This window comes from Vibrio sp. McD22-P3 (genome assembly GCF_021568915.1).
Taxonomy (GTDB): domain Bacteria; phylum Pseudomonadota; class Gammaproteobacteria; order Enterobacterales; family Vibrionaceae; genus Vibrio; species Vibrio mediterranei.
The window spans coordinates 1-57,439 of record NZ_JAKGTN010000028.1 but is presented as its reverse complement, the minus strand read 5'-3'; the positions used below and the strand labels follow the sequence as shown (position 1 = coordinate 57,439).

General features: G+C 46.2%; 55 protein-coding genes, 1 tRNA gene and 1 pseudogene (1 of these 57 cut by a window edge). 23 read left to right on the top strand and 34 right to left on the bottom strand.

The features are described from left to right. The 6 genes from L2W36_RS27575 to L2W36_RS24265 form a co-directional block, all read right to left on the bottom strand. On the bottom strand, positions 1-1,422 hold the 5' portion of the coding sequence (locus L2W36_RS27575; RefSeq protein ID WP_443088408.1) for an FKBP-type peptidyl-prolyl cis-trans isomerase. Its footprint begins 75 nt before the window's first position; 1,422 of the gene's 1,497 nt are visible here — the first part of the coding sequence; it begins with the start codon at positions 1,420-1,422; its stop codon lies beyond the left edge, outside the window. A 624-nt stretch (positions 1,423-2,046) separates the two neighbouring features. Beyond that, a complete protein-coding gene (locus L2W36_RS24285) occupies positions 2,047-2,490 on the bottom strand; it encodes a hypothetical protein (RefSeq protein ID WP_062461718.1) in 444 nt (147 codons plus the stop codon). Continuing rightward, positions 2,483-3,148, bottom strand: a complete 666-nt coding sequence (locus tag L2W36_RS24280) for a hypothetical protein (RefSeq protein WP_236111803.1) — start codon at positions 3,146-3,148, stop codon at positions 2,483-2,485. Before L2W36_RS24280 ends, L2W36_RS24285 begins: the two co-directional genes overlap by 8 nt. Continuing rightward, complete coding sequence (locus L2W36_RS24275) at positions 3,145-5,187, bottom strand: hypothetical protein (protein ID WP_236111802.1); 2,043 nt, start codon at positions 5,185-5,187, stop codon at positions 3,145-3,147. Before L2W36_RS24275 ends, L2W36_RS24280 begins: the two co-directional genes overlap by 4 nt. A gap of 17 nt (positions 5,188-5,204) precedes the next feature. Further along, the gene (locus tag L2W36_RS24270) at positions 5,205-7,475 is read right to left on the bottom strand and encodes a hypothetical protein (protein ID WP_236111801.1); all 2,271 of its coding nucleotides are present in this window, start codon (positions 7,473-7,475) and stop codon (positions 5,205-5,207) included. Positions 7,476-7,492: 17 nt separating this feature from the next. Then, a complete protein-coding gene (locus tag L2W36_RS24265) occupies positions 7,493-8,620 on the bottom strand; it encodes a tyrosine-type recombinase/integrase (protein WP_236111800.1) in 1,128 nt (375 codons plus the stop codon). A gap of 129 nt (positions 8,621-8,749) precedes the next feature. Here L2W36_RS24265 and L2W36_RS24260 point away from each other — a divergent pair. From L2W36_RS24260 to rpmG, 3 genes and pseudogenes are all read left to right on the top strand, one after another. Next, positions 8,750-8,908 (top strand): annotated as a pseudogene (locus L2W36_RS24260) (JAB domain-containing protein); the annotation flags it as partial. 299 nt (positions 8,909-9,207) lie between these two features. Beyond that, positions 9,208-9,444 (top strand): 50S ribosomal protein L28, encoded by a 237-nt coding sequence (rpmB, locus tag L2W36_RS24255; protein WP_004728407.1) that lies wholly within the window; start codon positions 9,208-9,210, stop codon positions 9,442-9,444. Between the two features lie 13 nt (positions 9,445-9,457). After that, the gene (gene rpmG / locus L2W36_RS24250) at positions 9,458-9,625 is read left to right on the top strand and encodes a 50S ribosomal protein L33 (RefSeq protein ID WP_002535344.1); all 168 of its coding nucleotides are present in this window, start codon (positions 9,458-9,460) and stop codon (positions 9,623-9,625) included. Positions 9,626-9,725: 100 nt separating this feature from the next. Here the strand turns inward: rpmG and trmL are convergent, their stop codons facing one another. The 4 genes from trmL to L2W36_RS24230 form a co-directional block, all read right to left on the bottom strand. Further along, a complete protein-coding gene (gene trmL, locus L2W36_RS24245; RefSeq protein WP_171390012.1) occupies positions 9,726-10,202 on the bottom strand; it encodes a tRNA (uridine(34)/cytosine(34)/5-carboxymethylaminomethyluridine(34)-2'-O)-methyltransferase TrmL in 477 nt (158 codons plus the stop codon). A 471-nt stretch (positions 10,203-10,673) separates the two neighbouring features. Then, positions 10,674-11,798 carry a M14 family metallopeptidase gene (locus L2W36_RS24240; RefSeq protein ID WP_236111799.1) on the bottom strand — a complete coding sequence of 375 codons (1,125 nt, stop codon included), beginning with the start codon at positions 11,796-11,798 and terminating at the stop codon, positions 10,674-10,676. Between the two features lie 99 nt (positions 11,799-11,897). Next, positions 11,898-13,283 (bottom strand): envelope stress sensor histidine kinase CpxA, encoded by a 1,386-nt coding sequence (cpxA, locus tag L2W36_RS24235; protein WP_107307342.1) that lies wholly within the window; start codon positions 13,281-13,283, stop codon positions 11,898-11,900. Between the two features lie 2 nt (positions 13,284-13,285). Continuing rightward, the gene (locus L2W36_RS24230) at positions 13,286-13,969 is read right to left on the bottom strand and encodes a response regulator (RefSeq protein WP_124940532.1); all 684 of its coding nucleotides are present in this window, start codon (positions 13,967-13,969) and stop codon (positions 13,286-13,288) included. Between the two features lie 171 nt (positions 13,970-14,140). Here L2W36_RS24230 and L2W36_RS24225 point away from each other — a divergent pair, with 171 nt between their 5' ends. From L2W36_RS24225 to pfkA, 3 genes are all read left to right on the top strand, one after another. Then, complete coding sequence (locus L2W36_RS24225) at positions 14,141-14,662, top strand: CpxP family protein (protein WP_107307343.1); 522 nt, start codon at positions 14,141-14,143, stop codon at positions 14,660-14,662. A gap of 218 nt (positions 14,663-14,880) precedes the next feature. Continuing rightward, positions 14,881-15,792: a CDF family cation-efflux transporter FieF gene (gene fieF / locus L2W36_RS24220; RefSeq protein WP_236111798.1), complete on the top strand. Its 912-nt coding sequence runs from the start codon at positions 14,881-14,883 to the stop codon at positions 15,790-15,792. Positions 15,793-16,067: 275 nt separating this feature from the next. Next, positions 16,068-17,030, top strand: a complete 963-nt coding sequence (pfkA, locus tag L2W36_RS24215) for a 6-phosphofructokinase (protein ID WP_062461752.1) — start codon at positions 16,068-16,070, stop codon at positions 17,028-17,030. 120 nt (positions 17,031-17,150) lie between these two features. On the opposite strand, the gene tpiA is transcribed toward pfkA, so the two are convergent. After that, the gene (tpiA, locus tag L2W36_RS24210; protein ID WP_006075481.1) at positions 17,151-17,924 is read right to left on the bottom strand and encodes a triose-phosphate isomerase; all 774 of its coding nucleotides are present in this window, start codon (positions 17,922-17,924) and stop codon (positions 17,151-17,153) included. Between the two features lie 253 nt (positions 17,925-18,177). Here tpiA and L2W36_RS24205 point away from each other — a divergent pair, with 253 nt between their 5' ends. Together L2W36_RS24205 and L2W36_RS24200 are read left to right on the top strand one after the other, a co-directional pair. Beyond that, positions 18,178-18,525: a 5-carboxymethyl-2-hydroxymuconate Delta-isomerase gene (locus L2W36_RS24205; protein ID WP_038223817.1), complete on the top strand. Its 348-nt coding sequence runs from the start codon at positions 18,178-18,180 to the stop codon at positions 18,523-18,525. A gap of 14 nt (positions 18,526-18,539) precedes the next feature. Continuing rightward, on the top strand, positions 18,540-18,965 hold the full coding sequence (locus L2W36_RS24200) for a DUF805 domain-containing protein (RefSeq protein WP_038223344.1): 426 nt from the start codon (positions 18,540-18,542) through the stop codon (positions 18,963-18,965). Between the two features lie 49 nt (positions 18,966-19,014). On the opposite strand, the gene L2W36_RS24195 is transcribed toward L2W36_RS24200, so the two are convergent. The 3 genes from L2W36_RS24195 to glpX form a co-directional block, all read right to left on the bottom strand. Then, positions 19,015-19,344 carry a DUF3135 domain-containing protein gene (locus L2W36_RS24195; protein ID WP_107307345.1) on the bottom strand — a complete coding sequence of 110 codons (330 nt, stop codon included), beginning with the start codon at positions 19,342-19,344 and terminating at the stop codon, positions 19,015-19,017. Between the two features lie 132 nt (positions 19,345-19,476). Next, positions 19,477-20,097: a helix-turn-helix transcriptional regulator gene (locus tag L2W36_RS24190; RefSeq protein WP_107307346.1), complete on the bottom strand. Its 621-nt coding sequence runs from the start codon at positions 20,095-20,097 to the stop codon at positions 19,477-19,479. A gap of 149 nt (positions 20,098-20,246) precedes the next feature. Further along, the gene (glpX, locus tag L2W36_RS24185) at positions 20,247-21,254 is read right to left on the bottom strand and encodes a class II fructose-bisphosphatase (protein ID WP_107307347.1); all 1,008 of its coding nucleotides are present in this window, start codon (positions 21,252-21,254) and stop codon (positions 20,247-20,249) included. A gap of 341 nt (positions 21,255-21,595) precedes the next feature. Here glpX and zapB point away from each other — a divergent pair, with 341 nt between their 5' ends. The 3 genes from zapB to L2W36_RS24170 all read left to right on the top strand — a co-directional run bounded on the left by zapB (position 21,596) and on the right by L2W36_RS24170 (position 23,731). Continuing rightward, complete coding sequence (gene zapB, locus L2W36_RS24180; protein WP_006075487.1) at positions 21,596-21,838, top strand: cell division protein ZapB; 243 nt, start codon at positions 21,596-21,598, stop codon at positions 21,836-21,838. A 146-nt stretch (positions 21,839-21,984) separates the two neighbouring features. Further along, positions 21,985-22,638 carry a TetR/AcrR family transcriptional regulator gene (locus tag L2W36_RS24175; protein ID WP_006075488.1) on the top strand — a complete coding sequence of 218 codons (654 nt, stop codon included), beginning with the start codon at positions 21,985-21,987 and terminating at the stop codon, positions 22,636-22,638. 97 nt (positions 22,639-22,735) lie between these two features. Then, entirely contained in the window at positions 22,736-23,731 is a 996-nt protein-coding gene (locus L2W36_RS24170; protein ID WP_082795552.1) for an acetyltransferase, read from the top strand. A gap of 21 nt (positions 23,732-23,752) precedes the next feature. Here L2W36_RS24170 and L2W36_RS24165 read toward each other — a convergent pair whose 3' ends face one another. After that, complete coding sequence (locus L2W36_RS24165) at positions 23,753-24,883, bottom strand: murein hydrolase activator EnvC family protein (RefSeq protein WP_096443493.1); 1,131 nt, start codon at positions 24,881-24,883, stop codon at positions 23,753-23,755. 156 nt (positions 24,884-25,039) lie between these two features. Then, the gene (gene gpmM / locus L2W36_RS24160) at positions 25,040-26,572 is read right to left on the bottom strand and encodes a 2,3-bisphosphoglycerate-independent phosphoglycerate mutase (RefSeq protein WP_236111797.1); all 1,533 of its coding nucleotides are present in this window, start codon (positions 26,570-26,572) and stop codon (positions 25,040-25,042) included. 396 nt (positions 26,573-26,968) lie between these two features. Here gpmM and L2W36_RS24155 point away from each other — a divergent pair, with 396 nt between their 5' ends. From L2W36_RS24155 to cysE, 4 genes are all read left to right on the top strand, one after another. After that, positions 26,969-27,403 carry a rhodanese-like domain-containing protein gene (locus L2W36_RS24155; RefSeq protein ID WP_031493039.1) on the top strand — a complete coding sequence of 145 codons (435 nt, stop codon included), beginning with the start codon at positions 26,969-26,971 and terminating at the stop codon, positions 27,401-27,403. Between the two features lie 159 nt (positions 27,404-27,562). After that, entirely contained in the window at positions 27,563-28,030 is a 468-nt protein-coding gene (gene secB / locus L2W36_RS24150; RefSeq protein WP_031493038.1) for a protein-export chaperone SecB, read from the top strand. Positions 28,031-28,182: 152 nt separating this feature from the next. After that, on the top strand, positions 28,183-29,205 hold the full coding sequence (gpsA, locus tag L2W36_RS24145; RefSeq protein ID WP_236111796.1) for an NAD(P)H-dependent glycerol-3-phosphate dehydrogenase: 1,023 nt from the start codon (positions 28,183-28,185) through the stop codon (positions 29,203-29,205). Between the two features lie 39 nt (positions 29,206-29,244). Continuing rightward, entirely contained in the window at positions 29,245-30,066 is an 822-nt protein-coding gene (gene cysE / locus L2W36_RS24140) for a serine O-acetyltransferase (RefSeq protein ID WP_038223802.1), read from the top strand. A gap of 58 nt (positions 30,067-30,124) precedes the next feature. Here cysE and L2W36_RS24135 read toward each other — a convergent pair whose 3' ends face one another. Next, positions 30,125-31,468, bottom strand: a complete 1,344-nt coding sequence (locus L2W36_RS24135; RefSeq protein ID WP_038223800.1) for an MATE family efflux transporter — start codon at positions 31,466-31,468, stop codon at positions 30,125-30,127. Between the two features lie 232 nt (positions 31,469-31,700). Between L2W36_RS24135 and L2W36_RS24130 the strand changes: the two genes are divergently transcribed. The 3 genes from L2W36_RS24130 to L2W36_RS24120 all read left to right on the top strand — a co-directional run bounded on the left by L2W36_RS24130 (position 31,701) and on the right by L2W36_RS24120 (position 34,451). Continuing rightward, positions 31,701-31,991 (top strand): co-chaperone GroES, encoded by a 291-nt coding sequence (locus L2W36_RS24130; RefSeq protein ID WP_031493033.1) that lies wholly within the window; start codon positions 31,701-31,703, stop codon positions 31,989-31,991. Positions 31,992-32,059: 68 nt separating this feature from the next. Next, complete coding sequence (groL, locus tag L2W36_RS24125; RefSeq protein ID WP_038223798.1) at positions 32,060-33,697, top strand: chaperonin GroEL; 1,638 nt, start codon at positions 32,060-32,062, stop codon at positions 33,695-33,697. A 190-nt stretch (positions 33,698-33,887) separates the two neighbouring features. Then, positions 33,888-34,451, top strand: a complete 564-nt coding sequence (locus L2W36_RS24120) for a VC2662 family protein (protein WP_006075442.1) — start codon at positions 33,888-33,890, stop codon at positions 34,449-34,451. A gap of 44 nt (positions 34,452-34,495) precedes the next feature. On the opposite strand, the gene L2W36_RS24115 is transcribed toward L2W36_RS24120, so the two are convergent. Then, the gene (locus L2W36_RS24115; RefSeq protein WP_081836363.1) at positions 34,496-34,918 is read right to left on the bottom strand and encodes an MgtC/SapB family protein; all 423 of its coding nucleotides are present in this window, start codon (positions 34,916-34,918) and stop codon (positions 34,496-34,498) included. Between the two features lie 152 nt (positions 34,919-35,070). Continuing rightward, positions 35,071-36,093 carry an EF-P beta-lysylation protein EpmB gene (gene epmB / locus L2W36_RS24110; protein ID WP_062461776.1) on the bottom strand — a complete coding sequence of 341 codons (1,023 nt, stop codon included), beginning with the start codon at positions 36,091-36,093 and terminating at the stop codon, positions 35,071-35,073. 34 nt (positions 36,094-36,127) lie between these two features. Between epmB and efp the strand changes: the two genes are divergently transcribed. Beyond that, positions 36,128-36,694, top strand: a complete 567-nt coding sequence (gene efp / locus L2W36_RS24105; protein WP_006075445.1) for an elongation factor P — start codon at positions 36,128-36,130, stop codon at positions 36,692-36,694. 581 nt (positions 36,695-37,275) lie between these two features. Beyond that, positions 37,276-38,712 carry a CoA transferase gene (locus L2W36_RS24100; protein ID WP_236111795.1) on the top strand — a complete coding sequence of 479 codons (1,437 nt, stop codon included), beginning with the start codon at positions 37,276-37,278 and terminating at the stop codon, positions 38,710-38,712. 148 nt (positions 38,713-38,860) lie between these two features. Here L2W36_RS24100 and L2W36_RS24095 read toward each other — a convergent pair whose 3' ends face one another. The 11 genes from L2W36_RS24095 to frdA form a co-directional block, all read right to left on the bottom strand. Beyond that, on the bottom strand, positions 38,861-40,504 hold the full coding sequence (locus L2W36_RS24095) for an AAA family ATPase (RefSeq protein WP_236111794.1): 1,644 nt from the start codon (positions 40,502-40,504) through the stop codon (positions 38,861-38,863). A gap of 107 nt (positions 40,505-40,611) precedes the next feature. Beyond that, complete coding sequence (locus L2W36_RS24090) at positions 40,612-41,025, bottom strand: hypothetical protein (RefSeq protein ID WP_236111793.1); 414 nt, start codon at positions 41,023-41,025, stop codon at positions 40,612-40,614. Continuing rightward, a complete protein-coding gene (locus L2W36_RS24085) occupies positions 41,022-41,459 on the bottom strand; it encodes a VPA1267 family protein (RefSeq protein WP_101959606.1) in 438 nt (145 codons plus the stop codon). Before L2W36_RS24085 ends, L2W36_RS24090 begins: the two co-directional genes overlap by 4 nt. Beyond that, positions 41,459-42,136, bottom strand: a complete 678-nt coding sequence (gene gmtX, locus L2W36_RS24080) for a gamma-mobile-trio protein GmtX (protein WP_236111792.1) — start codon at positions 42,134-42,136, stop codon at positions 41,459-41,461. Before gmtX ends, L2W36_RS24085 begins: the two co-directional genes overlap by 1 nt. Next, positions 42,136-44,799 (bottom strand): gamma-mobile-trio integrase GmtZ, encoded by a 2,664-nt coding sequence (gene gmtZ / locus L2W36_RS24075; RefSeq protein ID WP_236111791.1) that lies wholly within the window; start codon positions 44,797-44,799, stop codon positions 42,136-42,138. Before gmtZ ends, gmtX begins: the two co-directional genes overlap by 1 nt. Continuing rightward, entirely contained in the window at positions 44,799-46,256 is a 1,458-nt protein-coding gene (gene gmtY / locus L2W36_RS24070; RefSeq protein ID WP_236111790.1) for a gamma-mobile-trio recombinase GmtY, read from the bottom strand. Before gmtY ends, gmtZ begins: the two co-directional genes overlap by 1 nt. A 155-nt stretch (positions 46,257-46,411) precedes the next feature. Further along, positions 46,412-47,107: a hypothetical protein gene (locus tag L2W36_RS24065; protein WP_236111789.1), complete on the bottom strand. Its 696-nt coding sequence runs from the start codon at positions 47,105-47,107 to the stop codon at positions 46,412-46,414. Positions 47,108-47,261: 154 nt separating this feature from the next. Further along, positions 47,262-47,624 carry a fumarate reductase subunit FrdD gene (gene frdD, locus L2W36_RS24060; protein ID WP_006075447.1) on the bottom strand — a complete coding sequence of 121 codons (363 nt, stop codon included), beginning with the start codon at positions 47,622-47,624 and terminating at the stop codon, positions 47,262-47,264. Positions 47,625-47,634: 10 nt separating this feature from the next. Then, positions 47,635-48,018, bottom strand: coding sequence for a fumarate reductase subunit FrdC (gene frdC, locus L2W36_RS24055; RefSeq protein WP_006075448.1), 384 nt, complete (start codon positions 48,016-48,018; stop codon positions 47,635-47,637). A gap of 1 nt (position 48,019) precedes the next feature. After that, the gene (locus tag L2W36_RS24050) at positions 48,020-48,760 is read right to left on the bottom strand and encodes a succinate dehydrogenase/fumarate reductase iron-sulfur subunit (RefSeq protein WP_006075449.1); all 741 of its coding nucleotides are present in this window, start codon (positions 48,758-48,760) and stop codon (positions 48,020-48,022) included. After that, positions 48,760-50,577 (bottom strand): fumarate reductase (quinol) flavoprotein subunit, encoded by a 1,818-nt coding sequence (gene frdA / locus L2W36_RS24045; protein ID WP_006075450.1) that lies wholly within the window; start codon positions 50,575-50,577, stop codon positions 48,760-48,762. The genes L2W36_RS24050 and frdA overlap by 1 nt, the downstream gene beginning before the upstream one ends. A gap of 249 nt (positions 50,578-50,826) precedes the next feature. On the opposite strand from frdA, the gene epmA reads away from it, so the two are divergent. After that, complete coding sequence (epmA, locus tag L2W36_RS24040) at positions 50,827-51,801, top strand: elongation factor P--(R)-beta-lysine ligase (RefSeq protein ID WP_082795553.1); 975 nt, start codon at positions 50,827-50,829, stop codon at positions 51,799-51,801. Here the strand turns inward: epmA and L2W36_RS24035 are convergent. From L2W36_RS24035 to rsgA, 4 genes are all read right to left on the bottom strand, one after another. After that, the gene (locus tag L2W36_RS24035; protein WP_038223789.1) at positions 51,798-52,694 is read right to left on the bottom strand and encodes a DMT family transporter; all 897 of its coding nucleotides are present in this window, start codon (positions 52,692-52,694) and stop codon (positions 51,798-51,800) included. The two genes, epmA and L2W36_RS24035, sit on opposite strands and share 4 nt — an antisense overlap. A gap of 113 nt (positions 52,695-52,807) precedes the next feature. Continuing rightward, positions 52,808-54,223, bottom strand: coding sequence for an SLC13 family permease (locus L2W36_RS24030; protein ID WP_063604349.1), 1,416 nt, complete (start codon positions 54,221-54,223; stop codon positions 52,808-52,810). Between the two features lie 220 nt (positions 54,224-54,443). Beyond that, positions 54,444-55,334 carry an archaetidylserine decarboxylase gene (gene asd / locus L2W36_RS24025; RefSeq protein WP_236111788.1) on the bottom strand — a complete coding sequence of 297 codons (891 nt, stop codon included), beginning with the start codon at positions 55,332-55,334 and terminating at the stop codon, positions 54,444-54,446. 132 nt (positions 55,335-55,466) lie between these two features. Next, entirely contained in the window at positions 55,467-56,522 is a 1,056-nt protein-coding gene (rsgA, locus tag L2W36_RS24020; protein WP_124940538.1) for a small ribosomal subunit biogenesis GTPase RsgA, read from the bottom strand. Positions 56,523-56,621: 99 nt separating this feature from the next. On the opposite strand from rsgA, the gene orn reads away from it, so the two are divergent. Then, positions 56,622-57,167, top strand: a complete 546-nt coding sequence (orn, locus tag L2W36_RS24015; RefSeq protein WP_006075671.1) for an oligoribonuclease — start codon at positions 56,622-56,624, stop codon at positions 57,165-57,167. A gap of 175 nt (positions 57,168-57,342) precedes the next feature. Next, positions 57,343-57,418: transfer RNA gene (locus L2W36_RS24010), tRNA-Gly, on the top strand. Positions 57,419-57,439: the final 21 nt, after the last annotated feature.

The following is a 57,439-nucleotide window of genomic DNA, read 5'->3' as shown; positions in this document are numbered from 1 at the left end:
ACTCTCAGCATGATAATCATCGGGAAATGTGATTTCTATATCAAACACATCACCAACTTTTTTACCGACTAAGCCATCTTCAAAACCATGTATCATTCGTCCTTCACCTACAACGAGAGGAAAGTTATTGGCTTTCCCACCTTCAAACGCAACTCCGTCAATTCTTCCTTGGAAGTCAATGTTCACTCGGTCACCAATAGTAATTCTATCGTTAGTTTGCTGATAGCTTGACAGTTGTGGAGCTATCATTTGTTGCTCTGGATATTGAACGGAATCACTTGAGTTAGGAGTATATGGGGGGGTTCTAAGACTCTGAATTCCAAAAACTCGATGAGTCACATCCACGAACGTATGAACCCTAATGTTCTTTGTGGCTTTGTCCATAGATGAACCCCAGATTGGCTCATAGTTATCATATTCATGGTTAGTGTGAACTAACATAAACCGCCCATTGTGGTGTTCTACAAGAGAGCCAACGAACTCACCTGTGATCGTGGACGTAACACCGTTCTGGTGTAGAGCAACGACTCTGTAGTTTTTGTCGATAAGGCAGTTCCCCAACACCCAACCACACTTGCTGCCGTTTATAGTAGTAACTTTTTGTCCGTATTTAGCAAGCCTGTAAGCAACAGTTATTGTTTTCCACTGTCCCCAGATATCTCTGAGTGGAATATGAGGTGTATCCCCAATATGAATCGCGGTATGACCATTGCTCACTTGCATACTGCTTATAGCCAAACCGCCAAACTTGATCTCACCTTTTTTATTAACAGCTAGGGATTGCCCCAAGTAGTTCATCTTAATTCGTTCAATGTTAACGGGCTTATCACCCTCAATGTTGAGTGTTAACCCTACTACTCCTTTTTGTGGTCGCATTTCAATACGTGTGCCTTTCCCCCACACATCATGGGAGCCGAGAACGCTAGTAAACTGATTTCGATTTATGCTCGCAACATATTTACCTTTGTTATCGTAAAATATGGCGCTAACCAAAAATGGTTCGCCTTTTTGTGTGGGTGGTTCTAACCACACCAAAGGCTTGCCATGTAAAGACAAGATGATTTCAACATCATTAAAGTGACTAGTCCCAATTTGAATAGTTGGCATCACAGAGGGATCTATTTCTTCTCTTATGTGATTGTGTTTTTTACAATATGGATCAGCCTTAGCCTCCCAAACTCGTCTCTTAGATTTACGTTTTCCTGTAACCTTTCCGTGGCAACTTTCGCAAAGCAGAGTCATTCTTTCGGGATCATGCTGCTCTGCATCATGGAATTCTGGTTCGATATGCTCATAGTCGCAAAACAGTGTTCCGCATACCACACAGCCATATCCAGCATCTTCTCTAATTTGCTTTCGGATTGGCTCTTCAATATAGCGTCTTAACCCATGCTTATTAGGATCATTCGTTTGTACGGCCACTAAGATTTCCTTATAAATTCAGCAATAACGTTATGACACTAGATTAATACAGTTGTCAGTACAAAAATAGCTGTATCTAAGTGAGTTACTATGTTTGGGAAGATCAAATTTGGCCTCATAGTTAGAATTTTTGTGATAAGAAAAAGTAAGTCAAATACCAAGCTAAATACCTTGCACAAAAACTAACGTAAAACACAATGGGGCAAAAGTTTGCTAGCCAAATCGTACTGATACTGTTTTTGCTTTAATTAGCGAAAAACGAATAACCTCAAGTATGGAAAGTTCACTTAACTAAGTATCCAATCTGCCAAGAGCAGATCAGCCACAGAGGTGCTTTCAACTTTAATTTGCTGAATTTGATTTTTTCGGGGGATGATTTTTAGCCTGTTCTTTGTTTAATCGGTGAGCCGTGTAGCCGACCCAGACAGAAAAAGCAAGATGCTAACCAATGTAATAGCCAAGAGGGTAAATACGCCATCAAAGCTAAATATCCAAGAGCTTAGGGCTTGCATTATCACCTCCATCTTTGTTTACTTCTGTACATGTTAGCACAAGAAATATTGACACAACTCCGGATGCAACTCTTCATGTTCGCGATGGGTGGGCTCTGATTTTCTAGTACTATTACATAGACGTGCATTGGTTTGCCTTCAAAAAGTTATCCTTGGTCAACGCCTCCTGAAGTTTGTCATCGACACCGGACATTTCGCGTCGCACCGAGTTGATGTTGTCCTGCATCGCTTCGCGCACAGTTTCGGCATCGGATACGGCCTCGGGCGTGTCCCGCTCTTCGAGCCCGCAGTCGGCGATGGCCGCTTCAAGCATCTCACGGGCGTAGTCGCGCTTGAACACCTGCTTGCCCTGTCGGATTTTGCCAAGACGTGCCAGCAAGCTTTGGTTGAGTTGGACATCACCGTCCTCATTAACCCCGTAGCTGGGCAGCGGTTTGCCGCTGGTGCGATAGTGCGCAAACAGCTTGGTCAGTTTGGTTGGGTTATCGTCGTGCATGTCGATTTCGGGCAGGCCAACCTGCTGAAGCTCTTCTGGTGATAGTCGTTTTTCAGACATCCTGTGGCCCTCCTGCTTTCGGCACCAGCGATATGTCTTGCAGCTGTGCACGTTGCTCCGGGGTCAGTATTCCCATCAACCGCGCTATCAATCGGTCGTTTTCCCGCCCGGTCTGTTGCAGGCGGGCAACCTGGTCATTCAGTTGCTCGTTCTCCAGCTTCAACCGACTGTTTTCTCGATTGAGTTTGGAGCGGTCATCCAGCATATTGCTACTGAAAAAAGCCTCGACAATCGCCCGGCGCTCGGCGTCGGTCTGCACCTTGGTGCCATTGCGCAGGCGCGTGATTTCGCGCTGCAACTCACGCTTTGACTGGGATTTGGCAGGCTGGCGCGCGGGTTTATGCAGGTCGAACAGGACTGCCAGGTCGCCGTTTTTATCCTCAATCCACTGACACAACTCGAACTGGCGACGTGGGTTGATATTACTGCGGTCCAACTTGGCCCGAGCCGCGATTTTTGCGGGTACCAGTCGACGGTCTTTGGGACTCTCAGCTTTGCCCGATACGATCAGCCCACAGATATGCTTGTATTCCTGCTGCGCGGCATGATACAGCGTCTGGGTGGTGTCTGAGCCCTCTGTCACCCAGGTTGGCAACTTGGTTGGCTCAGGCGCTGACTCGGTGGATTTCGGTTTGAGGAGTTTGTCGCGAACGCTCATGCTATACCCTCGGCGAAGTGGGCCAACTCAGGGAACAGTTTCACTGAGTTGCGAATGGCCTGGCGGCTGCTCTCCTTCAAGATCGGCAATGTCATCGTTTTCTGCTCAATAAAGTCGGCGTGGCTGATGACCGTGACTTGGTGTTTGGTCAGGTGGCTTTTTCGTGACGCGCAGAAGTTGGGGCAGGTCTTACACTTTTCCATCGAGGTACCCGCCGGGTTGGGATTGCCATTTTCGTCAGCACAATTGGCCATGCTGCGGAATCGTTTCAGCAGCAGGCAGAAGCCATATTCGTGGGCCGTCACCTGGATGACCTCATCACACAGGGACTCGATATGCGCTTCTGTCTGCTCCGGGCTTAAGATGCGGACCTTGTCGGTAAACTCCTGTTTCATAAACGTGGCCACGCCACCGACGAAATCCGGATCGTCGGCATGGTCATAGACGATGCGTGGCACCAACTCACGGACATATCTGCGATTAATGCGCTCCCGGTCCTGCGCATCCAACTTGTCGCCGGTGTAGCGCCTGGTCCACCAGTGGTTATAGGCGTGGCAGAAGTGCTGGCGGATAAGCTCTTCCACGTTGCCGTCAAACTTGCGTAGGGCGAACTCCGCGAAGCTGTGGCGAAACTGGTGGCTGGTGATGCTGGTATGCATCTCCTGCACGTTGAAGTCGACTTTTTCGGCGACCCGATCGCAAAAGGCGGTGTAGTAGGTGTGGAGTCGGTCACTCGCCGACCATATCGACATTCGGGTGGGTGTTTTGCTGGCTTGAAGTAGGGGCGGTAGGGCGCTGAACAGCGGCAAATTGGTCCCGGTTTTATCGTGATAGCCGAGCTGTAGCAGTACCTCGAAACCGTCGTCGATGAAGTTGGTTACGCCTTGGGTCTCGCGAAGCCCCTGGTTGGTTTTCTCGATGCTGGGTCTCATCACCGCCTCCTGACCGGCCTCAGCATCTGGACGGGTGATGTCGATGCCGCGCAGGGTACGAACCTCGCTCGGCCCGCGTTTGCCCATCACCGACAAGAAAATGATATACAGCGCACCCTGCAGCGCGTTGTAGTCTGCCAACAGGTCTGTATAGCTCTGCCAAGGAAAGGTGAACGGTATGTCGGGTGCATGCTCTGCCTGCAGCGCTCGCAGTTTGGTGTGCAGCGGCTTTGCAATCTCGGCTTTTGCCCGGTTGATATCACTGTCTTCTCCACCCGATTCACGGCTTACGGTCAACGCACTGATATTGCCGCTGGCGCGGTAAGCCCACAGCTGCGTGGGTTTCGCGCTTGCACAGCCACTCCAAAACGCCGACACTAGGTTGTGGGCGTTATGCTCGCGCACCGTGGTAAAATAGGCTAGCAGTTGCTTGGTGCGCAGCGCGTGCAGGGTGTCCAGCGCATCGCCCAGCAGTAGATGGGCGAGCACGAACGGCACGGCGCCGTAACTACCGCCCTGTTTCCAGGCATCTAGGTCGGTACCAAATGCCTTCAGCTCCGTTTTCAGCGCTTTTTCAACCGACGTGCTAGTGAGTTTACAGTCCGGGCCGTCGTTGACATTGCCAGTCTGATAACTATCCAACCACCGATTAAGCACCGTAATCGTACTCTCAAGTCTTTGAACAGCCAGAGGTTGGTCGGTGGCGACCAGAGACCGCTCTCCCGCCTCGTTGCTATTCCAGATTCTGAATATCATCAGCACCACTAGCTTAACCCAGTCGGCCTGGTCCAGCTCGCATAGTGCCCTGCCTGGGTAATGCTCATCAGCCAACGCCAACAGGCGCAGCAAGGTATCAGCCTGACGATAAGCGTTGTCTTTAATCGTGGTGTTGCCGTTGATCACCGCCGGGGACCACCAATCGAGCAACAGACGCTGGGCCAGCAGGCGCTGCGCCTGGGCTACCGGATAGGTGATCCAGTCCATCGTTAAATGCTGAATGCCGGCCGAGCCTCTATCGACACGCAGTTTCCACGTCGCATCTGGGTCTAACGCTACCTGCAACTGGTCCAGCCGCTGCTGCTGAAGGTCGGAAAGTAGTACGGGCATCGGTGTTTGCTCCTTGTTCAGCTCAGGGGTGGGAACGGGAACTGCATGTCTTTGGCCAGTCGTTTCCCGGCTTGCTGTAAGCCGTTATCCAGCCGGGTGAAGGTGTCGGTCAGGTGCAGGTACTGGGCCAGGTGACGCAGCGTGGTTTCGTCTCGGTCACTGGCCACCAATTCAGGCAAGGATGCTTCAAGATGCTGGATATACCCCCACATCATGGCGGCGGTCAGGTCAGTCTGCACAATCAGCAACTGGTCGCCGAGACCGATTTCACCGGTGATGGTCAGCTTGTCCTGCGCGCCGAGAGTGGCTAGCAGGTCCCGCTGGTTTGCGCGGGCAGTGTCGATGTCGCACAGTTTTTCCAGTTCGGTTAGGGAGACCGGGCGGGATTGTTCGTTCAGGTGCCTAGCCATCTGCTGCGCCAGTTCGATTTTGCCGTCACCCACCTTGCGGGCAAAGGCTTGTACCGGGGCCAGGATTTCGCTGACGCCTGCGCTTTTGAAACCATCCTTGTACACATTGCGTCCGGTACTTTTGTTGTGTCCCATGACCTCGTTTTCTATCTCGCTGTGGGTGTCGTTCCGGTTATTTTCCAGCTCCTGCTCGACTACTAGGCTTTGCCCTATCGGTCCGACGGGCAACGTAACCGTGGCGCTCGGGTTGGCGTGTATCTGAGCTACACGATTGGCTAGGATAGCGATAAACGCCTGTGCCTCCCGGGTATTGCCGGTTTCAGCAATGAAGGTGTCATGCCACACTGTCCCCCGCACGCTGAGCAGTTCGAGTGGTAGAAAGGTGGCGGTCAGAGCACGTGTCATATTCCCGCAAATCACGCCCTTAAACTGGTTTGTCGAGCCATACACATACCGATTATCCGTGTTCCACCCGGCCAGTGCCGCCTGTGCTTTCAGCGCCTGCAGCAGCCAGGTGTGATACACACCGAAGGGAGCTTCATGCTGGCGGTACATCTCGGTGTGAACGTCGGTGCTGAGAGGCTTGGCGCAGGGGTCGCTGGCGCGGCGCAGTTTGAGGGTTGAAATCTGCAATTCACGACGCTGAACCCACACCCCGTCGAACGTCAGCAATTTGATGCCGCTGGTTTGAGCACGCTCGGAGGCCAGCAACCACACCATTAGCAAGAGTTCCAGTTTGCTGTGCGCCAGCCAATCTTTGCCCCAGCAACAGGGTTTTGGAGCAACAACGCCGCGTCCCGCCGCTCCCAGCCAGGGCTTGAGCGGCGCCCAGTCGGTATCGTTTCGGCCATAACCCTTGGGTGCCGCGCGCAAACTGCCGTCTGGATTGACGCAGCGTGCTAGGAGGGTTTGTTGTACCTCTGGCGCTATTGGGTGCGCCTCACTATTCGCCTCCGGCATCAAGGTCGAGCGTAGCCGGGTAAAGCAGTAGCACTGCCATTCTGTCAGTAGCGGGTCGGCTTGGATCACCTGCCAGGCGACGTGAGCGACACGGGAATGACGTTCGCGGTTGTTTGGTCGTTCTGGGCGAGGCTCATACCTGTGCAAAAAATCACTTAGCCCGCTAAATGCCTGAGCAAATTGAACTGGCGTGCTGCCCTGAAGCTCATCCAGCGCATGCTGAATAGCAGGTTTGGCGACAAATGCCTCACGCTGTGCTTGCATGCGCTGCAGCAGCCAAATCACCCCATAGCGCAAACCATTTTTTAACTCATCATTGGTGAACTGGTCTGACGGGATACCCAGGTAGGCACCAAGTGGCGGTAACTTCTCGTGTTTAGGCTTTTTCGGCGTGTTGGCGTCTAGCATCTGCCAGGCGCTTTTGAGTGCCGCTGACCACTTTGACCGCTGAATGCCGAAGCGCTTCTCCAGCGCACCACGCAGCACTTTGCGGAGATCCGCCATGCGCCGCCATACGTTATGTTCGGTCTCGGTGGTTTTCAGGTGGTCAAGCCAGTCGCTGAAGCAGTGCGCAGGCAGCGGTACGTTTACGATGTTGCCATCTTCTTCCTCGGTCGTGATGGGATAATCATTTGTGTCAAGAAAGGCAAAAAACGCCCGCACCGCAGCGTTGAGCTGTCCTTTCTGGTGGATACCCACCCGCACCGCATACTTTGATTGGGTGAAGTAGTCCAGCAGAGTGTGGACAAGGGCGTCGTCGGCATAGCGCTCGGGCGAGGTCAATACGTCCACTCTGGCCTTGTTCTCCACTTCAATCACTACCTGGCGCTGATTCAGACGTCGGCAGGGCAGGTTACTCAACACCAGACGGCCGTCAGCGACCATATCAATCACGTCAGCGGTTGTGAAGAGCTTCATGCTGCCTCCTTGCCCTGCTAGCGCTGTGTGGCCTTGTACTTGGCCTTACTCATGTGCAATTCTTTGAGTACCTGGCTGCGGTTGTTTCGCAGCGCATCGAACTGAATATATAGCATGGTGGTATCGACATTTTTGTGACCCAGGCGTCGAGGAATCAGTATCCAGGCCTCACTCCCCCGGCCTTCGTCGTTCAAATCCTGAACCAGATTGGTACCAAAGCTCTTGCGCAACCGGTGATACCCTTGCTTGTGTACGCGTTTCAGCTTGGCCTTGCGGCACGCTTTTGCGAATACGGTGCTGGCGTGCTTCGGGTCCTGCATCGGCTGGCCCTGACGGGTGCAAATCAGCGATCCGCGCCCTTGGTTGATGCCGTTGCGGTGCTTGGTCAGGTAATCCCAGATGAATTCACATAGTTTTGGGGTAATGAGCAGGTCGCGGTTGCTGGCACCCTTACCAGTGATCCTTACTGTGGCAGCCGCCCACAGGCCGTCATTTTCTTCCCGTGCCTTGGCAATCGCATTGTGCACTTCAACCGTGTTGAGATCGTGAACCTCATGCGCCCGGGTGCCGCACTCGTAACCCAAGCGCAGACAAAGTCGGTCACGCAGGCGGATAAATTCATCGGCGGAGTTCACTGCTGGTAACAGCGTGTCGTGAAACTCGGTTTTATCGATATACAACGAGTGGAAGCTGTGTTGATAGGAATGGTGGGCGCTTTTGTCCACAGGGTCTTTTGTGTACAGGTGCTCGTAGGCCCACTCAAAATCGGGCACCGCGTCGAGGTAACCCTTTTCCTCCTGCCACTGGTAAAACTGTTTCAGCGTGGCAATGTGGCGTTGCATGGTGGTTTTTTTGTAACCCCGGCCCTGAAACAGCTCACCGTGCAGGTAACCGGTCATTTCAGGTTGGCCAATAGCCGACCATCCGCCTAATGGCTTGGCCATGCGGACAAAGGAAAGCAGGTCGTCGGCATAACCCCTGGCCGTATTGGGCGGACTGACTTTGGCAATAGCCGTTAGCCACAGGTTTTCGTGGAATAACATCTGCCCATCGTTGTCGAGTAACACATACACATCACAAAACTGCGGTTGGTTGGTGATCGGGCTAACTGCATACTGACAATCTGGAACTTTCACCTTGCGCATTAATACCCCTAATAATATCGGGTGGGTGCTTATGTTGAAAGTGTAGTCTAAAAAACGTTTCCTATACTTAAGCTCCTACCACAGCCTCGATTGTCAACAATAATGAAGTTATTTGACCAGTTCCCGATAAATAATCATCCTTCGGGAGTGGCAGAGCCCAGCCAAGCCGATAGGCGTATCACTAGACGGTTATCTGATGCACTCGGTTTAGTCGATATTCGAGTTTTGGACCATTTCGTTGTTGGAGATGGGGAAGTCGTCTCTTTTGCAGAAAGAGGCTGGATTTAGCGGCCTAAATAGAAGAAAGTACATTTTATTGTAATAACTGTGATACAGAGCTTTTGTTTTGGTGATTTTCTGCTATGATTCGCGCACTAAATTATCAACCAACATCAGCTCAAAGTGAAAAAGATCAGCAAATCCTTAAAAAAGGATCTGTTCGGGTCTTGAGCAATGCATGTCAAGTTAGTATAATGCGCGACCTTTGATAGCCTTGTATGGGTACTCCATAATGGTTATGGCCTCTTATAATTGAGGTTCGGCCACCAAGGTTGATATCGAGCTGAAACGATTTGGAGAAGACATTCATGTCCCGAGTATGCCAAGTAACTGGTAAGCGTCCTGTAACGGGTAACAACCGTTCACACGCACGAAATGCTACCAAGCGTCGTTTTCTGCCGAACCTACAAACTCATCGTTTCTGGGTAGAAAGCGAAAAACGCTTTGTTAAACTACGTCTGACCGCTAAGGGTATGCGTATTATTGATAAGAAAGGCATCGATGCTGTTCTTGTTGATATCCGTGCTCGTGGCGAGAACGTATAAGAGGAATTAAGCAATGGCTAAAGGCATTCGTGAGAAAATTCGTCTAGTATCATCTGCTGGTACTGGTCACTTCTACACAACTGACAAGAACAAGCGTAACATGCCAGGCAAATTTGAGATCAAAAAGTTTGATCCAGTTGTTCGCCAACACGTTATGTACAAAGAAGCTAAAATCAAGTAATTGATAGGTTTCTTCTTGTTATGTATTGAAAACCCAGCCTAGTGCTGGGTTTTTTATTGCCTGAATTTCAGGCTCGGTTAACGCTCTCGCTAAAAAGGGCTTAAACCGCCCCTTCAAAACCAAACTGTCGCCACGCTTCATAGGCAATAATCGCCACCGCATTGGATAGGTTTAAACTGCGCGCATCTGGCATCATCGGAATGCGAATGCGTTGCTCCATTGGTAGACTTTCAATCACTTCTGCGGGCAGGCCGCGGGTCTCTGGTCCGAATAGCAATACATCACCTTGCTGGTACTTCGCATCCGTGTGATGGCCGGTGGTTTTTGTGGTGCAAGCAAACAAGCGGTAGCTCGGATTGTTCTCTTCAAGGTAAGCGATAAAGGCGGCGTAGTCTTTATGACGTTTGACGCGAGCCAGATCATGATAGTCGAGACCGGCGCGACGCACTTTCTTCTCTTCTAAATCAAAACCAAGTGGCTCAATTAGGTGTAGGTTTGCGCCACAGTTGGCACAAAGTCGGATGATGTTTCCGGTATTAGGAGCAATTTCTGGCTCGTAAAGGGCGATATCAAACATATTGGCTGTCGACTCATACTAAACAATGAGATGAGTATACCTGAAGAGTAAAAAGAACGGCATCCTTCAAGCTTATCGTTATCCTGAAAACTATCGTCATCCCCGTGTAGGCGGGGAGCTCCCCAAAGTGCACACCAAGCCTCATGTAGATTCCTGTCTACACAGGAATGACGACGTTGTAGAGTACGTCGTAGCTAAAATTGTCGTCATCCCCGCGAAGGCGGGGAGCTACCCATAGCGCGCATCAAGCCTCAAGTAGATTCCTGTCTACACAGGAATGACGACGTTGTAGAGTACGTCGTAGTTAAAATTGTCGTCATCCCCGCGAAGGCGGGGAACTACCCATAGCGCGCATCAAGCCTCAAGTAGATTCCTGTCTATACAGGAATGACTATGTTATAGAGTATGTCGTAACCCCAATTATCGTCGCCTCTGCGCAGGCAGAAGTGACGAGATACTCTAACTGCGAGATTAAAGCTTATCCGTCACAGCTAGCGTTGCCGCTACCATGTCATGACCAAACTTAATACTGCGCTCAGGTGACCAACCGTAGAAAGGATCGGGATAGTTATTGTTATCCTTAAATGGCATTTCAATGGTGTAAGACAAGCACTTAAATTGCTCTGCAACCCAATTAGAGCCAACCGTTAGGTTAGCCTTACCCGGTTCATCCTTATCATAGCCATAGTCGTCTTGGAACTCAGGTGTGATAGTCAGTAGCGCCTGTTTGAACGCCGATTCCAGTGATGCTAAGCGCTCATCATAAGATGGGATCCCTTCAGAGCCAGCAGCAAAGTTGTATGGAATTGCTTCGTCACCGTGAATATCAAGGAACATATCCACACCGGTTTGCAGCATACGTTCACGTACTAGATAGACTTCAGGACTCTGTTCCATAGAAGGCGTTTGCCATTCACGGTTAAGGTTCACGCCCACTGCATTGGTTCTAAGGTGGCCGCGAATGCTGCCATCAGGGTTCATATTTGGTACCACATACACAACGGCTTGCTCAAGTAAGGCTTGAGCGGCGGTGTCGCTGTCATCAACAAGACGCTGAATTAGACCTTCAATAAACCATTCCGCCATAGACTCACCTGGATGCTGGCGTGCAATGATCCAAATGTTCTTCTTACCTTCTTCTGGCTCACCAAACGTTAGCAACGACATATCGTTACCATCAAGAGTATGGCCTAGAGTTTCAAGGGTACAGTGGTGTTCGTTTTGAGCCATGTGTAATAAATCGAGATGGCGATCGTAGCTGTAGGGAGCAAAGTAAGCGAAGTACATTGAACTTCTCTCTGGAAGGAAGCTACAGCTCAAGGTGTCACCGTCAAAGTCACAAGGAATACGGAACCACTCCTCACGATCGTAGGACGCGACAATATCGTATCCCTTCCAGCCCTCTGGATAGGCTGACTTAGCTAAGTCTATGATCTTAATGGTATGTGCTAGCTCAGGTGTTGACTCCAAGCGAAAGTGAAACCACTGATAAAATTCTGACTGATTGTCGTTGACGATTTTAAGTTGGATATCATCTTTGTCATCGGCTTTGACGACTTGGATATTGCCACTTTCAAAGTTGCTGAAGATTTTCATCGGCTGAGTTCTCTTTATTCTGTGTATTGAGCAAGACGTCGAGGCTACCACATACCGTGCCTATTTGAGTATAAATACAATGTCAGTTTCGTGCCGACTTTATAGCGGGAGCTCGACATGCATCTTTAAACCACCTAAATGGCTTCGCGATGCTGTTATCTGACCACTATGCTGCAAGATTGCGCTCTGTGTTATAGCAAGTCCCAAACCCGTGCCTCCGGAGTCTCTATCGCGAGCCGTTGATACTCGGTAGAACGGACGGAAAATATCTTGTAGCTCGTCATCTGGTACGCCTGGACCGTCATCCTCCACAGTAATCAGCAATGTCTCTTTATGAGTAGACAGGGTGATATCAATGGTGGTTGTGCCGTAGCGAATGGCATTTCTTACAATGTTCTCAATAGCGCTCATGAGCAGTTTTGGGTTACCAGTGACTGTGACGTCTGGGATAGTGGTAAAGCGTAAGGTCTTGCCTACTTGCTCTGCTTCAAACTCAGCATCGCTGAAGATCTCCTCCCATAAGCTGCTAGCTGGTTGTGACTCGCGTGTGACATGGCTGTCAGTATTCATGCGTGACAGTTCTAAAAGCTCGCCAATCATCTGTTCTAATCGTTGAGCTTCAGTATCAATACGCAACAGTTCTTGGCTTTCACCTTGCTTACGAGTTGCGAGTGCCGTTGCCATTCTCAAGCGAGTGAGTGGCGAGCGTAGTTCATGAGAAATATCGGACAATAAACGCTGCTGTCCAGAGATCATTTGATTCACGGCCATTACCATTTGGTTAAAGCTGCTGCCTGCTTGCTTGAACTCGGATGTGCCTTTTTCCAACTCAGGATCCTGCTTGAACTCACCATTTGCTACTCGCTTCGCTGCACGCTCTAATCTTCTCGCGGGTTGGCTTAGTGCCCATGCGAGCCACAAGAGTAGTGGGGTACTGACCGCCATTACGGCAAATAGCAGTTGGAATGGCTTATCAAACATTCGCAGCAAGAACGGTGGCGGCTCTGTCCAACGTAAGCCGATATACAGATAAAAATCTTGTTTGGCTAGTTTAATCGGAACGGGACCTGCGAGCATGTAGCGGCCATACAGTTTCTGCATTGGTGTATCGAATGAGTCAACAGAGGTGATAAAATTCTTGAGGATTTTGGTCTTAAAATCCGGGTGTTTCTGTGTGCTGAGAATGTTACCTTCTTTATCAACGATAAACATACTTGGGCTACGTGGCTTACGGTTACCCATATGTTTAGGTTCAGGTTTATCAAGCTGATAGATAATACGCCCAAGGTTGGTTTGTCCTTCAAAACGTTTTTCTACTTTATCTCTTAAGGACAATAACTGTTGTAGTGGCTCTCCGGAAATCTCTTTAGTGACGCGCGGATCAAGGTGCGGTAAAGCAAGCACCGCAATGAGGACCAATAACATGGTAAACCAGAATATGGCAAAGATACGGCCATAAAGGCTGGTTATCTTGGGCAGTTTCATCATTATTCCTTAACCAACAAATATCCGCGTCCACGCAGTGTTTTGATACGTGGTTTGCCATCGGCTTTTTCTGGGAGTTTTTTACGTAAATTCGAGACATGCATATCGACGGCGCGATCGAAAGCAGACAACCTTTTCCCTAGCACATCAAGACTGAGAGACTCTTTGGTTAAGGTCTCCCCTGGTTTTTGTACGAAATAGTGTAACAGTGCAAACTCTGTAGTAGTTAAGTCCAGTAACTGCCCTTGGCAGTGAGCTTCTTGTTTGCCTGGGAAAACTTGAATGTCGTCGAACGAAAGGCAATCAGCAGTGGCTGATTCTGGCTTAGATTGAGTGCGGCGAAGAATCGCTTTAATGCGAGCGAGCAGTTCTCGATCACTAAACGGTTTCGGTAAGTAGTCATCGGCGCCAAGCTCTAGACCGATAACACGATCTATTTCCTCACCTTTAGCCGTCAGCATCAAAACAGGGGTTTCCCACTTTTCGCGTAGTTTCTTTAGGGTATCCATACCATTGAGCCGTGGCATCATGACATCCATCAATACCAGATCGATATCCTGATGCATTGCTTCTAATCCGGCGATTCCGTCATTAGCCTCAGAGATCTCAAATCCTTCAAAGCTCAAGATGTCTTTAAGTAAGCTGGTTAGCTCGGTATCGTCATCAATGATAAGTATGTGTGCCATAAACTACCTCTATCTTGTCCTGTGCCTTGTAATAATAAAGCGTTAAATATCAGAAAAAGCGATCTTTACGATTCTTTACGCTCACTGTACGTTACTTTACTCACCAGACCCTATTCTATACTCAAGCGCTGCAGAGGCAGCCATGGTATGAATCACATAAGGGTAAAGATTATGAAATTTTCAAAAAAACTGGTTATCGCTGCAACGGTTCTTCCACTAGCATTAGGTTCAGCAAGCGCATTGGCATACGGTGGTGGCAAAGGTGGTCATCATGGTAAAGGCGGTGAAGGGATGTGCGGTGGCTTCGATGGTAAGCGTATGTTCCGTGAACTTGACTTGACGGATGCTCAGAAAGAGCAAATGAAAGAACTTCGTCAGGCAAACAAAGAAGCCATGAAAGCGAAATTCTCGGGTGACTTTGCTGCTAAGAAAGCAGAAATGCAAGCTCGCCAACAAAAGATGCAAGATCTAGTACTTGCTGACAACTTTGATGCGGATGCAGCGAACGCTCTGGCTTCAGAAATGGTACAGCAACAAACAGAGCGTCGTGTTCAAATGCTTGAGAAGCAACATGAAATGCTTAATATTCTAACGCCAGAGCAAAAAGTGAAGTTCAAAGAGCTTCAGCAAGAGCGAATGGAAAAGTGTTTCTCTAAAATGGAGTCTCGTGCGGAGAAGCGTGCTGCTCAGTAATTATAACGAAATCTTGGCTCGATAATATATAGCCCCTCTGAGCTTCCTAGTCAGAGGGGCTTTTGTTTATACGATGCACTAAAGAATTCTGTCTTCAGAGCCCTGTCCGAATATTTGTCACCATTTGGTGTGACATCCAGCACGCTTTTTCTATTTTTGTCATCATTTATCAGTATACTTATACCGTGTTAGCAACAAGACAGGGAACGAGTGCAAGCATGACAAAGGGCAACTACGCTAAGTTGGTGACTACCGCAGCATGGGCTGCTACCACGATCGCGACTATCCTTCTTATTACCAAAGTGGTTACATGGTGGATAACAGGTTCTGTTAGTCTGCTAGCGTCAGTGATCGACTCACTGCTAGATATTGCAGCATCAGTGGTTAACTTGCTGGTGGTGCGTTACTCACTGCAACCTGCTGACAAAGAACATACTTTTGGGCATGGTAAGGCGGAGTCGTTAGCTGCTCTAGCACAAGCTATGTTCATTTCTGGCTCCGCTTGCTTTCTTATCTTAAACGGTGTTGAACGATTCTTTAGACCTCATGAATTGAATTCGCCTGAGCTTGGCATCTATGTCAGCTTTTTTGCGCTAGTGGTCACCTCTGGTCTAGTTGCATTTCAGAAATACGTGGTGCGCGAAACAGGCAGTCAGGCGATAGCGGCGGACTCGTTACACTATCAAACTGACTTGTATATGAACGCCGCTATTATGATCGCGCTCGCCTTGAGTTGGTATGGCATAGGTCAAGCAGACTCAGTATTTGCCATCGGCATTGGTATCTTCATACTGGTAAGCGCCGTTAAGATGGCTTATGAAGCAATACAGTCATTGCTTGATAGGCAGCTTCCCGAAGAGGAACTCGTCAGAATTCGAGAAGTGTGTAACGAGGTTGAAGGTGTCATCGGCGTCCACCAACTGCGAACACGAATGTCTGGGCCAGTGCGTTTTATTCAACTGCATTTAGAGTTAGATGATAACTTGCGCCTGATCGACGCTCATAGAATTGCCGATTGTGCAGAGGAGCGATTGATGCTGGAGTTTCCTGAAGCGGATGTCATTATCCATCAAGATCCATACTCTGTTGTACTGTCGGAAGAAAAACAGCAAAAAGAGCAGGGCTGGTAACCAATACGTAAACAAAAGTGACTGTGAAAGCATTGAGAATGGCAACTTCAAAATCGATTGTCTATTATCAAGGCTCATGATAAAAAAGTGCGATTCTGATGTGAATCAACACAATAGTTCTTATAAACTGTAATACTCTTACATAAGTAATAAAGTTACGTCGGTGATGTTTTGGGGAACACATCGAAAAATCGTAGCAATAACAACAAATTCCGTGTGTCGCTACTAGGCGGTACACTCAAAATTGAAATTAGATTGCCAAATCGAGGGTGAGCATGATTAAGAAAATCGGTGTTTTGACAAGTGGTGGTGATGCACCAGGTATGAATGCTGCGGTACGTGGCGTAGTTCGTACGGCTTTGTCAGCGGATTTAGAAGTATACGGCGTATACGACGGTTACCTAGGTCTGTATGAAGACCGCATCCAAAAACTGGATCGTTCAAGCGTTTCTGACGTTATCAACCGTGGTGGTACTTTCTTAGGTTCTGCACGCTTCCCAGAGTTTAAAGAAGTGGAAGTCCGCGAAAAAGCGATTGAAAACCTTAAGAAACACGGTATCGATGCTCTAGTAGTTATCGGTGGTGACGGTTCGTACATGGGTGCGAAGAAGCTGACTGAAATGGGTTACCCATGTATTGGTCTACCAGGCACTATCGATAACGATATCGCAGGTACTGACTACACAATTGGCTACCTAACAGCACTGAACACTGTTATTGATGCGATTGACCGTCTACGTGACACGTCTTCATCTCACCAACGCATCTCAATCGTTGAAATCATGGGTCGCCACTGCGGAGACTTAACTCTTATGTCTGCGATTGCTGGTGGTTGTGAGTACATCATCACTCCAGAAACTGGCTTGAACAAAGATCAGCTTATCAACAATATCCAAGACGGTATTGCGAAAGGTAAGAAGCACGCTATCATCGCGCTGACTGAGCTTATGATGGATGCTAACGAGTTGGCTAAAGAGATTGAGACTGCAACTGGTCGTGAAACTCGTGCAACGGTTCTAGGTCACATCCAACGTGGTGGTCGTCCAACTGCGTTTGACCGCGTACTAGCGTCTCGCATGGGTAACTATGCAGTACACCTTCTAATGGAAGGTCATGGTGGTCGTTGTGTGGGTATCCAGAAAGAGCAATTGGTACACCATGACATCATTGATGCGATCGAGAACATGAAGCGTCCAGTTCGCGATGACCTATTCAAGGTTGCAGAAGAGTTGTTCTAACTGACAGCGATTCTAAAGATAAAAACCGCGGCTTAAGTCGCGGTTTTTATTTGCCTCAATAAAATGAAGGCATAAAAAACAGGCTCGAATGAGCCTGTTTTTCAGTAATGCGATAAGCGATTACTTAGCTTTTGCTGCTGCCGCTGCTTTAGCGATTGCTGCGAAGCTCTTAGCATCTAGAGATGCACCACCAACTAGAGCACCGTCGATGTCTGGTTGTGAGAAGTATGCTTCAGCGTTCTCTGGCTTAACAGAACCACCGTATTGAATGATTACTTGCTCAGCAACTGCAGCGTCTTTTTCTGCGATTAGAGCGCGGATAGAAGCGTGGATGCGTTGCGCATCTTCAGCTGTTGCTGCTTTACCAGTACCGATAGCCCAGATTGGCTCGTATGCGATGATAGCGTCGTTTAGCGCTTCAACACCGTATGCGTCGATTACTGCGTTGATTTGACGTGCACAAACTGCTTCAGTTTCGCCCGCTTCGTTTTGAGCTTCAGATTCACCGATACAGAAAACTGGCTTCAGGCCGTTTTCTTTTAGGAAAGCAAATTTCTTAGCGATGAACTCGTCAGATTCGTTGTGGTATTCACGACGCTCTGAGTGACCAATGATGATGTGAGAAGCACCAAAGTCTTTAAGCATTTCTGGAGACATGTCGCCAGTGAATGCACCGCTGTTGTTTAGGTCTGTGTTTTGTGCACCAAGAATGATCTTGTTGCCGCCTTCAGCGATTACGCGCTCTGCTAGGTCGATGTATAGTGCAGGTGGAGCTACCGCCACGTCTACACCAGTTACGCCTTCAAGTTCAGCGTTTAGGCCAGTTAGCAGCTCAGTTACCATTGCTTTGCTGCCGTTGAGTTTCCAGTTACCCATAACTACAGGTTGACGCATGAGATTTTCTCCAAAATCAGTGTTTGTAAAAAACGAATGTAAAAAATAAACGTGATTACGAAAGAATATAACAGATTAATTCATGTAGATCATGATTGGGGTCATTTCTTTATCGCTTTGACGTTTTATCCTAGTAAGCAAGCCCAGAAGCTCACCTCAGTGATCCAGTAAACAGAATAATAGAATACTTCTCGGAATTTTCCTTATAGCTTGTTATACCTTGTCGCTTGATGGTTAAAAATAGGGATGTACCATGCCAAACCTTGTACTAGAGTACTCAAATACAGCGGACGAAAGACTGAATGTTCAGGGGTTGCTGGAAGACTTACACAGAGTCACGCTAAACTGTGGATTATTCGAGAAAGATTCTGTGAAATCACGCTCTTTACGTAGCCACAATTGGTTGATTGGTGAGTATGGAGACAGTGAAGATTTTGTTCATATTAGCTTTGAACTTTTGTCAGGTCGCACTGAGGAACAGAAAAGAGAGCTTTCGAGAAAGTTAATGGAAGTACTTCGAGAGCAGGCGGGACATATCAAGAGCTTGACGGTCAATGTTCGTGATATGGATAAAAGCTGCTTTCAAAAAATTACCAATTAAAAAGAGATTATGTGATGTCGTTTAAATCGTTACTGTTTTCGTTTCAAGGTCGTGTGGGACGCAAAACATTCTGGATGTGGAATGTCTGTTATTACCTTGCCATTATGATTTTTGCTCAAGGTATGAACGTACTGTTCCCAGCATTGGTACATATTTTGTTGCCAATCTTCTTGCTCATTATCTTGATTCCAGATTTAGCGATTACGGCAAAGCGTTGGCATGACCGTAATAAATCGAGTTGGTGGCTATTGCTGAATATCCCATTGGTCTTTGGTCGAATGAGCCTGCCGACATTGGATCCAGCAACCGCAGCTCAGCCGTCCATGGTACAAAGTCTTATCTCCTTTGCTGCGTTGGCTTGTGGTTTGTGGATACTAGTTGAATGTGGCTTTATGAAAGGCACTGAAGGCGAAAACCAGTATGGGCGAGAGCCTCAATAAAATTGACGAACAATCAAAAAGGGAAGCATGGCTTCCCTTTTTTGTTGGTTTAGCGCCATTCTTCAGGCTTAGAGAAAGGCAAAATATCGGCGCTTTTGTTGCTCTCTGACGCTTCTCCATTTAAGGCTTGCGAGAATTTAACGATTTGACGATGCAATTCCTGACGTAATAATACATTGGCGTGAATGGGGTTTTTGGCGCGCTGTAAAACCCGTTCAATGTGAGATTGTTGAGCGTGCAGTCGCGGCTGCATCTCATCAGAACAGGTAGAGATAAACTGCTGGGACAAGTCGTGGCGCAGTCGACTCAACTTCTCGGGGTTCTCCTTGGCCATTGCGGCTAGTTCATCGAATGACGGCAGAGTAATAGGCGTTACCATGTACGTTCCTCACCAAAAGAATCTCCATGCATATAATCAGCGTAGGAGTTAATGAGAAAAGACAAAATAAAACTGTAAATAGTCTCAGGAGTGAGACGAGCTAGCAGCGTTGCTATGAGCTGTTTATTGAAGTTAGCTTCTGTTGCTAAAGATATATACGCAGCGACGAGCACCTTGAACAATATGTTCGTCTCGTTGAACCGAAATATCGTTACCAACGAGGGCTTGAAAGACATTCAGCTCAGACTGACACAGAGTTTCACAGCGTTGTGCGGCTTTACAGATTGGGCAGTGATTTTCAATTAAGACAAAGCCATCTTCAATCTGTTGAAATTCAGCCATATACCCATCCTTATCGCGCAGTTCAGTGAGTTTCTCTACTTTACTTTGTAGGTCGGGAAGGCTGTCAAAATGAGGACGATAAGTCGCGAGGGTGTTTGTTTCGCGCTCTTTGGATACTTTATTGAGTCCTTCAGCACCAAACACTTGTTCAATTGCATCAATAAACTGAACCGTTAAATCACTGTGGCGATCGGAAAACTGGGCATGCCCTTTGGCAGTGAGTGACCAATGTCGATTCGGTCGACCTACTTTAACTTTAACATCTTCAAAACGTAGAAATCCTTCCTCTTCTAGGCCCTGCAAATGTTGCCTAGCGCCCATCGTGGTGATGTTTAAACGTGAAGCAATCTGTTTAGCGGTGACCGCTCCTTCTCGTTTTATGATGTCAATAATCTGGTCAGTGGCTTTCATTAGTGCGTCCGTTTCTCTTAAATCAGCCTATGGATAACGATAGTTGGGGTATTATGGCGAATAAGGTTAATAAAGCAAATTATTTACTATCTTCATAATAGATGAAAAAAACGCTGGCTACAGCCAGCGCTTTATCTCAATAATGGCGACTATAAGATGATATCGCGAATCTCTGGGTCTTTACGCTCTAAATAGTGCGTTGATTTAATACGGCGAATCGTGCGGCAGCGGCCACGAATAAGCAGTGTTTCACTGGTCGCGATATTACCTTGACGCGTGATACCTTCAAGCAGGTCACCTTTAGTAATGCCCGTTGCCGAGAACACCACATTGTCACTACGCGCCATGTCTTCCATGCGAAGCACAATGTTCGCTTTGACACCCATTTGTGCGCAGCGCTCCAGTTCAAGTTCACCCGCTTTACGGTTTTCTTCGTTATCGCCTTTCACTTCATGACGTGGAAGTAAGCGACCATGCATGTCACCATCTAGCGCACGAATAACAGCGGCAGAAACCACGCCTTCTGGTGCGCCACCAATGCAATACATGACATCCACTTCACTATCTGGCATGCAAGTTAGGATAGACGCGGCTACATCACCATCTGGCACAGCAAAAACACGCACGCCCATGGCTTGCATTTCAGCGATAATCTCATCATGACGTGGTTTTGCCAGTGTCGTAACCACAAGCGTATCAAGAGATTTGCCTAAGGCCGCTGCAATGTTGGTTAAGTTTTCAGAAAGTGGTTTCTCTAGGTCGATAACCCCTTTAGCGCCCGGGCCCACTACCAACTTTTCCATGTACATATCAGGTGCTTTCAAGAAGCTGCCTTTTTCACCAGCGGCTAGAACAGCAAGTGCATTCGACTGGCCCATTGCTGTCATGCGAGTACCTTCAATAGGGTCAACCGCGATATCAACAGCGTCACCACCAATACCAACTTGCTCACCGATATACAGCATAGGTGCATCATCAATCTCACCTTCACCAATAACGATTTCACCTTCGATATCGGTTTTGTTCAGTAGGCTGCGCATGACTTCTACTGCGGCACCATCCGCAGCATTCTTGTCGCCACGTCCAAGCCATTTATAACCTGCTAGGGCGGCACCTTCGGTAACTCGTGAAAAAGCCATTGCTAAATCGCGCTTCATACTGACTCCAATTAAATGAAAAATGACAAAAGGATTTATGGCGCGAATTCTAGCATATCCAAAAGGAAACGTTTGCTTTTTTGTGGTTTTGGTCGCTATCTTGTCGCTAAGTTATGATTACTCATTGAGAAAGTGCAGGGAGAAAGGTCAGAGTAAAGTGATAGCAGGGAAGGTTTGACAAGTTTTAGGTAAAGCTTATGTCATTTTGCGATGCTTTTTTGACCGAATGGTGAAAAATCTGCAATATAGGGCGTGTCTATCTTCTCTATGCTGAGTAGAATGGGACAATATAGAGTATGAAGTCTTTTCATGTCACAGAATTAAATTAAGGGTAGGCCGAGATGTCTTTTGAAGTACTGGAACAACTAGAAGCAAAAATTCAAACTGCAGTTGACACAATCGCGCTTCTTCAAATGGAAGTTGAAGAACTGAAAGAAGAAAAAGTGCAACTAGCAAATCAAGCGGAAGAGCTACGTAATAGCCGTGAAGAATTGGTTCAAAAGACTGAGCAAATGCAACGTGAGCACGGCCAATGGCAAGAGCGTATTCGTAACCTGCTTGGTAAAATGGACGAAGTAGAGTAATTCATTCGTCAAACGTATTCGAAAGCACTCATTTGAGTGCTTTTTTTATATCATTTGGTCTAACCAGTGCGACTCACCGTCTCATGACTTTTCGTACACAACTTGAGCACGTATACTAACCCCAACTAGGGAAAGGAAAAGTTAGAATGAAAACACGTGACAAAATAGTGTATGCCGCCCTCGACTTATTTAATTTAGATGGCGAGCGCAACGTGACGACCAACCATATTGCTGCTCATATCGAGATTAGCCCAGGTAACCTCTATTACCACTTTCGCAATAAACAAGAGATAGTGAGAGAGATCTTTGCGCTGTATTCGCAAGAGCTCATTGAACGTTTTACTCCTATCCAAGGTCAGCAAGAAAGTTTGGCGCTCCTCAAGCACTATCTTGATTCTATCTTTAATCTAATGTGGAAATATCGTTTCTTCTACGCCAACCTGCCAGAGATTCTGCAGCGTGATCCTAAGCTGCACGAAGAGTACATTGAGGTTCAGGAGCGATTGCAGGGTAACTTAGTTAATATCCTAAGAGCCTTTGTTGAACTTGATTTATTGACGATTAACGAGAAAGAACTTAAGTCATTGGTGACCACTCTGCATATGATGGCGGTCGGTTGGCTGAGCTACCAATCAGCGATGTCGCCGAAAACTCAAATTACTGAAGAGGTGATTCAGCAGGGCATGCTACACATGATCAATGTCGTGAAGCCACTATCAACGGCAAAAGGTCGTGAACAGCTGTCTCTACTAGAAGATGGTGTGAAAATGATGGGGTCGACAGACAGTCGCTCGCTCTAACGGCATGATATATAGCCAATTCATCTTGTTACAAACCCTGCTATCTTAGTAGGGTTTGTTGTTTTAGACACCAGATTAATTGGAGAGTGACGACGGGATGGCTGATAACGAAATGAAAGCAAAAGCACACTATGATGTATTTAATGGCGATGCCGATGGTATTTTGTCATTGCTGCAATTGCGATTAGCTCAGCCGAAAGAAACACAGCTGATCTCAGGGATTAAGCGTGATATTGCGCTGTTACAACGAGTCCCCGTCGCAGAAGCAGGCTCTGTTACAGTGCTCGACATCTCCATGGATAAAAACCAAAACGCCTTAGATGAGCTTTTGGATCATGATGTTCCTATTACTTATATCGATCACCACAAAGCATCAACTATTCCCCACAGCGACATTTTGGATGCGCACATCGACCTTGATGCCAATACGTGCACCGCACTGATTGTAGATAAGCTATTACAAGGCCAGTATCGAACTTGGGCGATTGCTGCGGCCTACGGAGATAATATGTTGAGTAGTGCTGAGCATTTAGCGAATGAGCTTAAACTCACGCACGAGCAACGACACTTTCTCAAGCAATTAGGAACCTTGGTGAATTACAACGGTTATGGAGAGAGCTTAGCTGATCTACATTTTGACCCAGTCATCCTTTATCAGGCGTTATTGGCGTACCCTGACCCGTTTGATTGCCAGAAAGACGCCTCTTCTCCGTATTACACTCTTAAATCGGCGTTTGAGAGTGATGAAATAGCGTTAGAGGCAACGGAAACTGTCTTTGAGTCGGACATCTTGAAAGTGGTAAAGCTGCCAGCAACGCCAGCGGCGAGGAGAATGTCGGGGACTTGGATAAATCGCTTGGCGAATGAAGCGCCTGACCAAGCTCATATTTCGTTAGTGCCGAGAAGCGGCTCGAGCAAAAGCGCTAGTTATACCGTTTCAGTTAGGGCTCCGCTGAACAATAAGCAAGGCGCTGCTGAGATTTGTAGTCAGTTTGCCACAGGTGGTGGGCGAGAGGCGGCAGGGGGCATCAATGAGTTGCCAGAGCATGAGGTAGAGCGACTGATTCAAGTCGCTCAAGAGTGTTATCGCTAAGTACCCACACTTGGCTTTACGTTATCGTTTTAGCCAGCTTTTTGGGTTTTGTACTTTACTGTTGCGGCGGATTTCGAAATACAGCGATGAGCTTGATTGACCGCCCGTGTCACCAGCAAGTGCGATGGTCTCTCCTGCGGAGACTTTATCCCCTTCTTTTTTCAGCAATGTCTGGTTATAACCATAAAGCGTCATGTCACCTTTACCATGGTCCAATAGTACCACCAGTCCGTAGCCGCGTAGGTAGTCGGCGAAGACGACAGTACCAGAATAAACAGACTTTATAGATTCTCCGTAATTAGCTTGAATAACCATGCCTTTCCAGTTCACTTGTCCAGTTTGCTTGGTCCCAAAGCTATGTAGAACTTTCCCTTTTACCGGCCAAGGCAGCTTACCTTTCTGTCGAGCCAGACCATCCATAGGTACTTGATTGCGCTTAGCGGCTTTGGCGATTTCCGCCTTCAAGCGTGTTTCATTACGTTGCAGTTCAGCTAGGTAGGTCTTATCGCTTGAGATGCTCTTTCTGATTTTAGATACCGTACTTTTGCGACTGGCTTGGTTTTTCGCAAGAGAGTTTCGCTTGTCTTTTTGTTGCTCGAGTAATTGTGCAATTTGATTACGTTCAAGCTCAAGGGCACGTTCACTCTCTGCCAGATCCAGTTCAGTTTGTGCTAATTTCTCCAAAGTCTCAGCACGTGCTTTGGCAAGATATTGGTAGTACTGGCTAATACGGTCTTCATCTGGATTGGTACTAAACACATTCGAAGCTGAGTTGTTCTGCTTTGTCACGTAATAGGTTTGCACCAACTCGGCGAGGATCTTTTGCTGTTGTTTTTTCTGCTCGGTGAGCTCTTCGACTTGTTGATGAAAACTATCGAGGTTGCGATTAGCTTGAGCAAGTTGAGCGGTGGTCGATTTTATCTCTTTCTCAATGTTAGAAATGCCGACTTCTTGTTGACGCAAAGACTTTTGTAATTTATCGAGCTCTTTTTGCTGCGCAGACAGTTCTTTCTGTTGGCGTGTAATTTCGCTCTTTACGCCAGTCAGTTCATTTTGGTTGGCTAAAGTGAGAGTCGGGTATGTAACAAGCCCGATGCTAAGAATCCATGCCGATATAGAGGGGATGAAAGGCGTTTTATTATTGGGTTTCATTCTACTTCCGTTAAAAATACCGACCAAGTCTGTTCGTGCCCAGATGCGCAACCACCATTATATCCACACTTAGGGCCAGAGGTGCAAGCATACAAAAACGCCGATGCGTATGCACCGGCGTTTTATCAAGCTTGTGTCATTACTTTGCGAAGCTGATTACTTAACCAGTACGTCGCCAGACATTTCTGCTGGAATTTCCATGCCAGTCATAGAAAGCATAGTTGGAGCTAGATCAGACAGCTTACCGCCTTCTTTGAACTCAACCGCTTTATCACCAACGTAGATCAGCGGTACAGGTAGGTTGGTGTGAGCAGTGTGAGTACCACCTGTCTCAGGGTCCACCATCATTTCAGCGTTACCGTGGTCAGCAGTGATTAGCATTTGACCGCCAACTTCTTTAATCGCTTCAACCACTTTACCTACACTTGCGTCTAGAGCTTCAATCGCTTGCTCAGCGGCTTCGTATACGCCTGTATGGCCAACCATATCTGCGTTTGGATAGTTACAGATAATAGTGTCGTATTTACCTGACTTGATAGCCGCAACCATTTTTTCAGTCAGCTCTTCAGAGCTCATCTCTGGTTGTAGGTCATAAGTAGCCACTTTTGGAGAAGCAACAAGTTGACGCTCTTCACCGTTAAATTCAGTTTCAACACCACCGTTGAAGAAGAAAGTGACGTGTGCGTACTTTTCTGTCTCAGAAATACGTAGCTGAGTCTTGCCTGCTTTAGATAGCCACTCACCGTAAGTGTTTTCAAGAGAGGCTGGTGGGAATGCACACGCAAGTGGGATATCAGCTGCGTATTGAGTCAGCATAACGAAGTCAACCGCTGGGAAGACTTTACGCTCGAAACCATCAAATGCAGGTACGAATGCACGAGTAATTTCACGAGCACGGTCAGCACGGTAGTTCATGAAGATAACGGCATCGCCATCAACGATAGCAGCTGACTCTTGGTCTTCTGCACGAATTTCTGTTGGTGCAACGAATTCATCGTTTTCATCACGAGAGTAAGCCGCTTCTAGACCTGCAACTGCAGAATCAAATGTGAAGGCGCCTTCTGCTTGAGTCAGTAGGTCGTAGGCTTTTTCTACGCGATCCCAGTTGTTATCACGATCCATTGCATAGTAACGACCAACAAGAGACGCTACACGGCCTTTGCCTAGCTCTGCAAATAGAGCATCAAAGCGTTGCAGTGAACCTTCCGCGCTACGTGGTGGTGTGTCACGACCGTCTAGGAAGCAGTGTAGGTAGATTTTCTCTGCGCCACGCTCTGCTGCCATTTTCACTGCAGCGTAGATGTGATCTTCGTGAGAGTGAACGCCACCTGGAGACATAAGACCCATTAGGTGAACCGCTTTACCTGCTGCGATAGCTTTATCCATTGCCGCAACAAGGATTCCGTTTTGACCGAATTCACCGTCAGCAATAGATTTTGTGATGCGAGTAAGGTCTTGGTATACCACGCGACCAGCACCAATATTGGTGTGACCCACTTCTGAGTTACCCATTTGACCATCCGGTAGACCTACGTCCATGCCAGAAGCCGAAATTAGTGTACGTGGATTGTTTGCCCACAAGCCGTCCATAACTGGAGTTTTTGCGTTGTTGATTGCGTTGCTTGCGTTGTCTTCACGGTAACCCCAACCGTCAAGAATCACTAGAGCCATTGGCTTCTTAGCTGACATAGTTATAACCTCGTCAAATCGATAGTAACTTTACAGAAAACAAATTAGCGTAATTTTACTACACTTTTTAACCAAAACTGTAGTGGCAGATCAAATAATGTTTGTGATTGCCGTTACTTGTTTTCAGTTTTGGACAGTTGAAACCACTAATAGTTTTCCGCGTGAGGTAATCATAGACGCTATTTTTGGATGATTCCTCGCCTTTGTTTCTATTAATACGCCTTTACTAGCAGGTTTGGCTAATTGGTTTTCTCTATCTCTGCAATAGTAATGTCGCCTGGGTTGAGGAGAGGGATCTCAATTCTTTGTTCGAAACATTTTCCCCTCTCGCCAGAGCACGACTAAGCCGCTATACTCCTCGACTGATTTAATGTTCAACTATTAAGAGCGCAAGCTATGCAAGAGTATTTAGAATTTTTTCAACAAAACATGATCATGGCACTAGTGTGGGTTGCACTATTCGTCGCTCTGATTGCCAACATCTTCAAATCAGCAAATGCTGCATATAAAGAAGTATCGGCTGCGCAAGTGACTCATATGATGAACCGTGAGAATGGTTTAGTGGTTGATATTCGTTCAAAAGACGACTTCAAGCGTGGCCATATTACTGACTCGGTAAATGTGCTGCCGTCTGATATTAAGTCAGGTTCAATCCCAAGCCTTGAAAACCATAAATCAGACCCAATCATTGTTGTATGTAAGACTGGTCAAACAGCGCAAGAGAGCGCGAATCTGCTAGCTAAAGCAGGGTTTGAGAAAGTTTACTTGCTGAAAAATGGTCTGACGGCATGGAGCGAAGCGAACCTGCCACTGATCAAAGGCAAAAAGTAATCGAGAATTTTGAGTAATTTCGCGGCAGTTATGACTAAGGGATGTGATAAGTGCCACGGAATTAACGGCTCGCCTAGTCATAGAAGATTGGCTCGGATAGTCTGCAAGACAACTCATAAACGTTTTTGACAATTTTAGACGTATTTAAGGAAAAACATCATGGCTGAAGCAGCTCCACAAGAAGCACAACAAAACTTCGCAATCCAACGCATCTTTCTAAAAGACGTATCTTTTGAAGCGCCAAACTCGCCAGATATGTTCCAGAAAGATTGGAACCCAGATGTTAAGCTAGATCTTGACACTCAAAGCCGTGAACTAGGCCAAGGCATCTATGAAGTTGTTCTTCGCCTAACTGTGACTGTGAAAAACGCAGAAGACACAGCATTCCTATGTGAAGTTCAACAAGGCGGTATTTTCACTGCTGAGCAGATGGAAGCAGGTCAACTTGCACATTGCTTAGGCGCGTTCTGCCCGAACATCCTATTCCCATATGCTCGTGAAACTATTTCTAGCCTAACGATGAAAGGTACGTTCCCTCAACTGAACCTAGCGCCAGTTAACTTTGACGCTCTGTTCATGAACTACCTACAACAGCAAGCTCAACAAGAAGGCCAAGCAGAAGCTTAAGCCTTTTTCGCAGAACATATTTTCTGCACGAGTAAGCGAAGTGAATAGACTTAGCTAATAAAAATGCACAGCGCATCGCGATGTGCATTTTTTATTTGCTCCGTACGGAGTAGACTAACTACATTGAGCCATAACGAAAATTTGGTGGTGTTATGAATAACGCATATGGAAAAGAAATCGCAATGACCGTTATCGGTGCCGGTTCTTATGGAACCTCATTGGCGATCTCTCTTGCTCGTAACGGAGCAAACGTGGTGATTTGGGGACACGAGCCTGAACACATGGTCAAGCTTGAAGCAGACAGAGCCAATCATGAGTTCTTGCCTGGGATTGAATTTCCAGAAACGTTGATTGTCGAGTCTGACTTGAACAAAGCCGTTCAAGCCAGTCGCGATCTTTTGGTTGTGGTACCGAGCCATGTATTTGGTATTGTGCTTAACAGCATCAAGCCTCATCTTCGTCAAGACAGCCGCATCTGCTGGGCAACCAAGGGGCTAGAGCCTGAAACGGGTCGACTGTTGAAGGATGTTGCTCATGACATTATTGGTGATGACTATCCGTTGGCTGTGCTTTCTGGACCTACTTTTGCCAAGGAGTTGGCGGTGGGACTTCCAACTGCGATTGCCGTGGCCTCTCCAAATGCTGAGTTTGTGGCTGATCTTCAAGAAAAAATCCACTGTAGTAAAACCTTCCGTGTTTATGCTAACGATGACTTTACTGGCATGCAATTGGGCGGTGCGGTGAAAAACGTGATTGCGATTGGTGCGGGTATGTCGGACGGCATCGGTTTTGGTGCAAACGCACGTACCGCGTTGATTACCCGAGGTCTAGCTGAAATGACACGTCTAGGTGCTGCCTTGGGTGCTAAGCCGGATACCTTTATGGGTATGGCAGGTCTTGGTGATCTAGTACTGACTTGTACTGATAACCAGTCTCGTAACCGCCGTTTTGGTTTGGCACTTGGTCAGGGTAAAGATGTGGATACGGCTCAGACAGAGATCGGTCAGGTTGTTGAGGGTTATCGCAATACCAAAGAGGTATGGTTGTTATCTCAGCGCATGGGTGTGGAAATGCCAATTGTTGACCAAATCTATCAAGTACTGTATCAAGGTAAAGACGCAAGACTTGCAGCGCAAGATTTGCTTGCTAGGGATAAAAAAGCGGAGCAGCAATAACGCTCTGTTGGTGATTGAGTACCAGTCGTAGGACAAGAAATGAAACACTGTGAAAAAAAGAATGTCTGGGAGTGCATTGTAAGAGAAGCGCGCGAACAAGCAGAGCAAGAGCCGATGCTTGCGAGTTTCTATCATGCCACCATAATTAACCACGAAAGCTTTGGTGCAGCATTAAGCTATATTTTAGCCAATAAGCTGAAGACTGCGTCAATGCCAGCAATGGCAGTACGTGAAGTGGTTGAGCAAGCGTTTAATGCTGATCCATCAATTACTGATGCTGCTGCTTGTGACATTTGTGCGACAGTGAACCGAGATCCTGCGGTTGCCATGTACTCAATGCCGCTACTTTATCTGAAAGGCTACCATGCACTACAAGGTTATCGCGTCGCCAATTGGCTGTGGAACCAAGGGCGTATGGCTCTTGCGACCTATTTACAAAACCAAATATCCGTTGCGTGTCAGGTAGACATCCACCCTGCGGCTCGCATTGGTAAAGGAATCATGCTTGACCACGCCACCGGCATTGTTATTGGTGAAACCGCTGTCGTTGAAAATGATGTTTCCATCTTGCAGAACGTCACACTAGGCGGTACCGGTAAAGAGTGCGGTGATCGACATCCTAAGATCCGTGAAGGCGTTATGATTGGCGCTGGGGCGAAGATTCTAGGTAATATTGAAGTCGGTAAGGGAGCCAAAATTGGTTCTTGCTCTGTGGTACTTCAACCAGTACCTCCGCATACTACTGCTGCTGGTGTTCCTGCAAAGATTGTCGGTAAACCGAAAACCGATAAACCATCACTAGATATGGATCAGCAATTTAACGGTAAGTCACAAACCTTTATGGGCGGTGATGGTATTTAAACAAGCCTGAGAAATGAATCAAAAACGTAGAGCCAAGGTATCAGCCTTGGCTTTATTTTTAACTGGCTTGGTACAGATGTTTTTTTCTCACACCAAGCGCATAAAGATACGCCAATACTCCGCCTAGAACATTACCGACTGCAACGCCAATAAACATGCCTTCGACATCATAATAATGGCTACCTAGGGCCGCGGCTGGCAAGGTGAAGACAAACAGTCTCATCGCACTCCACATAAAGGCTTTGTTCGGTTCGTGTAACGCATTCATACCACTACCTAGCATCATGATGATCCCTTGGAATCCATAGCTGAATGGTACTACGAGTAAGTAATGCCAAAGAATATCTCTTACGGCTTGTTCTTGGGAAAACAGCGCAGAAATTGGAATGCTGAGTGGTACCATCATTGCGAAGATAAACAGCTGGAATACGATCGAAAACCGCATACTCAAAAATAAGCCGGCAAAACTTCGATCAGGCTGTTTGGCGCCAAAGTTCTGTGACATAAATGGCGTTAGTGCAGAGCTTAGCGAGATTAAAACCAAAATTAGAATCGACTCAACACGCTGTGCAGCTCCATAAGCGGCGACCGCAGCGGTGCCATGAGAAGACAGCATCTTCATTAAAATTGCACCTGAGATCGGAGACATGGCCGTTGATAGTCCTGATGGTGTTCCAATGCGTAATATAGCGATCCAATCTTGCCAAATTTCCGTAGGTTTGAGCTTACCCAATAACTTTTCGCGTTTGATGAGCACAAACAGCGAGCCAGACAGCGCTCCAAACCAAGCAATGCCGCTAGCAATGGCAGCACCTTGAATGCCCAACTCTGGGAAAGGGCCTATACCGAAGATCAACAGAGGGTCGAGCACGCCATTTATGAAACCGGACAGCATCATGATCTTTGCGGGGGTTTTGGTATCACCAGTAGCTCGAATCGCACTGTTTCCCGCCATCGGAATAACCAGCAATGGTACCGTTAAATACCAGATCACCATGTACTCGCTGATTAATGGAATGATGTCATCGCTAGCTCCAAGCAGTTTAAATAGTGGCTCTATGGTCAGCAGCCCGAATGCTGAAGCAATGGTCACAAGTACCACCGCGAGCAGTAATCCGTGCGTGGCAAAACGAGCCGCGTTTTGAGTATTTCCTTGTCCCAGTAATCGCCCAATATTGGTAGAGAGTCCCATACCAATACCCATGGTGATGCAATTGACCCCAAACGTAACCGGAAAAGTAAAGCTGATAGCGGCCAGTGCTTGTGTGCCAAGCAGCGATATAAAGAAGGTATCAACGAGGTTAAATGCCAAGATTGCAACCATGCCAAATACCATAGGAACAGTCATGTTTCTAAGGACAGTAGAGATGGGAGCGGAAAGTAGGCCGTGTTTATCTTGCATGGCATTCAGTGCTGATGAAACAGGCGCTTAGAATACAGCAATTGATGAGTTGGTGCGAGAATGGGTTTGGTAAGGAAGGTCATTCACTAGCCAAAGCTCATTTTCGTTATTTTTGTCACAATTTTTTGTCATGCTGCCCTTGGGATCGTAGAAAACGCCCCCAACATATTCAACACAAGGCCTTGAAGGCTATCTAATAAGCTAAATGGAAAATAATCAGGAGAATCGACCGATGAATATCCGTCCTCTACACGACCGAGTTATCGTTGAGCGCCAAGAAGTTGAATCTAAATCTGCTGGCGGCATCGTTCTAACTGGTTCTGCTGCAGAAAAATCGACACGTGGTACTGTTTTGGCTGTGGGCAAAGGCCGCATTCTAGAAAACGGTACAGTACAGCCATTGGACGTGAAAGTAGGTGATACGGTTATCTTTGCTGAAGGCTACGGCACGAAAACAGAAAAGATCGACGGTAAAGAAGTTCTGATCATGTCTGAAAATGACATCATGGCTATCGTTGAATAATTAAGTAGACGTTGAGTAATTTTTTACTCTAAACAAGCTATCCACTGAATTTAGATAAGGAAATAACAATGGCTGCTAAAGACGTTAAGTTTGGCAACGACGCACGAATCAAAATGCTAGAAGGTGTAAACGTTCTAGCTGACGCAGTAAAAGTTACGCTTGGCCCTAAAGGTCGTAACGTAGTTCTAGACAAATCTTTTGGTGCACCAACCATCACTAAAGATGGTGTATCTGTTGCGCGTGAAATTGAACTGGAAGACAAGTTCCAGAACATGGGCGCACAAATGGTGAAAGAAGTTGCTTCTCAAGCTAACGATGCTGCAGGTGACGGTACAACAACTGCTACGGTACTGGCTCAATCTATCATTTCTGAAGGCCTGAAAGCGGTTGCTGCTGGCATGAACCCAATGGACCTTAAGCGCGGTATCGATAAAGCTGTCGCAGCTGCAGTTGAAGAGCTAAAAGCTCTGTCTGTTGAGTGTAAAGACACCAAAGCGATTGCTCAGGTTGGTACTATCTCTGCAAACTCTGACTCTACGGTTGGTAACATCATTGCTGAAGCAATGGAAAAAGTAGGTCGTGATGGCGTTATTACTGTTGAAGAAGGTCAGGCTCTACAAGATGAGCTAGACGTAGTAGAAGGTATGCAGTTCGATCGTGGTTACCTATCTCCTTATTTCATCAACAACCAAGAAGCTGGTAGCGTTGATCTAGAGAGCCCGTTCATTCTTCTTATCGATAAGAAAGTGTCGAACATCCGTGAACTTCTACCAACTCTTGAAGCAGTAGCTAAAGCATCTCGTCCGCTGCTTATCATTGCAGAAGACGTAGAAGGCGAAGCGCTAGCAACACTTGTTGTGAACAACATGCGCGGTATCGTAAAAGTAGCGGCGGTTAAAGCACCTGGTTTCGGTGACCGTCGTAAGTCTATGCTTCAAGACATCGCTATCCTAACTGGCGGTACAGTAATTTCTGAAGAAATCGGTCTAGACCTTGAGAAAGTGACGCTAGAAGATCTAGGTCAAGCTAAGCGTGTAACCATCACTAAAGAAAACTCAACCATCATCGATGGCGCGGGTGAAGAAGCGATGATTCAAGGTCGTGTTGCACAAATTCGTCAACAAATCGAAGAAGCAACGTCTGACTACGATAAAGAGAAACTTCAAGAGCGTGTTGCTAAACTTGCTGGCGGTGTCGCTGTTATCAAAGTTGGTGCTGCAACTGAAGTTGAAATGAAAGAAAAGAAAGACCGAGTAGAAGACGCACTTCACGCTACTCGCGCTGCTGTTGAAGAAGGCGTAGTGGCTGGTGGTGGTGTTGCACTTATCCGTGCTGCATCTAAAGTTGCTGGTCTTGAAGGTGACAACGAAGAGCAAACAGTGGGTATCCGCGTTGCACTTCGCGCAATGGAAGCTCCAATTCGTCAAATCACTGCAAACGCAGGTGACGAAGAGTCTGTAGTAGCGAACAACGTGAAAGCAGGTGAAGGTAGCTACGGTTACAATGCGGCAACGGGTGAGTACGGCGATATGCTAGAGATGGGTATTCTAGACCCAACAAAAGTAACGCGTTCTGCCCTTCAGTTTGCTGCATCTGTTGCTGGTCTAATGATCACAACGGAAGCAATGGTAACAGATATTCCTCAGAAAGATGCTCCAGCAATGCCTGATATGGGCGGTATGGGTGGCATGCCTGGTATGATGTAATCCGCATCAGAATGTTCTGACAAGCCGAAGGGAAACCTTCGGCTTTTTTGTATCTGGTTCAATAATAACCAAGTAATTTGTGAGAATGTTGCTGAATATGACATTTCACTGACAAATCGTATGGTTGTCCTTTTTAGCATCGTCTAAACTTATTATTCGACAACAAGAAAATGTCAGTGGAGACAATATAATGAAAAAAGTCATTTCAGCCCTAGCAGTGGCAGCAGCGGTAGCTTCACCAATGGCGTTAGCAGACAGCACGCCAGTTATGTTCTCATCACTAAACGGCTTTAACGCACCAGATGCAAATGCAGTTGGTGGTGTTCGTTTAGCAGTACTTCATGGTCAAGTGAATGAAGTAAAAGGTGTCGACTTCTCTGTACTAGGTATGTCTGAAACTCAACGTACAACAGGTGTGAACTTCGGTCTATTCTTTGGTGCGTCTAAAGTAACTCAAGAGATGAAAGGTGCTTCTCTAGGTATCTTCAACTGGAATACTGGTTCAACAACGGGTGTTAACCTTGGTGCCGTTAACGTAACTAACGATGTGAAAGGTCTGAACTGGAGTGCAGTGAACTACTCTGAAGGCTATACAATGGCTGATATCGGTCTTGCTAGCTTCTCAAACAAGTCTAACTTCCAGTTTGGTTTCTTCAACAAAACCAACACGATCGACGGTGTTCAGATTGGTCTGATCAACTGTGCAGATAACGGTTTCTTCAAGTGCTTCCCAATCATCAACTTCGCGAAGTAATTTGAATTGATTCGTCAAAAAAGCCCTGAATAATCAGGGCTTTTTTATTTTCTCATTCGATTGCGATTCTGCATGGTTTGATGAACGCCGCGACGTAAGCTCTTAAAGCTGCTTTCAATCTTATCTACGCCTAATAGGACCGTTAATGCCAAAACGGTTAGAATGATCGATTCTTTATGATGACCGAGTCCAATCATCATTCCTAACCCTGCCAAAACCCAGATAACGGCCGCTGAGGTTACGCCATGAATTTTCCCGTCTTGAGTCATCATCACCCCCGCACCTAAAAAGCCAACGCCAGTAATGATTTGCCCTAATACTCGCGCTTGATCAAGCGTGTTCGGAGAAAGGGATACGGCCATGGACATAAACAAGTACGTACCCGACACAATCAGAATCGCAGTACGAATACCAACAGGTTTTCCGCGTGTTTGGCGCTCGAGGCCTACTAAGGCACCGTTGAGCATACAAGCCCCAAGTGCAGGCCATGAAAAAGGCCCTAAGTCGAGCAGTTGTGCATTGAATAACTGTGTCAGTTCCACATTGCCTCCTAAAAAGCGCAGTATCTGACTATTAGACCGTCTGATCGAACAAAAATATTTTGTCGAGACGAAAAAGGTTACTCGAGATGTAAATCCAGTGGTGTCTTGCTGGCTCTACCGCCTTCTTCTCGCGTCAGTTTAGGGACTAAATACCCAGACACTCGTTTGATCAGCCCTTGAATGATGGCTTTGGCGTCGTCATCGCTAATAAAGAAGTGTGCCGCGCCTTGAACCTTATCCAACACGTGAAGGTAATAAGGCAATATGCCCACAGAAAACAGCGCATGACTGAGCTCAAACTGAGCATCAACAGAATCATTGACACCTTTTAGCAGTACTCCTTGATTCAACAATGTTGTGCCCGTGTCTTTAATACGTGCCATTGACGCAGAGAATTCAGAATTCACTTCATTAGCGTGGTTGATATGCGTTACCAAAATGGTATTCAGTCGAGTCTGTTTAAGAAGCTGACACAACTCTTCTGTAATGCGCTTTGGGATCACCACAGGTAATCTGGAGTGAATGCGAAGTGTTTTTAAATGATGAATAGATTCTGCTTTTTGAACAAGCCATGCTAACTCAGAATCTTTGGCCATCAGTGGATCGCCGCCAGACAAAATGATCTCGTCGATCTCTGGATGAGCCGCAATATAGTCGAGTGCGACTTGCCAGTTAGCTTTACCGCCTTTGTTATCTTCGTAGGGGAAATGACGACGGAAGCAGTAGCGACAATTCACAGCACAGCCACCTTTGACAATTAGTAGTGCGCGATTGTGGTACTTGTGTAGTAGACCGGGCACCGCTGCATCTTGCTCTTCTAAAGGATCTTCAGAGTAACCGTTGTGGACTTCAAACTCTTGGCTTAATGGTAAAACTTGCCTTAATAGAGGGTCGTACGGGTTGCCTTTTTCCATACGATCGACAAAGCTTTGTGGAACACGCATCGGGAAAAGACGTCGAGCGGTTAAGCCGTTTTCCCACGGAGTCGCATCAATTTCTAGCTGCTTAAGCAGTTCATAAGGGTCTGAGATCGCATTCGATAGCTGTTTGAGCCAGTTTTGCTCAACAGAAACAAGATTTCGGGTTATGATAGGCGACATTAAATTTTAACTCGAAGAACACTAAGAGGATACAATGGCTACTGTTAGCACGAATGAATTTAAAGGCGGCCTTAAATTAATGCTGGATAACGAGCCTTGCGTAATTCTAGAAAACGAATACGTGAAGCCAGGTAAAGGTCAGGCATTCAACCGCGTAAAAATTCGTAAGCTACTGTCTGGTAAAGTTCTAGAGAAAACCTTCAAGTCTGGCGAAACTGTTGAAGTTGCAGACGTGATGGACATCGATCTAGATTACCTATACACAGATGGTGAATTCTACCACTTTATGAACAGCGAAACATTCGAACAAATCGCTGCGGAAGTTAAAGCTGTTGGCGATAACGCGAAATGGTTGGTAGAAAACAACACTTGTATGATTACTCTTTGGAATGGTAACCCAATTACCGTGACTCCGCCTAACTTTGTTGAGTTAGAAGTAACTGAAACCGATCCAGGTCTAAAAGGTGATACGCAGGGTACTGGTGGTAAACCAGCAACACTAACGACAGGTGCTGTTGTACGTGTACCGCTATTCATCCAAATCGGTGAAGTAATTAAAGTTGATACTCGTACAGGTGAGTACGTAGGCCGCGTTAAGTAAGCTTACTCTTTGCTGTATGAAGAAAGGTCGCTTAGGGAGTATATAGTAAAAATCGTGTTTATTTATGAGTGAGTGAGTGGAGGCTCTTTGCTGGTAATGCTTCTTTCTGATGCGCAAAGCATACACACTATGTATACTAGTGTGTACGCTTTTTTATCCCTAAAGGCTTAGCAAGGCGATGGCATCACTGCGTGAAACCATCACCCTGCCAAAAGGATATTTAAGGGACATGATGGTAAAGTAAAATAATAAAGCCACTCCTGATGCTCGCACAGCTCACTACTCGCTAGGCATTTATGATTTTCCTTGACCATCGGTATCACGCTCGTAGAAGAACCTCCATAACTCGCTTTTGGACAAAAGTCATTTAGAGTAATCACTTAAATTAGGCAGATGCGGATAACTTTAGGTATGGCAAAGTCGCTTGGTGATTAAAATGCGGGGTTTATGATGCGCTTACGTTTAAGAACTTAAAGCTATATTCTTTACTTGCTGTTTACTAAAAGTTGTTACAAAAACAGAAGCTTTTGATCGAGTGAGCTACTATTTAATAGTCGATAATATAGTTGGAGACTCAAACGATGAACAACGTAATGCAAGCAAAGCTTGATGAAATACTAGAAACACTTTATTTAACAAAAGATGCCTTTAAAGGCAATGTACAAATTAAAGGTCAAGATCCTATAGTAGCTTCACCTCATCATATTGGTGACTCGACAGCTATTTTACTCGCTTTGTTTGGCATGGAAATTTCCTCAATATGGGAAAAGAGAACTAATCAAGTAGAAGATGTGAATATTGATGTCGATCGTGCTGTAGTACAGTTAGCTTCGATTTTTTACAATAAACAAAATGGGGTTCAAGTACCGTATGAAGATTTAGGACTTGTTGAAACAACCGATTTTTTCGAATGTAAAGACGGGCGTTGGGTATATATAGTTTGTTCCACACCTTCTCTTCGACAAAAAACATGCTCAGTTCTTAAGACAGAGGCAACACACAAAGCATTCTCTAAAGCGTGTTTAGAGTGGAATGCTATGGATTTAGAAAAAGCCATTTTAGCTGTAGATGGTGCGATCGCAATGGTGAGAAGCCGTGAAGAGTGGAAAAGCTCTGAACAATATAAACATACCATGCGAGACAATTTGATTCAGATTGATAAATTAACCAAAACGAAGCCTACTCCATTCACACCAAACCCACAAAGGCCTCTTTCAGGAGTTAAGATTATCGACAATACTCATATTCTTGCTGGCCCACTATGTGGTCGTTATATGGCTGATGCTGGAGCTGAAGTTCTTCGAATTTTGCCGCCTCATTATACGAACCCTGTAGCAATGGAAATGGAAACGATTGGGGGCAAACATAGCGCGTGGCTTAACTTAAAAGACGAAGACAAAAGAAATGTTTTTTTTGATCTAATTAAAGAGGCTGATGTTTTTATCAACTCATACCTCAATATGGAAAGCATGGGAATCACACCAGAGAAATTACACAGTATCAACCCGAGTCTCATTTATGTTGATTTTACGGCTTATGGTACTTCAGGCCCATGGAAGACACATGGTGGTTTTGAACAACATGGACAGTCAGTAACAGGTTTTAGTTCTAATGAAGGTTCTATGGATGAACCCATTAATCCACCAACTTACTTGCTAAACGATGTAATGTGTGCCATAGAAGCATCGATAGGTATTGTAGATACACTTCAAAGAAGAGAAACTGAAGGTGGAGGTTTTCATATCAGAGTTTCTCTCTCACGTAATTGCGATTGGGTGCAAGAATTCGGATTGTTTGATCGTAATGACCTTAACGCATTGCCAAAATCTGTACTGGACAACCCAGGATTAGCGGCAACACTGAGAGATGAGTTTAAGTTACCAACAATAACAACTCCGCATGGGCCTTTGGGTGAAATGACTTTCCTGCCATTACAGATTGATTTTTCTAATTTAAAATTACATCCCACTTGGAGTGGGGAACCTAATGGCGCATCTAAACCAATGTGGGTTAAGTAAACTGAGTTCGGTTTAACCCATAGCTAAAAATCAGCATAAACTACTTATCTTACTTCGGATTAGTTTTGCTAAGGAAAGTGCATGCCCCTAAATTATGTAGAGCATTTAGTCTAAGTAATTTATTGGGGCATTTTCGTGTTTGAAATAGCTACCGTAACAGCTCTTTCAAGTAGCTATTCCGCTTATGGGAGTGGCTAGGCGCTTCGGTGATCTGCCTCATATCATCGCTACTACCAACGATATGGATTTCCCTTTCAGCTCTCGTGATTGCCGTATATAGCCATGCTCTATCTACTATTCTTCCGTTTTTCAGAGCGATGATGATGCATGGAAACTGTGACCCTTGAGCTTTATGTAGGGTGATTGCGTAACCCAATTCCATGCGGTCGAGAACGGACTGTGTTACCTCGACCTTTTCGCCTGTATCTAGCGTCACTTCACCGTAACTATCACCAGAAGGTTTGACACTGGTTAGTGTGCCAAGTGAGCCGTTCTGAATACCTTTGTCGTAATGATTCTGGGTAAATAACACCGCATCATTCATGCGAAGGGGCGAAATGAACTTATCACCATTGATTTCGAACTCAAGGTTTGTGCTATCTGGGTTAACGGCTTGTTGGGTGAGTTTATTGATTTCTGATACGAGTGCCTTGGTTGGAGCCATGACGCGACTATTTTCAGGACTATGTTGGTAAAGCTCACAACAGACTTTGGCAATGTCTGTTTTACTGGTTTCGTGAAAGTGTATTGCTCCCGTACTTAATCGATTAGGCGCCACACCTTGATTGATGAGCTTTGAGTATTCGGTGATACCCGTTGACCCTTCCTGTCTCTTGACAATATCTAACATCGTATTAGCCACCGTTTTTGCTTCAACGATGTCTGCCAATACCTTTCCACACCCGATGGGGGGAAGTTGGTCGGGGTCATCAGTGAATATCAATCGCACAGAGGGGTGAATGTGATTCACAAGACGATACATGGTTGGCAAGTCAATCATGCTTGCCTCATCAATCACCAGTAGGTGATTGGGTTTATCGATACTGGGTTCTACGGGGTCTTCACGCAGCAACTTGGCAATGGTTGAGGTAACAAAACCGATAGACTCATGAAGTCTCATTGCAGCGCGACCGCTGAGCGCAACGGCGTGTATTTCAAATCTAAGTTGATGGTAAGCCCTGAGAGCCGTTCTGAGCACCGTTGTCTTGCCTGTTCCTGCACCGCCCGTAATGCAGCTTACCGAATTATCCAGACATGTTGTGACGGCTTCGATTTGTTTAGGGGTTAATTCGTAGGGAAGCTCCGCAGCCACAGAGCGATATGCAGCATTGGCGTTTTCGTCAAACAGGTCATTTCGCTTAATCAGTGTATTTAGCCGCTTGGCAACGACACTTTCCATCAGAATTTGCGCAGTTGGATAGTAGGCTCCTGTGTCGGGATTTAAAATGTACTGAGCTTTATCATGACCTGATTGTAACGCCTGAGTGACTAGTGCTTTGTCTTTCAGTAGCTCGTTTAGATAAGGGCGCATATTGGCATGAGAGGTATAGGTGTGACCTTTTTCAATCTCCTTACGAATCGCCATTTCCAGAGCAGCGCTGAGCCTTCTTGGGTCATCCTGCGCAACATCGCTCTTAAAATCCGTTACCTTGATAATATCTTCAATGGCACTGAATGAAAGACCAAAGCCCATCAGAGCATAGGGGTTATCCTTAATTACCGCTATGGAGGCTTCACCGTGATGTTTGAGCAGTCGTTGCTGCACACTGGCGAGGATGTTGTGCTCGCTCATCCAGTTGCAATATGCCAGATTTTTATATTTGGCGTACCCCTTAAAGAGCGCTTCCACTGAATCGTCACTCAGAATCGATGTCAGACGCTTTCTAGACTGGGGTATCATTATCGTAGTGTGGCATGGAAGTCTTTACCCAAGAGCTGCCAGAGCGCCCTAGCTTTGCTTTCACCAATGCCCTTGAAGTCATTTTCTTTGGCGATAAAGCGTATCAGTTGTTCGCCAGTTTCGGGCAGCGTGCATTCAATATGCTTGGGTGATTCATACGTGTGCTGCTGCATTACATAATCACCCATCTCCATATTTTCTATCTGGTGAGCGCCTTTGACTGACCAGTGCTGGCCCAGCGTTGGAAGCACAGGGATGCTATCGGGGTCGGCTTTGATCGTGATGTAATACTTCCCACTATTGGTTTTGTAAGAGTCTTTCGCCAATGGTACACCGCTGAATATCACTATCTTGGTCGAGCGATAAGGGATACTAGTCACACGCATTTGGTCTTCATGCAAAGCGCTATTCATCGTGGCATCAACCCCATTTCAGATAAGGTTTCAGATAGCTCACCAAAGCGCTCAAGTCGCTTTTCAAGCTCTTTGACCTTGGCTTTCAATTCAATGTTCTCAGCTTCTAATGACGACACCCGCTTTGAATCGAGAAGCTTTCGATTTGCTGTGTTGTCGTAGGCTTGAGGTTTGCCCTCATTCTTCTTGGCAGTGTCGGTCAATGGTGGCAGGACACCTTTACCACGCAGCTCATCTTCTAAGGCTTTGAGTGCTTTCTTGAGGGCAGGATTTTGGTTTAAAGCCGATTTCCCACAACCAATACCCTTTGCCACTTCAATACGATTAAGTTGGCCTCTGAACACGATTTGTTTAAACTCATCGTCCGTCTGTGTGGCTTTCCAGACCTCAAATGCCTCAAGGTTTTGTTGCGCTTTCTGCTGCCCACTTGCCATTAGTCATCTACCTCACCCAATAGCTTACGAAGCCCTGTGACAAAGCCTCTAGGGAATACTTCGCTGTTGTATTCCATGTCTTTTACCTGACCCGCTTGAGTATATTGCCAGTCGTTCTTTTCCATACATTCATCAGAAATGGCATACACTAAGGCTTTTTTCTCTGATTCGGTGAGTACGCCTGATAGGGATGGCAGCACTTCCACGCTTGGTTCTGCGGTGTTGTCAAACTGACGTACAGGGCGTTTGTCGATGGTAATATTGGCGTGTTGCTTGAGCAAATTAACCTCTTTGCGGTAACGGTTGCGTTCGGCAATGATTTGCCCAAACAAGGCGCGTACCGCAGGGTCTGGGATGCGCTCTAACAGTTTATTATCCGTAGGGATGGATTTAGACCGTGAGGTGTTGGATAGCGGTTTTTTGGTATTGGTGTTGTGCTTTGCCGCCCACGCCTCAATGAGTGTTCGGTAGTGCTTGTTGCGGGTCGCTCGGATGGCTTCATAGGCCAAACCACCATTTTCAGCAGAAATTCGACCAATTTGCGTGATGGAGAAGTCTCTCTGACCTGATTCTGCATAGGCTTTCAGTGTGTCGTTGAGCTTATCGAGATTTTGCTGAGTGCGAGGCACCTTGCCTTCTTTTAAGTCAGCCAGAATGGCATCAATATCGAGTTCCATTAGTCCTCCAATAAGTTCGGTAGTGCGATACTATTTAGGTGAATGGTTTTATCAGTCAGAGCATGAATGCCCTCAGAGAACAGCTTGTTGTCGGTCAGGTACTCACCCGCTTCGATGTAATTAGATACCTTGCGGTAGCCTTCGAGCTTGTCGTCAGGGTCAGCGATTTTCGCCATTTGCCGCAGCATAGCATTGGCGGCAATAAGTTGCTGTTTGTCGTCCATTTCCATGAAAATCGGCTCGAAGCCTTTTTTCATTAGAACACGACTGAGCTTGCGTGAACGCTTTTCAATAGCAGGTGTTTTACGCAGTTCGTCCTGTAAATCAGGGTAGAACTCTGCGTCATCACAAAGCAGTGATAGATGCAGTAACTCTGAATCAGTTTCGATAAATTTCAAGGCATGGCTGACATCTTGCTCAGAGCCAACCGCAATCAGTTTATCTTTGGTGTCATCGTCATTTCTGGCTTCTTCGACTCGGATGATTTTCTGAATCAGCTCAAAACATGCTATCCAGTCTTTTGCGTATTCATCGGCTTCGACTTGTTGTTTTTCATAGCGGCGCTGTAGAGCTTGCAATTCATCGTATTTGATAAACGGCTTACCTTGCTCTTCACTGAAGAACTGCTCATCTTTTAGTTCTTCTAGCCCACTCTCAATTTCAACTGACAAGTTAGCTGCCTGATGCGCTTTATAGCTCAGTTGGTTGAAGTGCGCATTAAGTGTAGGTAAGTATCGTGCTTCGGTAATAAACCAACGACAGCGGATACAGTTTTCAGAGCCATGTGGCACGCTAGCATAAATACGGTTAGCAGCCGCTTTTGCATCATTAATTAACGCACCACCATTCCAGCAGCCACCAAGAGTACTGACTTCATCAGATTTCACAGAGTTACCACCGACCAAGCACAGTCCACAGGAGCGTTCCTCCCAACCAATCGGGTTGCGGCTAACCAGTGCTGCTTGAACGCTATCCTCGCTGTGATACACCATCTTGCACTTAATTTGCTCCATTGCAGCATCTTTGAGGAAGTTGCGTATCGATTGTTTTGACTTTGCATCCAACTCACTATGCGCTTCGTTCATCTTCTCAGCCATCACCGATGGGGTAATCTTGTTGTAGTAGATGGTCATTAACAGGCGTGTATGCCCTGCTAACAACTTAGAAATAACAGGCAGTGGCAATTGCGTGTCCATCGTATATGCTGTGATAAGCGAGACGCGCAAACTGTGTAAAGGAAAGAACGTGGATACCTTAGCCGCTTCTGATGTGCCTTCAGGGTATTCCACTACCAACCTCAATCGCTCACCGCTATCCAACGTATTGCCTTGCTCTGCCAGTTGGTCTTCTAATGTCAGTAGGAGTTGATACCAGAATGTCTTGAGCCTAGTGGCATCTTGAATTGGCTTATGTTTATCCTCACCCTTTGCAGATGCATCACGAAACAAAAAGGTAATTTCACCCATGCTTTCTAGCTGCTTTTTAGACTTTTTAAAACCAATGTGGGCATCCTTTAATGTGGTGCAATCAGTCGGTTGTCTTATGGGGTTGTATTTTTCTTGCCAGTTGCGCAGCTTTTCCAGCCAGTACAATAATTCTTTGTTTTGCCACGGAATGATATAACCACGATCTAGTTCGTCTTTGTTCTGGTCGGCAGTCTTGTTGGTGTTGATGTATAGACCCGTTGAATACAGCCCTGTCATTGCATCGTGAATACGGCGGAAGATGCCTTTTCCGAATGGACGCTTGTCACTGCCGAGTGCGAAGTCATGCCTAGTGTTCGCTACCCATTGACCTTTTTCATAGCGCCATGTATCGGCCTCGCCGCTGTCTAGCATGCGCACCTGATAGGTACGCAATGGTAGGTGCAACTTCATGAAAATTACCATTGCTTTGACAGGTGACCAGATTTGGTGAAGGGTGATTAACTCACCTTTTCGAGTCACTTTTTTGGTGCGCCACACGCAGTCAGGGTCGGTTTGGTCAATCAACTCAGGCTCAACCTCAAACCAATCACCGCCCTGTTTTCCTTGTCCTGTCTGTTGCTGCGCCCATATCCAGTTCTTGAAATGACGATAGTGGTAAGCAGGAAGCAGGGGTTCACCTTGCTTAAGATTTTGCTTGATGACCGCAAGTTCGGTTTTATCAGGTAACGGGCAGAGGATTTGGCGCAAGTTTTGAATATAACGATAAGGCAAAGGGTTGCGGACGGTCTCAGTAGGGTTGTGTGTTTTCTTGACTATTTCAAATGGATTCACGACTAGAGAGGTCTCTCGTCCGTGGTCGTCTACTTCTGAAAATCTATCCTCAATAATGAAGTTTATAAAATCATGGCAGATTTTGACATAATCACAATGTGCTCTGAAATCATTTAATCCGTTATCTTTTATTACTTGAATGTACTCATAACTGTTACAGACATGCCCATTGTGACCATTAAAAAACAATCTTATATCAACAGCATAAGGTGCCTTTTCTTTGATGTATTGTTCAAAAAAACGCTGCAAAGCACGCCTTTTATGGGTTAGCCCACTTTGTTGTGTAGCAATCCACGCCACTGCCAGCTCTTGCCATTGTTGCCATTCCATACCTAGTGTTGTGAGCATCCAAGAGAAGGATAAATCTGATGAGCGCCCGTCCTGTTTTCTACTTTTTTTTGCCATTATTTACTTCTCAATTTTGGATGCCTGCCAGTGAAGTAGCCTTGTGGATCGATGTCGTCAAAGCCATGTTCAACCAGTGCTTTCCAGTCGAGTGCTTTAGCTTTAGATGCAGAGTTTGCCAGTTGTTGTGTGGCTTGGGTTAGTTCTTCAGAGACTTCCTGCTGACTTGAACCAGTATAAGGAAGTTGTGAGTCCAAGTTTTTATGGTGAAGACATCGCTTTCGAATTAGCGGGTCAACCTTTGCTCGCTTGAGGCGTCTACCGTAATTATGTCTATGCCCGTGAGGGTCTAAGCCTTCTGCCTTGTTCGGCTCTAAAGCAAGGCGCTTCAAGCCATTGGCGTAATTATCATGAAAAGCGTTGATGGTGTATGGGTTTCCAATAGCGCTGTGATGAAAAGAAATAAACGCATAAGGGTGATGGCAGTCGATGCTGGCGCGGTACTTTTGATAGTTTTTCCAAAGTGACATAAACACTTTAGCATAGTCAGTTGGAAACCATTGAACCTGTATGTAATTATCTTTGTGGTCAACTACACGACATTTCCAACCGAGGTGAGCCGTGCCTTTCATGTGTCGGCGGGGGATACGTGCGTACTTTTCTTTTAAGTACGTTTCTCTATTCTTATTTTTAGAGCGAACTTCAGGGTCACTTGGAGCTTTACCATCGACTTCATTGTAAATTCGAACGATAGCACTGTCTGGGTTATAGGGATCTTCAAACACATCTGTGACCCAAAGCGTTAAAGCCTCACTTTCGCGTAACCCGCCACCATGCATGAGTAGGAGTATTAGTTTGTCCCTGAGTGCCACTCGTGGGTCACTTGCACCACCAATGCCATTCATATAAAAATCTTTCCAGTGCTTTTCAGGAAAGGCGATAGCATCATCTTCGGTCTTGGTGAGCGGTGTGCGCCCCTTGATGGTTCGCGCCTTGCGGATGGTTTTATTAACGGTCTTATCTTCGATATGACCGAGAAAATCATTTTGGTTTTTTCGATACCATGCGGCATAATTTAATCGCTGTTCATGAGGTGTGGCATCCCGCAAGGGATTCATTGACGCAGAACCTTGTTTGTCTGCCAGCCAATCGGTGAATGCCGTTAGTCGATGAATGTGCTTATTCACGTTACTGGTCGAGCTGGGTATCCAATACAACCCTGATGGGTCAAGCCCATCCTCACCAATCGTTCCTGAATACAACCGCTTAGAAAAGGCCTGGAAAAGCAGCTTAGGGTCGTCAAACAACTCCTTATTAGCTTCCATGTAATCCAGTAACAAGGACACCGCTTGAAGAAAACCATTCATGACGGAATTACTCACACCGTTCGCCTCTAGCTTGAGCAGGTAGTCCGTGACCGTACTTAACTCTCCCTGCTCAGTTAGTAAAATAGGCAGTTGGCTTTTGATGCCCGTATTGTCTTCTACAACCGTTGCTCTGACTTTTACTGATGACAAACCATGCTTTCCTATACATTGAATACACATTATTTACTATATACTTTACATCTTCGCCTTTCAATAAAAAGGCAGAACTCCCTGCCTTTGTACACAATATACACCTTTTATGTCACTGTATATAACTTAGGCGACCTTTTTTAATGGAAGAGGTATTACTCTTGTGGTCGCCAGCTTAAAGCACTGGCTACGGTGCCAAGCGCTAAGGTGTCCATTTCTGATTTAGGCAGATTGGCTAAGGTTTGTAAGGTAATAGCGCCGTTGATTTGTGCTGCGGCTACCTCGATACTACCACGGCTAAAACTATAACCAAGTGGGTTATCGACACTCATCATTAAGCCTTCACCATCGTGGATGGATTCCACGTTAAAATGGGTACTGTCTAAGCGAATGAAGCCAGTTTCTTTTTTAGTTGTCGACAAACTAATAGCTTCCGACTTTCTGGCCATTTGATACTCACCAACCGACTTACCATTTTCGCTGATCTCACAAACATAGGGACCGTTACCACCGAACGAGAAGCTGCCAAGGTCGACGCTGGTACCGCCACCACTGCAAACGAGCGTCCAAGTTTTACCGTTATCCTTGCGGGTCACCTCTGCAACCATCTCTCCTTCTTTGGTATTAATGGTATTGAACCAAGAGCTAGTGGAAGCACTGCGCGAGTATTTACCTTGATACAATCCGGCAAGATCAAAACTGCCCTCAGGACCAAAGCCCCAAAATGTACCATCCGTTTTAAGCATCAGTTTTGGTTGAGCTGCCACGGCATCTGATGTGGTCATATTAACGGTAGAACCACACCCAAAAAGTGCACTAGAAATAAGCAGTGCGCAAATAGACTTCTTCATTATTACATCTCTTTTTTATTATCAAGCGGCGCGGATTGTATAGAGAGAGTTGGGTTCTGCGTGTAAGCATTTGTCTTCTTAAATGCTGAGTCACAAAAAAACTGGCAATAAAAAAGGCAGCGATATCACTGCCTTTGAGGGTTGTGTCTGTTGCTTAGATCATAAAGATGAAGATAACAGACAGTGCGCTGATTAAGCCTGCAAAGAAGTAGCAAGCGATTTTACCTGCTACGCCCGCGTGGATTTTCAGATCGTGCATACCGTGATGCAGGCGGTGCATCGCATGCCACATTGGAAGCGCTAATGTGGCTATGATGAATAGGGCACCAATGATGCTTGTAGCAAAATCTGCGACACGTTCATAACTCATCGCTTCTGGGCTAATAATGCCCATTGGCACTAGAATACCAAGCACAAGTACCGTTACTGGTGTAATCATGGCAAACCAAGTACCACCTGCACCAAATAGTCCCCACCATACTGGTTCGTCAGAGCGTTTTGGGTTTTGATTAATCACGATTCACTCCTTATACAATGATGAGAACGACTAGTGAGATAGCGGCTACCGCTGCCCACTGAGTAAGAACGATGGTTTTCTTTTCGACCAGTTTGCCTTTCAGCTTGATCGGCATAACTTGCGGCATCATGCTAAAGAAAGTTTGAGCATGGAATAGACTGCCTGCGAGTGCCACGATGTTAATCGCGATGACGATAGGGTTTGCCATAAACTCCAGCCAACCTTGCCAAGCCTCAGGGCCTTTCACTAATGCACCCAAACCAAAAGTCAGGAAGATAGTGAATAGAATAAGAGGCAGTACCGTCGCTTCACGCAACATATAGAAGCGATAGAATGGATGGTTTTTCCACCACGTGCGTTTGATTTCACGAACATAAGGTTTTCTGTTACTCATTCTACGCCTCCTGTGGTTTTAGCATTGCAATGACGAAGTCTTTAGAAGACTCCACTTTACCTTGGTTAACCGCTGCAGCTGGGTCAACGTTCTTCGGGCAGACTTCAGAGCAGTAGCCCACAAACGTACAGCCCCAAGCACCGTTTTCGCCGTTGATCATCTTCATACGCTCTGCGGCACCATTGTCACGGCTATCAAGGTTATAGCGATGAGCAAGTGTTAGTGCTGCTGGACCGATGAACTCTGGGTTTAGACCAAACTGAGGGCAGGCCGCGTAGCAGAGGCCGCAGTTAATGCAGCCAGCAAACTGCTTGTACTTCGCCATTTGCTCAGGTGTTTGGATGTTGGTACCATCTTCTGGTTTGCGATCATTACCGATGATGTATGGCTTGATAGCTTCAAGGCGCTCGATGAACGGCGTCATATCGACAATCAGGTCTTTCTCGATAGGGAAGTTAGCCAAAGGCTCAATCTTCAGGCCATTTTGATGGTCACGAAGGAAGCTTTTACAAGCTAACTTAGGCACTCCGTTCACCATGATGCCGCACGAACCACAAATCGCCATACGGCAAGACCAGCGGTAAGACAGATCTTTATCTAGGTGATCTTTGATGTAACCAATCGCATCAAGTACAGACATGGTCTCATCAAACGGAACTTCAAATGTTTGGAAGTAAGGTTCTGAGTCCTTTTCTGGGTCATAACGCAGGATCTCAACTTTCTGAATACGATTAGCTGACATTATGCTTGCTCCTCCGCACTGTTATCTTGAGATGCTTTCGCTTCTGCCGCGGCAGCTTTTTCTGCTGCTTCACCGTATAAGCGCGCTTTAGGTTGAGACTTAGTGATCTTCACATCGCTGTAATCGATGCTTGGCGCGTTATCCTCTTGGAAGAACGCCAGAGAGTGCTTAAGGAAGTTCACATCATCACGCTCAGTACAACCATCATCTAAACGTTGGTGTGCGCCACGTGACTCTTTACGCAGGATAGCGGAGTGAACCATAGCTTCTGCAACTTCAAGTCCATAACCCACTTCAATGGCATAAAGAAGGTCAGTGTTGAACACCTTACCTTTGTCTTTGATGCTGATTTTCTTATAACGCTGTTTGAGCTCAGCAATCTTATCAAGCGTGGCTTGCATTAGATCTTCTTGACGGTAAATACCGCAACCCGCTTCCATGGTGTGACCCATTTCAGTACGGATTTCAGCCCAGTTTTCATCGCCTTCTTGGTTCATTAGTGCAGCAATACGAGCTTCAACAGCTTCAACTTGTTGTGCGATAGCAGCGTCATCCCAGCCTTTAAACGCTTTGGCACGCTCTACAGCTTGTTCACCTGCAACACGGCCAAATACCACGAATTCAGCTAGAGAGTTAGAGCCTAGGCGGTTAGCACCGTGCAGACCAACAGAAGCACATTCGCCCACAGCAAATAGGCCTTGAATACGTGTTTCACATTGACCATTGGTTTCAATACCACCCATGGTGTAGTGAACGGTAGGACGGATTGGAATAGGCTCTTTCGCTGGGTCAACGTTCACGTAAGCTTTTGCAAGCTCACAGATAAACGGTAGACGCTCCTGTAGATACTCTTCACCAAGGTGGCGAAGATCTAGATGCACAACATCACCAAGTGGATGCTTGATCGTGTTGCCTTTTTGCTGTTCGTGCCAGAACGCTTGTGACACTTTGTCACGAGGACCCAGTTCCATATATTTGTTCTTTGGCTGGCCAACTGGTGTCTCAGGACCCATGCCGTAATCTTGTAGGTAGCGGTAACCATTCTTGTTGACGATGATACCACCTTCACCACGACAGCCTTCTGTCATCAGGATACCTGTACCAGGAAGACCGGTTGGGTGATATTGAACAAACTCCATGTCACGTAGTGGTACACCATGACGATAGGCCATCGCCATGCCGTCACCTGTTACGATACCGCCATTGGTATTACAGTGATAAACACGGCCAGCGCCACCTGTTGCAAGCACAACAGACTTGGCTTTAATGGTAACCAGTTCACCTTCAGACATATGAATAGCAATCAGACCTTGAACCTCGCCTTCAACGACAAGTAGGTCAACCACAAAGTATTCATCAAATCGTTTGATTTGCTCATACTTCATCGAAGTCTGGAACAGAGTGTGTAGCATATGGAAGCCGGTTTTATCAGCGGCAAACCATGTACGTTCAACCTTCATACCACCGAAACGACGAACGTTAACTTCGCCATTTTCCTTACGGCTCCATGGGCAACCCCATTGTTCCATTTGGATCATTTCACGTGTGGCATTTTCTACGAAATATTCGACAACATCCTGTTCACAAAGCCAGTCACCACCACCAACAGTATCGTTGAAGTGGTTATCTAGGCTATCTTCATCCTTGATTACAGCTGCAGAACCACCTTCCGCGGCCACAGTATGTGAACGCATTGGGTAGACTTTAGAAATCAGAGCAACTTCCATTTCTGGGTTTGCTTCTGCTGCTGCAATGGCAGTACGAAGACCGGCGCCGCCTGCGCCGATGACTGCGATATCTGTGGTAATTGTTTTCACAGTTATCCTCCAGTGTGTGAGAGCGAGTTAGCTCGCGAGTTATAATTAAATGCTTAAGTAAGCTTTTATAGAGTAAGGTTTTATATTAGATAAGCTGTATGGCAAAAAAATTGATTGAGTTAGGTTTTTGCTCCGGAAATGCAAAGAGAAGCATAGTATTTATATGATGTGTGATTAAAATCACGCGTTATTGAGTAGAAATCTCCACAATCGTATAATTATCAATAAACAGAGCTAATGAGTTTAATTATGATTTGCAATGAGTGGCAGCCTACAGCATCTGTGGCTTTGCTGAAAAAAAGAGCGCAAATAATCCATTCAATACGAGACTTTTTCCTATCAAGGAATGTAATGGAAGTGGATACGCCTGCTATGAGTCATGCGACCGTGACAGATATCCATTTACATACGTTCCAAACGGAGTTTGTTGGGCCGGGTTATGCGGATGGTCGTAAGCTGTATTTTATGACTAGTCCTGAGTTTCATATGAAGCGTTTGTTGGCGGCGGGCAGTGGCTCTATTTATCAAATCAATAAAGCATTCCGCAATGAAGAAAGCGGTCGCTACCACAACCCTGAGTTCACCATGCTTGAGTGGTATCGCGAAGGCTTTGACCACCACCAGTTAATGGATGAAATGGATGAACTGTTAAGGATGGTGTTGGCGTGTGATGGCGCTGAGCGAATGACATATCAACAGGCGTTTATGACCCACTTAGGAGTGTGTCCGCTAGTAGCGAGTATGCCAGAACTCCGAACGGCGGCTGGAAGCTTAGGGCTAAGTGATATTGCGGATAAAGAACAAGATCGAGATACGCTATTGCAATTGCTTTTTAGCATGGGAGTCGAAACCAAGATCGGCCAAGACGTTCCTGCGTTCGTGTATGACTTTCCTGCCTCACAAGCTGCTCTGGCTAAGGTCAATCCAAACGATGAGCGTGTTGCGGATAGATTTGAAGTCTATTTTAAGGGCATAGAGCTAGCGAATGGTTTTCATGAGCTAGACAACCCAAACGAACAATTAGCTCGCTTTGAAGAGGATAATCGTAAGCGTCAGCAAATGGGACTTCCTCAGCAGCCAATTGATTACCATTTAATAGATGCACTAAAGTCAGGCATTCCTGCATGTGCTGGCGTTGCTTTAGGTATTGACCGCCTCATTATGTTAGCACTTGGTGCAAAACATATTGATGAAGTGGTTGCGTTTCCGTTCCCGCGCGCTTAACTGACCAATATGCTGGTGCCCGCGACAGCTAATAGGGCACCTAACCAAGCATATTTATTGGGGCGCTGCTTGGTGTACAACCAAAGTAGTGGCAGCACCATAATCGGCGTGGTCGAAGAAAGCAAAGCGACCATCCCCACATTTCCGGTTTGCAATGCAAACAGAATCAGCGTCATGCCTACCGCCATCGCTAAGAAACCGTTAAGTGCCGTAATACCAAATATCGACCAAGTAATAGGGTTAATGCTCTTAGCGTGTCGAGCCCCGGTAAATAGAAACAAGCTATGGGCGATAAAAGCGGTGATCATACGTATGGCAGAGGCAGCGACAGGGTCCACTGAAGTTTGCATCACGGGCTTGGCAATAATTCCACCAAGAGCCTGACACAAGGCTGCGGTGATACCAAGTCCTACACCAAACCACACATTACCTTTGATGGTTTCGAGTTCGCTGGCTTTATGGTTACTCTTCCCACGTCGCCCAAAGAAAATAGCCGTAGCAACCCCGGAGAAAACTAAAGCGGAGCCGACCAATTCTAACGATGTCATGGTTTCTGCAAATAAGAAGTAACCTAATACCGCCGAGAACACGGCGTGGCAGGAAAATAGTAGCCCTGCTTGTCTCGGCCCCATACGGTTTAGGCAGGCGAACAGGGCGGTATCACCTATAAAGATACCAATAAGCCCAGAGAGCATCATCGGTGTAATATGACTGGCTTCTACGCTTGACCAGCCACCAGTAATGGCAGCCATCGTGGAGAGTATGATTGCGGTACAACCCATGCGCCAGCGACTATAGGAAAAGGATCCTAGATGCTTGGCCGGGGTGACGGAAATAATGCTAGATACCGCCCATAAAAAAGCGGCGATCAACGCCAGCCATTCAAATCCCATTGTTATCCCTAACGTGTATTATCCCTGTTAATTCATTAGGTTTTACTATGGCACGGTGAAAACTGCAATGAAATCCTCTTACTTGTAAGCAAGAGGATCTCATTCACCTATGATCAGGTGAGGATGAGCGTTGCTGCATAGACTATGAGCAGGCCGATTACACCAATGATAAGACCGGTTTTTGCCATGTCTTTACTTTCTATAAGCCCGGTTGAGTACGCCAAGGAGTTTGGTGGTGTGGACACTGGCAAAATCATACCGAGGGATGCTGAGAATGCGACCACCACGAGCAACCCTTGTAAACCGCCAATGCTGGCTAAGCTTTCCATTGATGCACCGATTGCCGCCGCGATAGGCATTAACAGGTTTGCGGTTGCGGTATTGGACATAAAGTTAGCCATTAACCAACAGACAATCGACAGCGTAATCACGACAGCAAATGGAGAGAGGGACTCGTAATCAATGGCATGCGCTAATGCTGCGGCCAGTCCGGTTTTATCCAAACCAATCCCAATGGCGATACCACCCGCGACTAACCAAAGTACGTCCCAGTTAATGAGCTTCAGTTCATCTTTACCCATGATGCCTGTTAGCGTAAATACAGCAAGTGGAATGATAGAAACTACATAGGTATTCATGCCATGAAGCTTGGTGGTCATCCATAGTAGTATCGTTGTGGCAAAGGTGACATAGACAACCATAGCCCGCCAGTTTCTCTGGAAAGCGCCTTCCAGTTTGAGCACCATTTTGTCTTCAGAAGATGGAAACAGTTTCTGTAGTAGGAACCAAGCTAATGTGAGCTGAACGATGACAAACGGTAGTCCCATCATCATCCATTGCAAGAAATCAATCGTGTTTTCACCAGTAAGATATTGCAGCGCGATAGCGTTTGGTGGTGTTCCGATCGGAGTGGCAATCCCCCCGGTGTTGGCGGCTATCGGAATACAAAGCACTAAAGCTTTGATACCCAAGTCACCTTTGGGTGCTGAGGCTACGATAGGACCGAGAAGGGCTAACATCATGACTGTTGTTGCGGTATTAGACATAAACATTGAGAACACAGCCGTAATCAACATTAACCCCAGCATAATGAACTTAGGCTGCTGTCCAAAAGGTTTAAGTAGTACGCGAGCTAGGTTGTTATCAAGTTCGTATTTTGAAGCGGCGATCGCAAGCGCGAAGCCGCCCATAAACAGAATAATAATAGGTGATGAGAAGGCACTGAAAATATCGGTGTAAGCCATCAGTTCACCAAGTTCATGACCTGCTGGTGGCGTGCGGAATAAGTGAAGTCCTTTGTCAGAAATCATGATCAACTCAAGCGCAATGATCAAAATTGAGGTGGCAAAGACTGGTACTGGCTCGAGTACCCATAGCAAAGCGGCAAGTAAAAAGATGGCTAATAATCGGTGCTGAATCAGCGTGAGGTCATCAATCGGAATCCAATCAATAGGCATCATCAGGACGCCTAACGGCACTAAAAAGCAGATGAATAGCTTTATGAGTGTCCCAGTATGTATCTTCGGCATAGGGGCGGTCACCATGGTGGATATTTAAACTGCACCTAGGTTAAAAGATATTCTACTTGGGGTCTTAGACTGGTATTAAAGTTTTGAAAAGTCGAGGGAAGATTCGTAAGGTGTTTTGCTTTGCGTCAAAATCTGAATGGCTATTTATCACGGGATTTTAAAGTGAAGTGTCGTTATATCATCTAAACAAAAAACGGTGCCTAGGCACCGTTTAAGTTTGTTATTCGTCGTCTTGTAACACACTTTCCGTTTGGTTTTGCTGATGAGCGTATGGGGTGCCCATAACCGTTGGCGCGTTATTCTGCATGCTGTCATCAAAGCGAATGCTGTCTTTAGCAAATAAGTTGATGACCGTTGAACCCAGTTTGAAGCGACCCATCTCCTCGCCTTTCTTCAGTACGACTGACTTATCACCTTCTGCAGGGTAGTCCCAGGTGTAAACAGTATTACCGCGAGGTGGTGTTACTGTGCCAGCCCAGATAAGCTCAATACTGCCCACGATTGTTGCCCCAACCAGTACTTGAGCCATTGGTCCAAACTCAGTATCGAAAATACACACAACGCGCTCATTTCGGGCGAATAGGTTTGGTACATTTTCGGCTGTCAATGGGTTTACAGAGAACAGATCGCCTGGAACATAAATCATCTGACGCAAGGTGCCATCGCATGGCATGTGCACTCGATGGTAGTCTCTAGGCGATAGATAGAGAGTCGCAAATTCGCCTTCAGCAAATTCAGCCGCTAAATCAGCACTGCCACCAAGTAGCTCCTGCGCGGTATAGTCGTGGTTCTTCGCTTGGATGAGCTTACCATCTGTGATTGGCCCAAATTGGCTCACGCATGCGTCTGCAGGATGGGAAATCACCGTTTCACCTTCAGCAATTGGACGCATTCCTGGTTTCAGCTCACGCACAAAAAACTCATTGAAGGTTTTAAAGTGAGCCGGATCTGCGTGCAAAGCTTCGTCCATATTGACGTTATATTGCTTGATAAACCAACGAATGATCGCTGTTGTTAGACCGCCTGCTTTTGCTGATGCCAGTTTACCTACCAAACGGGTCAAGCCGTGCTGAGGTATCCAGTATTGCAGTCCAACTTTAATCTTATCCATTGTTTACTATTCCAACATTAATTGAGTGTTATTAATTCAGGGCGCGAGATACTAATGTAATTCGCCCTAAATGTCAGCAATTTGTGAATGATACACGGTCAGAGTGTTAATCTCGCCCATGTTCTAGGGTTATCACAAATCGGCTTTTTTGTTTCTTGAATATTGTCGGTTCGCTTTGCCTTCGCTCATACTATCGATAATTCGATGGTAGTTATCAAAGCGTACTTGGTCGATTTTACCTTCTTCTACCGCTTCGCGAAGAATGCAACCAGGATCATCGAGGTGTTTACAGTCCCTAAACTTACAACCACCTAGATAGGGCTTGAACTCAACAAATGCTTCGGTGACTTCATTTGGTTCCAAGTGCCACAAGCCAAACTCACGTACCCCTGGAGAGTCGATAAGATCGCCGCCTGATGGGAAATGGTATAATCTTGCTGCTGTCGTGGTGTGTTGGCCTAAACCAGAGTTAGTGGAAACTTCACCTTCCTCTACATCGAGTTCTGGCATTAGGGCGTTAACCAAGCTTGATTTGCCGACACCAGATTGACCAACAAAAATATTGATCTTGTCTTTTAGGTGGGCCTCGAGCTCTTCGATGCCTTCGCCACTCTCCTTACTGACCAACAGTACTTTGTAACCGATGTTCTTGTAGACATCTAAAAGTTGGTAAAACGTCTCGCGATCTTGCTCTGGAAGTAGGTCTATTTTATTTAGAACCACAAGTGGCGCGATTTCTAATGTTTCAGAGGCAATCAAATAGCGATCAATGATGTTTAAAGACAACTCTGGCACTACAGCAGAGACGATCACCATTTGGTCAACGTTTGCTGCTACGGGTTTGAGACCGTCGTAGTAGTCAGGTCTAGTTAGCATTGAGGTTCGTGGCTCTACAGCTTCTACAACGCCAGAAATACCATGCATAGATTCGAGGCCAACTCGCCATTTAACGCGATCGCCAGACACCAAAGATTCAATGCCGCGCCTTAAGTTACAGCGGTGAATTTCTTTAGTTTCGAGATCTTCAATATCGGCATGTTGCCCAAAACGCGTGATAACAAGCCCCTGCTTGACTGCACCAAGCATGGTTTCATCCCACTGGACCGTTTCTTCCTTTGCCAGTTTTTTCTTTTGGTTGCTGCGTACACGACGCACCTGACCTTTGGTTAGTTTTTTCTTTTTCGCCACGATATTTCAATGATGCAATTTGCATCAAACCATTTGGGTTACTGAATTTAATTTCGGTATAGTACCTCTTTTAGCAGAAAACAAATAGACGAGGGCATTATGTCTTTCAGTGATGACAACTTGATCTGGGTTGATTTGGAGATGACAGGACTGGATCCTGAGCAACACAAAATTATCGAAATCGCCAGTATAGTGACGGACAGCGAGTTAAACATTCTTGCTGAAGGCCCAGTAATTGCCATTCACCAATCGGATGAAGAGTTGGCCAAAATGGATGATTGGTGCACTAATACCCATACTGCAAGTGGGCTGGTGGCTCGCGTTAAAGACAGTGAGTATGATGAAGCGGAAGCCATTAAACAAACCATCACGTTTTTAGAGCAATGGGTACCAAAAGGAAAATCACCGATTTGTGGCAATAGTATTGGTCAAGACCGACGTTTTCTCTACAAACATATGCCGGAACTTGAAGAGTATTTCCATTACCGATACGTGGATGTCAGTACGTTAAAAGAATTGACTCGTCGTTGGAAACCGGAAGTCCTTGATGGTTTTTCTAAACAAGGAACCCATCTAGCGTTGGATGACATTCGTGAGTCTATTGCTGAACTCAAATATTATCGTGAGACTATTTTTACTATCTGATCTTCGAATATTTGTTAAAAAGATAAGTTTAGGGCTGTAGCTGGCGGAAAAATAACGTATTTTTGTGTGCTTTTTCATCAAACGAAAAAAAAGTTGGTTTTTTTGCTGATAAGGACTTGCATCACAAAAAAATGCTCTTATAATTCGCAGCCCTGAACGACGAAAGACGTTCAATGCGACACTAGCTCAGTTGGTAGAGCGCAACCTTGCCAAGGTTGAGGTCACGAGTTCGAACCTCGTGTGTCGCTCCAGTTTGAAAGTTCTCACGGTAC

Excerpts from the sequence above, each read along its gene's own strand:
- L2W36_RS24285 (WP_062461718.1), bottom strand. The coding sequence starts at position 2,490 with ATGTCTGAAAAACGACTATCACCAGAAGAGCTTCAGCAGGTTGGCCTG.
- L2W36_RS24280 (WP_236111803.1), bottom strand. The coding sequence starts at position 3,148 with ATGAGCGTTCGCGACAAACTCCTCAAACCGAAATCCACCGAGTCAGCG.
- L2W36_RS24275 (WP_236111802.1), bottom strand. The coding sequence starts at position 5,187 with ATGCCCGTACTACTTTCCGACCTTCAGCAGCAGCGGCTGGACCAGTTG.
- L2W36_RS24270 (WP_236111801.1), bottom strand. The coding sequence starts at position 7,475 with ATGAAGCTCTTCACAACCGCTGACGTGATTGATATGGTCGCTGACGGC.
- L2W36_RS24265 (WP_236111800.1), bottom strand. The coding sequence starts at position 8,620 with ATGCGCAAGGTGAAAGTTCCAGATTGTCAGTATGCAGTTAGCCCGATC.
- rpmB (WP_004728407.1), top strand. The coding sequence starts at position 9,208 with ATGTCCCGAGTATGCCAAGTAACTGGTAAGCGTCCTGTAACGGGTAAC.
- rpmG (WP_002535344.1), top strand. The coding sequence starts at position 9,458 with ATGGCTAAAGGCATTCGTGAGAAAATTCGTCTAGTATCATCTGCTGGT.
- trmL (WP_171390012.1), bottom strand. The coding sequence starts at position 10,202 with ATGTTTGATATCGCCCTTTACGAGCCAGAAATTGCTCCTAATACCGGA.
- L2W36_RS24240 (WP_236111799.1), bottom strand. The coding sequence starts at position 11,798 with ATGAAAATCTTCAGCAACTTTGAAAGTGGCAATATCCAAGTCGTCAAA.
- cpxA (WP_107307342.1), bottom strand. The coding sequence starts at position 13,283 with ATGAAACTGCCCAAGATAACCAGCCTTTATGGCCGTATCTTTGCCATA.
- L2W36_RS24230 (WP_124940532.1), bottom strand. The coding sequence starts at position 13,969 with ATGGCACACATACTTATCATTGATGACGATACCGAGCTAACCAGCTTA.
- L2W36_RS24225 (WP_107307343.1), top strand. The coding sequence starts at position 14,141 with ATGAAATTTTCAAAAAAACTGGTTATCGCTGCAACGGTTCTTCCACTA.
- fieF (WP_236111798.1), top strand. The coding sequence starts at position 14,881 with ATGACAAAGGGCAACTACGCTAAGTTGGTGACTACCGCAGCATGGGCT.
- pfkA (WP_062461752.1), top strand. The coding sequence starts at position 16,068 with ATGATTAAGAAAATCGGTGTTTTGACAAGTGGTGGTGATGCACCAGGT.
- tpiA (WP_006075481.1), bottom strand. The coding sequence starts at position 17,924 with ATGCGTCAACCTGTAGTTATGGGTAACTGGAAACTCAACGGCAGCAAA.
- L2W36_RS24205 (WP_038223817.1), top strand. The coding sequence starts at position 18,178 with ATGCCAAACCTTGTACTAGAGTACTCAAATACAGCGGACGAAAGACTG.
- L2W36_RS24200 (WP_038223344.1), top strand. The coding sequence starts at position 18,540 with ATGTCGTTTAAATCGTTACTGTTTTCGTTTCAAGGTCGTGTGGGACGC.
- L2W36_RS24195 (WP_107307345.1), bottom strand. The coding sequence starts at position 19,344 with ATGGTAACGCCTATTACTCTGCCGTCATTCGATGAACTAGCCGCAATG.
- L2W36_RS24190 (WP_107307346.1), bottom strand. The coding sequence starts at position 20,097 with ATGAAAGCCACTGACCAGATTATTGACATCATAAAACGAGAAGGAGCG.
- glpX (WP_107307347.1), bottom strand. The coding sequence starts at position 21,254 with ATGAAGCGCGATTTAGCAATGGCTTTTTCACGAGTTACCGAAGGTGCC.
- zapB (WP_006075487.1), top strand. The coding sequence starts at position 21,596 with ATGTCTTTTGAAGTACTGGAACAACTAGAAGCAAAAATTCAAACTGCA.
- L2W36_RS24175 (WP_006075488.1), top strand. The coding sequence starts at position 21,985 with ATGAAAACACGTGACAAAATAGTGTATGCCGCCCTCGACTTATTTAAT.
- L2W36_RS24170 (WP_082795552.1), top strand. The coding sequence starts at position 22,736 with ATGGCTGATAACGAAATGAAAGCAAAAGCACACTATGATGTATTTAAT.
- L2W36_RS24165 (WP_096443493.1), bottom strand. The coding sequence starts at position 24,883 with ATGAAACCCAATAATAAAACGCCTTTCATCCCCTCTATATCGGCATGG.
- gpmM (WP_236111797.1), bottom strand. The coding sequence starts at position 26,572 with ATGTCAGCTAAGAAGCCAATGGCTCTAGTGATTCTTGACGGTTGGGGT.
- L2W36_RS24155 (WP_031493039.1), top strand. The coding sequence starts at position 26,969 with ATGCAAGAGTATTTAGAATTTTTTCAACAAAACATGATCATGGCACTA.
- secB (WP_031493038.1), top strand. The coding sequence starts at position 27,563 with ATGGCTGAAGCAGCTCCACAAGAAGCACAACAAAACTTCGCAATCCAA.
- gpsA (WP_236111796.1), top strand. The coding sequence starts at position 28,183 with ATGAATAACGCATATGGAAAAGAAATCGCAATGACCGTTATCGGTGCC.
- cysE (WP_038223802.1), top strand. The coding sequence starts at position 29,245 with ATGAAACACTGTGAAAAAAAGAATGTCTGGGAGTGCATTGTAAGAGAA.
- L2W36_RS24135 (WP_038223800.1), bottom strand. The coding sequence starts at position 31,468 with ATGCAAGATAAACACGGCCTACTTTCCGCTCCCATCTCTACTGTCCTT.
- L2W36_RS24130 (WP_031493033.1), top strand. The coding sequence starts at position 31,701 with ATGAATATCCGTCCTCTACACGACCGAGTTATCGTTGAGCGCCAAGAA.
- groL (WP_038223798.1), top strand. The coding sequence starts at position 32,060 with ATGGCTGCTAAAGACGTTAAGTTTGGCAACGACGCACGAATCAAAATG.
- L2W36_RS24120 (WP_006075442.1), top strand. The coding sequence starts at position 33,888 with ATGAAAAAAGTCATTTCAGCCCTAGCAGTGGCAGCAGCGGTAGCTTCA.
- L2W36_RS24115 (WP_081836363.1), bottom strand. The coding sequence starts at position 34,918 with ATGCTCAACGGTGCCTTAGTAGGCCTCGAGCGCCAAACACGCGGAAAA.
- epmB (WP_062461776.1), bottom strand. The coding sequence starts at position 36,093 with ATGTCGCCTATCATAACCCGAAATCTTGTTTCTGTTGAGCAAAACTGG.
- efp (WP_006075445.1), top strand. The coding sequence starts at position 36,128 with ATGGCTACTGTTAGCACGAATGAATTTAAAGGCGGCCTTAAATTAATG.
- L2W36_RS24100 (WP_236111795.1), top strand. The coding sequence starts at position 37,276 with ATGAACAACGTAATGCAAGCAAAGCTTGATGAAATACTAGAAACACTT.
- L2W36_RS24095 (WP_236111794.1), bottom strand. The coding sequence starts at position 40,504 with ATGAGCGAGCACAACATCCTCGCCAGTGTGCAGCAACGACTGCTCAAA.
- L2W36_RS24090 (WP_236111793.1), bottom strand. The coding sequence starts at position 41,025 with ATGAATAGCGCTTTGCATGAAGACCAAATGCGTGTGACTAGTATCCCT.
- L2W36_RS24085 (WP_101959606.1), bottom strand. The coding sequence starts at position 41,459 with ATGGCAAGTGGGCAGCAGAAAGCGCAACAAAACCTTGAGGCATTTGAG.
- gmtX (WP_236111792.1), bottom strand. The coding sequence starts at position 42,136 with ATGGAACTCGATATTGATGCCATTCTGGCTGACTTAAAAGAAGGCAAG.
- gmtZ (WP_236111791.1), bottom strand. The coding sequence starts at position 44,799 with ATGGCAAAAAAAAGTAGAAAACAGGACGGGCGCTCATCAGATTTATCC.
- L2W36_RS24065 (WP_236111789.1), bottom strand. The coding sequence starts at position 47,107 with ATGAAGAAGTCTATTTGCGCACTGCTTATTTCTAGTGCACTTTTTGGG.
- frdC (WP_006075448.1), bottom strand. The coding sequence starts at position 48,018 with ATGAGTAACAGAAAACCTTATGTTCGTGAAATCAAACGCACGTGGTGG.
- L2W36_RS24050 (WP_006075449.1), bottom strand. The coding sequence starts at position 48,760 with ATGTCAGCTAATCGTATTCAGAAAGTTGAGATCCTGCGTTATGACCCA.
- epmA (WP_082795553.1), top strand. The coding sequence starts at position 50,827 with ATGATTTGCAATGAGTGGCAGCCTACAGCATCTGTGGCTTTGCTGAAA.
- L2W36_RS24035 (WP_038223789.1), bottom strand. The coding sequence starts at position 52,694 with ATGGGATTTGAATGGCTGGCGTTGATCGCCGCTTTTTTATGGGCGGTA.
- L2W36_RS24030 (WP_063604349.1), bottom strand. The coding sequence starts at position 54,223 with ATGCCGAAGATACATACTGGGACACTCATAAAGCTATTCATCTGCTTT.
- asd (WP_236111788.1), bottom strand. The coding sequence starts at position 55,334 with ATGGATAAGATTAAAGTTGGACTGCAATACTGGATACCTCAGCACGGC.
- orn (WP_006075671.1), top strand. The coding sequence starts at position 56,622 with ATGTCTTTCAGTGATGACAACTTGATCTGGGTTGATTTGGAGATGACA.